This is a genomic window from Klebsiella sp. K5-45 (assembly GCF_030128605.1).
Taxonomy (GTDB): Bacteria; Pseudomonadota; Gammaproteobacteria; order Enterobacterales; family Enterobacteriaceae; genus Klebsiella; species Klebsiella quasipneumoniae.
Window position 1 is genome coordinate 111,334 of sequence record NZ_JAKUZW010000004.1, and the last position, 56,844, is coordinate 168,177.

Consider the following 56,844-nt stretch of genomic DNA (forward strand, 5'->3'; position numbering starts at 1 on the left):
CAGAATCGGCTACACGTTCAACCTGATCGCGGGCATAGATGCCTTCGTAATCAAGGCGTTTTTGAGCCGTGCGTACCGGATCAAGAGTCAGGGGTAATTTTACCTTTTGCATAGGGCGCGCATATTAACTTTGTAATGTCATAGAGTCAAAGAAAAAGGCAGCCTCAGGTTGCCTTTTGCCATTTATTCGCACACATTGCGGCGCATAGTTTAAGATGATGCTCTGCGAAGCGCTATATGTGGATGAAAAAATATGTCTCAACTTATCCTGGCGTCAACCTCTCCCTGGCGGCGCATGCTGCTGGAAAAACTGGGGTTACCATTTGAATGTGCGGCGCCTGACGTCGACGAAACGCCCCGCCCTGAAGAATCCGCGCGTCAGCTTGTCACCCGGCTGGCGCAGGCCAAAGCGCAGAGCCTGGCTTCGCGCTACCCCAATCACCTTATTATAGGCTCCGATCAGGTTTGCGTATTGGACGGTGAGATCACCGGCAAACCGCACACCGAGGAAAATGCCCGCAGGCAGTTGAGAAAGGCGAGCGGGTCGATCATTACCTTTTATACTGGCCTCGCGCTGTACAACTCCGCCAGCGGTCATCTGCAAACCGAATGCGAGCCCTTTGACGTCCACTTCCGGCATCTCAGCGATAAAGAGATCGAAGGCTATGTGCGTAAAGAGAACCCGCTGCAGTGCGCCGGGAGTTTTAAGAGCGAGGGGTTAGGTATTACGCTGTTCGAACGGCTGGAAGGCCGCGATCCGAATACGCTGGTCGGTTTACCCTTGATCGCGCTCTGTCAGATGCTGCGCCGCGAAAATTACAACCCGCTGTTAGGCTGAGGTAAAAAAAACGGCGGAACTGATTCCGCCGTTGCACTTATTTGCTCTTCCGTAGCACCTGTAGACAGTGCTTCAGCTGGTTATCCAGCGGCGCCTCAACGCGCATCACCTCCCCGCTCCCCGGGTGGGTAAACTTCAGCGCAGCAGCGTGGAGGAACAGGCGGTTTAAACCGGTACCAGAGAGTTGCTTGTCAAATTCGCGGTCGCCATAGCGGTCGTCAAAGGCGATAGGATGGCCGGCATACTGGGTATGAACGCGAATCTGATGCGTGCGTCCGGTGACCGGACTGCAGCGCACCAGAGTGGCGAATTCATAACGCTCTTCCACTTTGAAGCGCGTCTCTGACGGCTTGCCTTCCTGACTCACGCGGACGATTCTCTCGCCGCTCTGCAGAATGTTCTTCAACAGCGGGGCCTGCACCACTTTGGTATGCGACTGCCACTGGCCGCGCACCAGCGCCAGATAGTCTTTCTGCATGCCTTTATCACGCAGCTGCTCGTGCAACGAACGCAGCGCCGAGCGCTTTTTCGCCACCAGCAGCACGCCAGAGGTATCGCGGTCGAGCCGATGTACCAGCTCAAGGAAGCGCGCCTCCGGGCGCAGGGCGCGCAGCCCTTCAATCACGCCGAAGCTCAGGCCGCTGCCGCCATGTACCGCGGTACCGGATGGCTTATTGAGGACCAGAATATGATCGTCTTCATAGAGGATCACCTCAGAGAGCGCCGCCACTTTCTGCAGATGCGGCGATACCGCCTCTTCTTCACGTTCCGCCACACGCACCGGCGGGATACGGACTTCATCGCCCGCTTCCAGCTTATACTCCGGCTTCACGCGTTTTTTATTCACCCGCACCTCGCCTTTACGCAGGATGCGATAAATCATGCTCTTCGGTACGCCTTTCAATTGGGTACGCAAAAAGTTGTCGATACGTTGCCCCGCTTCATCAGCAGCAATGGCAACCATTTTTACGGTTGGGGTCTCAGTTTTCATGGTGCGCGATTCTAAATAGCCGGACGCATTAGCGCCACTCATTTTTATATGCTTATATTTATCATTATCCTGTTTTCACGGTTTGCCTGACCGCCATATTGTTTGTTATTAGAACAATCTGTATGGGCAGGTGATAAAACTGTGAGTAACCGGGTGATAAAAGGTGAAAGTCAACTTGCTATAACAAGGTTAGCAATGGAATAATGAGACCGTTTTCCGTATTGCATCTTGTTAGAACAAGACATTAGCGGAATGACCAGTTTTGTCTGACCGATCGCCCACGCAGCAATGGCGTAAGACGTTGTGATCTTTCAGACAGTTAGCGGGCTGCGGGTTGCAGTCCTTACCGGTACAGGCTCTATGGATTTCAAGTCGCAGGAAGGCGTCAACTCCGGGACTCCCGGGAGCTCATCTGGATCCGCTGATCGAGGTGAGCAGGTTAAGCCATCATGCCTGCAACGCGAAAGACGACGAGTATAAATGGAATATTCTCTGGTGATACATCCCAGGCTGTTCCCCTGAATAATTGCGCTGTGTTTCCGTTTGAAACACAGGCGACCGACACTCTGCGCCTCTTAAGCGCGCGACAACCGTGAGGTTGGCGACGTGAACCAGACACGAGGCCATCGGTTTTCCCCCGGAAAGGCATTACTCTGCCCGCAGCTTAGTCGTCAATGTAAGAATAATGAGTAAGTTACGATGAAAAGAATGTTAATCAACGCAACTCAGCAGGAAGAGTTGCGCGTCGCCCTTGTTGATGGGCAGCGCCTGTACGACCTGGATATCGAAAGCCCCGGGCACGAACAGAAAAAAGCGAACATCTACAAAGGCAAAATCACCCGCATTGAACCCAGCCTTGAAGCCGCGTTTGTTGATTACGGCGCCGAGCGTCATGGTTTCCTCCCCCTCAAAGAAATCGCCCGCGAATACTTCCCCGCCAACTACAATGCGCACGGCCGTCCTAATATCAAAGACGTACTGCGTGAAGGTCAGGAAGTTATCGTGCAGATTGATAAAGAAGAACGCGGCAACAAAGGCGCTGCGCTCACCACCTTTATCAGCCTGGCGGGCAGCTATCTGGTATTGATGCCGAACAACCCGCGCGCGGGGGGAATTTCACGCCGTATCGAGGGCGACGACCGTACCGAACTGAAAGAAGCGCTGGCGAGCCTGGAGCTTCCGGACGGCATGGGCCTTATCGTTCGCACCGCTGGCGTCGGCAAATCTGCCGAAGCCTTGCAGTGGGACCTGAGCTTCCGTCTGAAACACTGGGAAGCGATTCAGAAAGCCGCGGAAAGCCGTCCGGCGCCGTTCCTTATCCACCAGGAAAGCAACGTCATTGTCCGCGCCTTCCGTGACTATCTGCGCCAGGATATCGGCGAAATCCTGATCGATAATCCGAAAGTGCTCGAGCTGGCGCGCCAGCATATCGCCGCGCTGGGTCGTCCGGATTTCAGCAGCAAAATCAAACTGTACACCGGTGAAATCCCGCTGTTCAGCCACTACCAGATCGAATCCCAGATTGAATCCGCCTTCCAGCGTGAAGTGCGTCTGCCGTCCGGTGGCTCTATCGTCATCGACAGCACTGAAGCGCTGACCGCGATCGATATCAACTCCGCCCGCGCCACCCGCGGCGGCGATATCGAAGAGACGGCGTTCAACACCAACCTCGAAGCGGCTGACGAGATTGCCCGCCAGCTGCGTCTGCGCGACCTCGGCGGCCTGATCGTTATCGACTTTATCGATATGACTCCGGTTCGCCACCAGCGCGCTGTGGAGAACCGTCTGCGCGAAGCCGTCCGTCAGGACCGGGCGCGCATTCAGATCAGCCATATCTCGCGCTTCGGCCTGCTGGAGATGTCCCGCCAGCGCCTGAGCCCGTCGCTGGGCGAATCCAGCCACCACGTCTGCCCGCGCTGCTCCGGCACCGGTACCGTCCGTGATAACGAATCGCTGTCGCTCTCTATTCTGCGTCTGATTGAAGAAGAAGCGCTGAAAGAGAACACCAAAGAAGTACACGCCATCGTTCCGGTACCGATCGCCTCCTATCTGCTGAACGAAAAACGTGCCGCGGTGAGCGCTATCGAATCCCGTCAGGGCGATGTGCGCGTTATTATCGTGCCAAACGACGAAATGCAGACGCCGCACTACTCCGTCCTGCGCGTGCGCAAAGGTGAAGAGACCTCAACGCTGAGCTACCTGCTGCCGAAGCTGCATGAAGAAGAGATGGCGCTGCCGGGCGACGATGAGCCGGCAGAACGGAAACGTCCGGAACAGCCGGCCCTGGCCGCTTTTGTCATGCCTGACGCGCCGCCAGCCCCGATGCTTGAAGAGCCTGTCGCCGCGCCTGTCGCCGCAGCGGCACCGGTCGCGGCCACCGCACCGGCGCAGCCTGGCCTGCTTTCACGCTTCTTCAGCGCGCTGAAGAATATCTTCTCTGGCGCCGAAGAGGCCAAACCGGCTGAGGTTAAGGTCGAGAAGAAAGCGGAAGAAAAACCGGAGCGTCAGCAGGAGCGCCGTAAACCGCGCGCCAACAACCGCCGCGATCGCAACGACCGCCGTGAAAACCGCGACAATCGTGACAACCGCGATAACCGTGACAATCGTGACACTCGTGCGGACAATGCCGAGGGCCGTGAACCGCGCGAATCGCGTGAAGAGAACCGTCGCAACCGTCGCGAGAAGCCGTCGCAGAATGTGGAAGCCCGTGATGTTCGCCAGACCTCAGGCGACGACGCGGAGAAAGCGAAATCTCGTGACGAGCAGCAGCCGCGCCGCGAACGCACCCGCCGCCGCAATGACGACAAACGTCAGGCGCAGCAGGAAGCCAAAGCGCAGACTCGCGAAGAGCCGGTAGCGCAGGAGACGGAGCAGGAAGAGCGTGTGCAGACCCTGCCGCGTCGTAAACCGCGCCAGCTGGCGCAGAAAGTACGCGTTGAGTCCGCTGTCGTTGAGCAGGTTGCCGAGATCGTGCCAGAAGCCGTAGTGGCGGAAGTTATCGCTCCGCGCAGCGAGCCGGTGAAAGCCGAGCTGCCAGCAGTAGTGGAGAGCGTGGCGGACCAGGACGAAAATGGCGAATCCCGTGAAGCGAACGGTATGCCGCGTCGCTCACGTCGTTCCCCGCGTCACCTGCGCGTCAGCGGTCAGCGTCGTCGTCGCTATCGTGACGAACGCTATCCGACCCAGTCGCCAATGCCGCTGACCGTAGCCTGCGCATCGCCGGAGATGGCTTCCGGTAAAGTCTGGATCCGCTACCCGGTGGTTCGTCCGCAGGAGCAGCAGCCGGAAGAGGTTCAGGTTCAGAACGACAACGTCGTGGAAACCGTCGCGGCCGTCGCGACCCCGGTTGCCATCGTTGAAACCGTTACCGCTGCCCCGGTCACCGTCGAGCCGGCTACCATGGAGCCGGTTACCGCCGAGCCTGTGGTCGTCGAGCCGGTCGTAGCCGCCGAGCCGGTGGTGGTTGATGCTGCGGAGGGTGTCGCGCCAGCAGCCGTCGAGCCAGCGCCGCAGGAGCTGGTCACCGAAGCGCCGGCTGTCGAAGCGCCTCAGGCTATCGCGCCAGCTACGCTCGACGCCGAGCCGGTTGTGGTAGAACCTGAAGTGGTGGAAACGGCGCCTGTCGTTGAAGCGCCAGTGGAAACCATCGCGCCGGCGGCGGAAACCGCAGTTGAAGCACCGGTTGTCGAAGCCGCGCCTGTCGAGCCGGTCAAAGTCGAACCTCCGGTGAGCAAGCCGGTAGTGGTGGCGGGTCATCGCCATGCCACCGCGCCAATGACCCGTGCGCCAGCGCCGGATTATGTCCCGGAAGCGCCGCGCCACAGCACCTGGGTGCGCCCGCCATTCGCTTTTGAAGGCAAAGGCGCCGCCGGCGGTCATAGCGCCACCCATAAAGCCACCGCTGAACCGACCCGCCCACAGCCCGTCGAGTAAGCGTGCTAAATAAAAAACCGGCCTCCTGGCCGGTTTTTTTATGCGCTTTGCGGAGGCTGCATGCCGGCGAGGTCCGGCATGATCTCCCGCATCAGGTCGAGGAATTTACGCAGCCGCGTCGGATAATAGCGCGACCAGGGATAGACCAGGTGGACCGGCAGCGAGGCGGGACGCCACTGCGGGAACAGCTCTGTCAACCTTCCGGCAGCAAGATCCTCCGCCACGGCCCAGCTGGACACCATCGCCACCCCCAGCCCCGCCAGCGCAGTGTTACGCGCGACGTAAAGGCTGTCGGTGCTCAGACAGGGGGTGATCGCCGTGGAGACGAGCTGCCCGCTGACCTGATGTCGGAACCGCACCTCATGCTGATAAAAGGTGTTAATGGCGATCCACGGCAGGCCGGATAACGCCTCCAGCGAGGTTAACGGTGGGTGCTTCGCCAGCAGTTCAGGGGAGGCCACCACGCAGCGCGGCACTTCCGCCAGCAGCACGGAGACCGTGGCCGGATCCACCTCCGCCCCCACGCGGATGGCGCAGTCGATATTATCGCTGAGAAAGTCGACAGTATTATCATTCAGCATCCACTCCACCGACAGTTGCGGGTGGCGCTGGAGAAAGGCGACCAGCGGCCCCAGCAGCTGCTGCTGGCCAAAAGCGTGCGGCGCCCTCACCCGCAGCACCCCCACCGGCCGATCGTCGGCAATACGCAGGTCGTCTTCCAGCGCCAGCCAGGCATCCACCAGCTGGCGGGCGTGACGGTAGCAACGTTCGCCATCGTCAGTGAGCTTCATCGCATGGGTGGTACGCAGGATCAGCTTGACTCCCAGCAGCCCTTCAAGGGACTGCAGGCGGCGGCTGACGGTCGCCTGGGTGGTCTCCATCTGCCCCGCCGCGGCGGAGAGCGACCCTGCCTCTATAATACGAATATAGGTACGCATCAGCTCAATGCGATCTATACGCTCCTGTCTTTTCATTTTTCTTTTGCCTATACGTGCTACGTATAACCGTTTTACCACCAGCCCGGCTACCGCGCCAGCCGCATTCAGGGAAAAATAGCCCCATCGCATTCACGAGGTATTGATCATGACACCGACTTCCCTTTCCACCCGCGACGCAGGCTGGATTATCTTCATTCTCGCGCTCGGCGCCGGCTTTAGCGTCGCCTCTATCTACTACGCGCAGCCGCTGCTGCCGTTGATGGGCGCCAATCTCCACCTGACGGTAGAAGGTATGGGTCTGGTCCCTACTCTGACGCAGGCGGGTTATGCGCTCGGCATTCTGTTCCTGCTCCCGCTCGGCGACCGCCACGATCGCCGCCGGCTGATTTTGGTGAAAAGCGCGCTGCTGGCGCTCCTGCTGCTCCTGTGCAGCCTCACCGGCCAGCTCAGCTCACTGCTGGTGGTCAGTCTGCTGATCGGTATGGCGGCGACCATGGCGCAGGATATCGTCCCTGCGGCGGCGATCCTCGCCCCGGCGGGCAAGCAGGGCAAAATGGTGGGCACGGTGATGACCGGGCTGCTGCTGGGGATCCTGCTTTCCCGGACGGTCAGCGGCGTGGTGGGCGCAGTGTTCGGCTGGCGGGTGATGTATCAGGCGGCGGCGGTCAGCGTGGCGCTGATTGGCCTGGTGATGTGGCGGGTGCTGCCGCGCTTCGCCATTCACTCGACGCTGAGCTATCCGCAGCTGATGGCCTCAATGGCGCATCTGTGGCAGCGCTACCCGGCGCTACGCCGCGCTGCGCTGGCTCAGGGGGCGCTCTCTGTCGCCTTCAGCGCCTTCTGGTCGACGCTGGCGGTGATGCTCTCCGAACACTATCACATGGGCAGTGCGGTAGCGGGCGGCTTTGGTATCGCCGGGGCTGCCGGGGCGCTGGCCGCGCCGCTGGCCGGCGGACTGGCCGATAAATTTGGTGCCGGTAAAGTGACTCAAATGGGGGCGGCGCTGGTCACCGTCTCCTTCGCCCTGATGTTTATACTGCCGCTGCTGCCACTTGGCCAGCTGGCGCTGATTGCCCTGTCGGCGATTGGCTTCGACCTTGGCCTGCAGTCAAGCCTGGTGGCGCATCAGAACCTGGTGTATGGCCTCGAGCCGCAGGCCCGCGGCCGCCTTAACGCCCTGCTGTTTACCGTGGTCTTCATCGGGATGTCGCTGGGGTCGGTGCTGGGCAGCAAGCTGTACGTGCTGGCTGGCTGGAACGGGGTGGTTACCCTGGCGGTGGTCAGCGGGGCGATCGCCCTGGCAATCCGCCTGCTGGAGAATGCCCGTATCGTCGCTGCCGAACGCCGCGCATCATAAAAAAACCCGCTTCGCCTGAGGTGAAGCGGGTTCATCCATTCCCGCACAACCGCTTAGGCTGTACGTCGGGCAAACTCTTTCACGCGGAAGCCCAACAGCAGCAGTGTGGCGAAATAGGCCACCACCCCGGCGACAACCACCACCAGCAGGCGCATCAGACGGAACGGCATCGTCCCCAGCGACCACTCCGGCATGATATGCATGACGCCCAGCAGCGCCGCAGCCATAACCAGCACCGCAGCAATCAGACGCAGCAGGAAGGCCAGCCAGCCCGGTTGCGGGGTAAAGATCTTCTGTTTACGCAACTGCCAGTAAAGCAGCGCGGCGTTCAGGCAGGCCGCCAGGCCAATGGACAGCGACAGACCCGCATGCTTCAGCGGGCCGATAAACGCCAGGTTCATCACCTGGGTCATAATCAGGGTGACAATGGCAATCTTGACCGGGGTCTTGATGTCCTGGCGGGAATAGAAACCCGGCGCCAGCACTTTCACCACGATAAGCCCCATTAGTCCCACGGAATAGGCCACCAGCGCGCGCTGGGTCATTGCCGCATCAAAAGCGCTAAATTTGCCGTACTGGAACAGGGCCACGGTCAGCGGTTTGGCGAGGATCCCCAGCGCCACCGCGCTCGGCAGCGCCAGCAGGAAGCAGAGACGCAGCCCCCAGTCCATCAGCCGGCAATACTCGTCATGATTACCGCTGGCGAAGCTTTTTGACAGCGATGGCAGCAGGATAGTGCCGAGCGCCACTCCCAGGACACCGGACGGAAACTCCATCAGACGGTCGGCGTAGTACATCCAAGACACCGATCCCGACACGAGAAACGAAGCGAAGATAGTATTGATAATAAGGGAGATCTGGCTTACCGACACGCCAAGGATCGCCGGCCCCATCTGCTTTACCACCCGCATCGCGCCGGCATCTTTCAGATTGATGCGCGGCAGGACCAGCATGCCAATTTTCTTCAGGTGCGGCAGCTGGTAGGCCAGCTGTAGCACGCCGCCGACCGTGACCGCCCAGGCCAGGGCCAGCACCGGCGGATGAAAGTACGGTGCGGCAAACAGCGCAAAGCCAATCATGCTGACGTTGAGGAACGTCGGCGCAAAGGCCGGCACCGAGAAGCGGTTCCAGGTATTAAGGATCGCCCCCACCAGCGAGGCGAGGGAGATCAGCAAAATATAGGGGAAGGTAATGCGCAGCAATTGGGTAGTCAGCGCAAATTTATCGGCGGTATCAGCAAACCCGGGGGCGGTGATGGTGATCACCCACGGCGCCGCCAGCATCCCGATAACGGTGACGATCGCCAGGGCCAGGGTCAGCAATCCGGAGACATACGAGACAAACACCCGGGTGGCATCTTCGCCCTGCTTGCTTTTATATTCGGCAAGGATCGGCACAAACGCCTGAGAGAAGGCGCCTTCGGCAAAAATACGCCGCAGCAGATTAGGCAGTTTAAAGGCGACGAAAAAGGCGTCGGTCGCCATCCCGGCGCCAAAAATGCGCGCCACAATCGCATCGCGGGCAAAGCCCAGCACGCGCGAAAACATGGTCATCGAACTGACGGCCGCCAGTGATTTTAAAAGGTTCATTACGCTGTTATTCCAAACCCTGGAGTAAAACGCCCGCAAATGCGGGCGCTGGAAAGTGGCGATAGTCTACCGGGTTCAACATGAATTACTACTGTCAGTTGTTACAACGGATTATTCGCTGATGGCGTCGCGCCAAAGTTTGTCGACCACCCGCTGAGCCAGCAGCGCCTGTTCGCCTGCGGTTTCAGGAACCGTCTGATTTTGCACGCATTCGATAAAATGGCGCGCGCAGCCGACAAAGCCGCGCTGCTCAAGGGTGGTTTGCCAGCTGGCGACCGGGCGCTGGACCACGCCGTGACCGCACTCCTCCTGCCATTCGCGCATCTCGCTGACGGCATATAGCCCGCCATCCGTAACCGCCTGCACCCACTCGCGCTGGCTGCCTGCGCGGCGGTGCATGCTGGTGGTGACCTGCAGCCGGGGCGAACTGAACTGGTGTTCGGCATACAGCATCTCGCCCTGCGGAGTGATCTGTAGCGCGCCACCGCGCAGACGCGCCTGACCGTCGGCCAGCCATAGCGCGGTATCCACCACGTGCAGATAGTCATCAAGCAGGGTAAAGCGCAGATCGTTGCCCACGCTATCGCTGCGGTGCTTATCCATCCGCAGCGAGGCCGCCTCGCCCAGCCGCCCCTTTAGCTCCCGATAGAGCGGTGCGAAGCGACGATTGAAACCGACCATCAGCGTCAGACGACGCCGCGCCGCCAGCTCGACCAGCGTCTCCGCCTCACTCAGCTTGTCCGCCAGCGGTTTATCTACGCAAACATGAACCCCGGCATTCAGCAAATGATTCACCACTTCATAATGTGAAGCCGTCGACGTATGAACAAAGACCGCATCGCACTGCGCCGCCAGGGCATCCAGCGATTCAGCGTATGGCATCCGCCAGGTTTCGCAAACCCGCAGCGCCTTCTCTTTTCCCGGCGACCAGGCCGCCTGCAGCGTCCAGCTTTCCGCCGCCCCCAGAACCGGCAGCCACGCTTTCTGCGCAATACCGCCCAGGCCAACCACCCCGATGCGCAATCTTGTCCCCACGTTTAGTCCCCCAGATGGTGTAACAGCGAATCGAGGCGCGCTTTCAGCTCCGCCACCTCGCCTTCCAGCGCTTCAACCCTGGCACGCAGATCGTCTTCCTCTTCCAGCGGCGAGAGTGCTTCCACTGTCGTGATCAGTGTGTCCATGTCGTCGCAAAACAGATGCATATAGCGGCTTTCCCGTTTCCCCGGCTCCCGGGGCAGACGGGCGACAAAGGGACCATCTTCGCGGGTCGCCAGCCCTTCCAGCACGCTTTCCACTTCCGCCATATCGCTGAACTCATGCATCCGCTGCGCCCGACTGCGTAATTCACCCGGTGTCTGGGCGCCGCGCAGCAGCAGCGTCGTCACCACCGCCACCTCGCCGGCGCTGAGCTTCAGATCGCCAAATTCGGAGTTGCAAAAGCGCTGCTCATACTTAGTGACCCGATTGCCGAAGCCACTGACCGTACGCAGATAATGGCGTTTCACCAGGGTATCCAGCAGAGCCTGGACTTCGCCTTCGCTCAGCGACATCACCGGCTCGCGGTTGGTTTTCTGATTGCAGGCGGTCACTACGGCGTTCACCGACAGCGGATACTGCTCAGGCGTGGTGACCTGCTTTTCCAGCAGACAGCCAATGACGCGCGCTTCGTGCGCGGTTAACTGATATTTCATCCTCTCTCCTTAACGTCCCGCTGACCAGTCCGGCGTCGTTAGCGCCGTCAATACATGGTCACGCCACTGCCCGTCAATCAGCAGGTAATCTTTGGCGTAACCCTCTTTTTCAAACCCCAACCGCGCCAGCAGCGCGCCGCTGCGCTGATTATGCGGCATATAGTTGGCCATAATGCGATGAATATGCTGCGTACGCTGCATATAGCGAATCGCCGACGTCAGCGCTTCAAACATCAGTCCCTGCCCCTGCCACTTCTCGCCAATAGAGTAGCCGAGATAACAGGCATGGAATGACCCGCGCACCACGTTGGAAAAATTCGCCACGCCGACGATCTCCTTTTCCTCCGGATCGAGTAGCGCGAAATAAAAAGCAGACCCCTGCTTATGAAACTCGGCGATCATCGACAGACGCGCCTGCCATCCGGAAGGATAGCAGTGGCTGTCGTCACGAACCGGCTCCCAGGGTTTTAAGAACGCCTTATTCTCGGCGTAATAATCGGCCAGACGCCAGGCGTCACGATCGTGAACCAGGCGCACCACCAGCCGGTCCGTCGTCAAACGCACCTTCGGCACGTTACTGCGATAGCCAAACATTTCCTTTTCAGTCCCCCTGACTTCATTCTTGCTGCCTTCACTATACCTGTCCTGCGCGACGGTGTGAAAACAGCAACATACCATTTTCTGCGCCATCTCCTCTTTTCGATGAATAGCCTCAATCGAACTTGCATTTTGATAAAAAAATATTGTCGCAAGGGCGCTGGGAAAAGCAGCAGATTGCCCGCAGAATATCCACGCTTATCTCTATTTTTCCCTGGAGGGGAAATGTCCCGCGTCTCGCAGGCAAGGAGCCTGGGTAAATATTTCCTGTTAGTCGATAACATGCTGGTCGTGCTGGGCTTTTTTGTCGTCTTCCCGCTGATTTCCATCCGCTTTGTCGATCAGATGGGCTGGGCGGCGCTGATGGTCGGCATCGCGCTCGGCCTGCGCCAGCTCGTGCAGCAGGGATTAGGTATCTTTGGCGGCGCCATCGCCGACCGCTTTGGCGCCAAACCGATGATCGTCACCGGTATGCTGATGCGCGCCGGCGGCTTCGCGGCGATGGCCGTCGCCCATGAGCCGTGGGTGCTGTGGTTCTCATGCATACTTTCCGGGCTCGGCGGCACGCTGTTCGACCCGCCGCGGGCGGCGCTGGTGGTTAAGCTGGTGCGCCCGCATCAGCGCGGCCGCTTTTTCTCCATCCTGATGATGCAGGATAGCGCCGGCGCGGTGATTGGCGCGCTGCTGGGCAGCTGGCTGCTGCAGTATGATTTCCGCCTGGTGTGCAGCGCCGGCGCCGCGCTGTTTATCGCCTGCGCGGCGTTTAACGCCTGGTATCTGCCGGCATGGAAGCTCTCGACGGTAAAAACGCCGATCCGCGAGGGGCTGGGCCGGGTGCTGCGGGACAAGCGCTTCGTCACCTATGTCCTGACGCTGACGGGCTATTACATGCTGGCGGTGCAGGTGATGCTGATGCTGCCGATCATGGTGAATGACATCGCCGGCTCGCCGGCCGCCGTAAAGTGGATGTACGCCATCGAAGCCACCATTTCGCTGACCCTGCTCTATCCCATTGCCCGCTGGAGCGAAAAACGTTTTCGCCTTGAGCACCGGCTGATGGCCGGTCTGCTGGTGATGACCCTGGCCATGCTCCCCATCGGCATGACCAGCAGTTTGCAGCAGCTGTTTACCCTGATCTGCCTGTTTTACATCGGTTCCATCATTGCTGAACCTGCCCGGGAGACGCTGGGCGCCTCGCTGGCGGACGCCCGGGCGCGCGGCAGCTATATGGGCTTCAGCCGCCTGGGGCTCGCCTTTGGCGGCGCGCTGGGATATGCAGGCGGCGGCTGGCTGTTTGATGCTGGTAAAGCCGCCGGTCAGCCCGAGCTGCCGTGGCTGATGCTCGGGGTCATCGGGGTTATCACCTTCCTGGCGCTGTGGTGGCAGTTTAGTCCGAAACGCTCTGCCTCCGGCATGCTGGAGCCGCGGACCTGATGCGCGCGGCGGCGGTTTCTCCTGCTTTCAGCCTATTCTGCTGGTATCGAGGATGCTGACAGGTCATGATGCTTTGTGTCAGGATGAATGAAGGTATGAGCCAGAGGAACCCCATGAAAAAGATTTTGATCGCCGCCGCGCTGATTGTCAGCGGCCTGCTGAGCGGCTGTAATCAGCTGACCCAATACACGGTAAGCGAGCAGGAGATTAACCAGGCCCTGCAGAAGCGAAACCATTTTGCCAAAGATATTGGTCTGAAAGGCGTTGCCGACGCCCATATCGAACTGCAGAATCTCACCAGCGCCATCGGGCGCGAGGAGCCGGGCAAAGTCACGCTGACCGGGATCGCTAACGTTGACCTGAACTCCCTGTTCGGCACGCAGAAAGCGACGATCGATCTGAAGCTCAAAGCGCTGCCAACCTTTGACAGAGAGAAAGGCGCCATCTTCCTGCAGGAAATGGAGGTGGTGGATGCCAAAGTGGCGCCCGAGAAGCTGCAGTCGGTCATTCAGGCCCTGCTCCCCTACCTGAATCAGTCGCTGCGCAGTTACTTCAGCCAGCAGCCGGCCTATGTCCTGCGTGAGGACGCCAGCACCGGTGAAGCGCTGGCGAAGAAATACGCCAAAGGCATCGAGGTGAAGCCGGGCGAGATTGTCATCCCCTTTACCAATTAATCTCCAGGGCGCCGCGGCGCCCTCAATTTTTTACGGAAATGAGTGCAAAGGAAAACGTTTACGCTTATCCTTAGTGCCCGGCAAAAAACAGCCCTGATGACTGAACCTATTAGCCGGAGCCTTCCATGACAGCACAATCCCAGGTATTGAAAATCCGCCGCCCAGACGACTGGCATATCCATCTACGTGATGACGATATGCTGAAAACCGTCGTGCCTTATACCAGTGAGTTTTATGGCCGGGCGATCGTGATGCCGAATCTGGTGCCGCCTGTCACCACCGTCGCGGCGGCTATCGCCTATCGCCAGCGCATTATGGACGCCGTCCCGGCCGGGCATGATTTTACCCCGCTGATGACCTGCTATCTGACAGACTCCCTCGACCCGGCGGAGCTGGAGCGCGGCTTTAACGAAGGCGTATTCACCGCCGCCAAGCTCTACCCGGCCAACGCCACCACCAACTCCAGCCACGGCGTCACCAGCACCGACGCCATTATGCCGGTGCTGGAGCGGATGGAAAAACTGGGGATGCCGCTGCTGGTACATGGGGAAGTCACCCACGCCGAGATTGATATATTCGATCGCGAAGCGCGCTTTATTGAAACCGTGATGGAGCCGCTGCGCCAGCGCCTGCCCGGACTGAAGGTGGTCTTTGAGCATATCACCACTAAAGATGCCGCCGAGTATGTGCGTGACGGCAATGAACTGCTGGCGGCCACTATCACCCCGCAGCATCTGATGTTCAACCGTAACCATATGCTGGTCGGCGGTATTCGTCCTCACTTGTACTGCCTGCCGGTACTTAAACGCAATATTCATCAGCAGGCTCTGCGGGAGCTGGTCGCCAGCGGCTTCAGCCGCGCCTTCCTCGGCACCGACTCCGCACCGCATGCCCGCCACCGTAAGGAGGCCAGCTGCGGCTGCGCCGGCTGCTTCAACGCCCCGACCGCCCTCGGCAGCTACGCCACGGTGTTTGAAGAAATGAACGCTCTGCAGCACTTTGAGGCTTTCTGCTCGCTGAACGGCCCGCGCTTCTACGGTCTGCCGGTCAATGAGAGCTACGTTGAACTGGTGCGTGAAGAGACGACCGTTGTGGACAGCATTTCCCTGCCTAATGACACCCTGGTGCCCTTCCTGGCAGGTGAAACCGTTCGCTGGACCGTGAAGAAATAAAAACGTTGCCCCCTGTTGTCAACGCCAACCGGATACTGTATAAATAACCAGTATCGAACGCAGGGGGCAATTATGCGCATTGAAGTGTCTATCGCCAAAACTACCACCTTACCCAACGGCGCGCTGGAAGCGCTGAATAACGAACTCTCTCGCCGTATCGCCGAGCAATTCCCGGCCATCGACAGCCAGGTGAGCGTCCGCTACGCCACCGGCAATCAGCTCTCGGTGTTTGGCGCCCTGAAAGAAGACAAAGACCGGATAAGCGAAATCCTGCAGGAAACATGGGAAAGCGCGGACGACTGGTTTGTCCACGATCTCTCCTGAAGCATGGCGGGATCCAGTTACTCTGGTTTGCTCCCTCATTGTGCTTTTTTTTGCCGGGTCGCCCCGGCTTTTTTTAGCCCCTCTTCTGTTCAGAATAGTCCTGATTATTCTGCTCAATATCGACTAAAGTGGCCATTTTACGCGCTTATCTTGAATAAAAAAGCGGCAAAAGAAGAAAATCATGCTGCCTTTCATTTAATTTCTCGAGTTTATTCTTGATCCCTGATATAATTAACTTGCTTCAAAAAATATGCATTAAACCTCGAGAATTGTTGTCTTTTAACATATGAATAAGGGGTTATGATGGAAAAAAATAATGAAGTCATTCAGACCCATCCCCTCGTTGGATGGGACATCAGCACCGTTGATAGCTACGATGCGCTGATGTTGCGCCTGCACTACCAGAACCCCACTCAAGAAAACAGTAATGATGCTGAGATCGGCCAGACGCTATGGCTAACGACGGACGTCGCACGTCAGTTTATTTCAATCCTGGAAGCAGGCATTGCGAAGATTGAATCTGGCGAATACCAGGAAAACGAGTACCGCCGACATTAACGCGGCTTGCGAATGACTTAACATTAAACTTAACAGGCACCTGCGGGTGCCTGAATTATTTTCGGGCTTGTATAAGCACAGGGAGTTAATTACCCTGCTAACAAGGCAATTACCCGGAACTCACCATGCAATACGATCTTATCATTATTGGCAGCGGCTCCGTCGGCGCCGCCGCTGGCTATTATGCGCGCCGTGCCGGACTCAATGTTCTGATGACCGACGCCCATCAACCTCCCCACCAGGAAGGCAGCCATCACGGCAGCAGCCGTCTTATCCGTCACGCCTATGGCGAAGGTGAGAAATATGTTCCGCTGGTGCTGCGTGCCCAGCAGCTATGGGATGAACTGGCAGAGATCAGTGGCGAAGCCGTGTTTGAACGCACCGGCGTCATTAACCTCGGCCCCGCCAGCTCCGCTTTTCTCGCCAACGTCGCCGCCAGCGCCCGTGCGTTCAAGCTTGAGGTGGAAGAGCTGGATGCCCAGGCCGTAATGCAGCGCTGGCCAGAGATACGCCTCCCCGAGGACTATCGGGCGATTTTCGAACCCGCTTCCGGCGTACTGCGCAGCGAGCTGGCCGTCGAAACCTGGATCCGTCTGGCGCGGGAAGCAGGCTGCGCGCAGCTATTCAACTGTCCGGTCTCGGCTATTCATCACCATGCTGACGGGATCACCATCGATACCCTCGACGGTGAATATCATGGTAAAAAGCTGCTGGTCAGCGCCGGGACCTGGGTCACCCGCCTGCTCCCGGACCTCCCCATCCAGCCGGTACGTAAGGTGTTTGCCTGGTACCAGGCCGATGGCCGTTACAGCAGCAAGAATCACTTTCCGGCCTTCACCGGCGAGTTGCCCAACGGCGATCAATACTACGGTTTCCCGGCAGAAGATAACGAGCTGAAGATTGGCAAGCATAACGGCGGTCAACCGATCTCCATGCCGCAGGAGCGAGTGGCATTTGGCGCTGTCGCCAGCGATGGCTCCGAATCGTTTCCTTTTTTGCGCAACGTCCTGCCAGGGATCGGCGGCTGCTTGCACGGCGCCTCCTGTACTTATGACAATACCGTCGATGAAGATTTTATTATCGATACGTTACCCGGCAGACCAGACACGTTGCTAATCACCGGTCTGAGCGGGCATGGCTTTAAGTTTGCCCCGGTGTTGGGGGAAATTGCCAGTCAGTTTGCTCAGGGCGAAGCATCGAGCTTCAACCTGGCGCCCTTCTCGCTGGCGCGCTTTAACGCGTAATGGAATGCGGCACTTTTGCAGTCGGGCAAAAAAAACGGCCTCTGTCGAGGCCGTTAGTCATTGAGAGCGATTATGCGTCGCCTGTTTAATTTGCTGGTCAATAACGTCCGCGAGCACTTTATGATCTACCTGGCGCTTTGGCTGCTGCTGGCGATCATCGATCTCGTCTGGTTATGGTTTTTCTGATGGCTCAGGATCGAGGATCCCGAGTTTGGTGTTCAGCCGACCACGCGATTTATTAAAGATTTTATTGCCGTTTTCACGCCCGGCGCGCAGCTTACGCTGCTCCTCTTCCGGTAGCTTATGCTCTTCCATGCAGGCTTCGCTACAGCAGCCGGCAAACTTCTCGGCGCAGCTCGGGCACTGGATAAACAGCAGATGGCAACCATCGTTCAGGCAGTTGGTATGAGTGTCGCACGGCACGCCGCACTGATGACAGTGCGCGATAACGTCATTGGAGATCCGCTCGCCCATCCGTTCATCAAAGACAAAGTTTTTGCCAATGAAACGCACAGGCAGCCCCTGCTCACGGGCGCGGCGGGCGTACTCGATGATGCCACCCTCGATGTGCCAGACCTTATTGAAGCCGTTATGCTTCATCCAGGCGCTGGCTTTTTCACAGCGAATACCGCCGGTGCAATACATGACAATTTTCTTGTCTTTATGGTCCTGCATCATTTCCACGGCTTTCGGCAACTGGTCGCGGAAGGTATCCGCCGGGATCTCCAGCGCGTTTTCGAAATGGCCCACCTCATATTCATAGTGGTTGCGCATATCGATAAACACGGCATCTGGATCGTCAAGCATCGCGTTGACCTCAGCCGCCTTGAGATAGTCTCCGACGTTGGAGGCGTCGAAGGAGGGATCGTCGATGCCGTCGGCAACGATGCGGTCACGCACTTTCAGGCGTAGTACCCAGAACGACTTACCGTCGTCCTCGAGAGCGATATTGAAACGCAGCCCCGCCAGCGCCGGATCGAAGCCATAGAGAAACTCACGCAGGGCTTCAACGTTGCTTTGCGGCACGCTGATTTGCGCGTTGATCCCTTCCCGGGCCAGATAGATGCGGCCAAAGACTTTCAGCTGGGTTAAGGCAACCCACAGCGCATCGCGGGTCGCCTGCGGATCGACAATGGTGAAATATTTATAGAACGAGATCGTCGTGCGCGGCTCGGTTTCAGCCAGCATTTGCGCCTTTAACGTCTCATTTGAAATGCGGTTGTGTAACACTGGCATGGTGTACCTGCTCGACATAGAAATGAGGAAATAAACGGCGGGCATGATATAGCAAAGCTTATTAATTTACATCCCTACATTTTACGCTACATTTTTCTCACCCGGTCGCCCCCCCACTTAACAAAACAATGTGGCTGTCGCCGCCTTTGGCTGGCCGGTAAAAAAATGCGATAATATAAGATGTTGCTTACTGATACGGGTATGAAATGACTCATTTGCCTAAATTTTCTCCGGCGCTGCTGCATCCGCGCTATTGGCTGCTGTGGCTGGGTATCGGCCTGCTGTGGCTGGTTGTCCAACTGCCCTACCCGCTGATCTACCGCCTCGGGAACGCCATCGGCCGTCTGGCCATGCGCTTTATGAAGCGCCGGGCGAAAATCGCCTATCGCAACCTTGAGCTCTGCTTCCCCGAGAAAAGCGAGCAGGAACGTCACCGGATGGTGGTGATGAACTTCAAATCGGTGGGCATGGGGCTGATGGAGACCGGTATGGCCTGGTTCTGGCCGGTTCGCCGTATCGCCCGCTGGACCGACACCATCGGCTTTGAGCATATTCGCGATGTGCAGGCGCAGCAGCGCGGCATTCTGCTGATCGGTATTCATTTCCTCACTCTCGAGATGGGAGCGCGGATGTTCGGTATGAACGAGCCGGGGATTGGCGTCTATCGCCCCAACGACAACCCGGTGATCGACTGGCTGCAGACCTGGGGCCGCTTGCGCTCCAACAAGGATATGATTGACCGTAAGGATCTGAAAGGCATGATCCGGGCACTGAAAAAAGGCGAAGTGGTGTGGTACGCACCGGATCACGATTACGGCCCGACCGCCAGCGTCTTTGCCCCACTGTTTGCGGTCGACCAGGCGGCGACCACCTCCGGCACCTGGATGCTGGCGAAAATGTCCAAAGCCTGCATCGTGCCCTTCGTCCCGCGTCGCAAACCGGACGGTAAAGGTTATGAACTGATTATCCTGCCGCCAGAGTGTTCCCCGCCGCTGGACGACGCGGAAACCACCGCCGCGTGGATGAACAAGATCGTTGAGCAGTGCATCATGATGGCCCCGGAACAGTATATGTGGCTCCATCGTCGCTTCAAAACCCGCCCCGAAGGCATGCCCTCCCGCTACTGATCCCTTTCCCGGCCGCGCTCATCCCGGCCGGGAAGCTTCGCCGCTCAGGCTTTAGGCTCTCCTTTAGCTTTAAAAGCTCTCCTCCATTGCGGCATCTATTTCTCAGGCGCATAATTAGCAGGCTCATATTTTCTCTTAATTTGACCTGCCGCGCAGGCCAGTGGAACCCTATGTCGTCTGCTGAAACCCCCATTAACTGGAAACGAAACCTGACCGTGACCTGGCTTGGCTGCTTTTTAACCGGCGCCGCCTTCAGCCTGGTCATGCCCTTTCTGCCGCTTTATGTCGAACAACTCGGCGTCACCGGGCATAGCGCCCTGAACATGTGGTCCGGGCTGGTCTTTAGTATTACCTTTCTTTTCTCTGCCATCGCCTCGCCGTTCTGGGGGGGGCTTGCTGATCGCAAGGGGAGAAAAATCATGCTGCTGCGTTCCGCCCTCGGGATGGCCATCGTGATGATGCTGATGGGAATGGCGCAGAATATCTGGCAGTTTCTGCTGCTGCGCGCGCTACTCGGCCTGCTGGGCGGCTTTATTCCCAACGCCAACGCCCTGATCGCCACCCAGATCCCACGCCATAAAAGCGGCTGGGCGCTGGGCACGCTGTCAACCGGCGCGGTAAGCGGCGCCCTGCTCGGCCCGCTGGCGGGTGGTTTCCTGGCAGACCACTGGGGCCTGCGTACCGTCTTCTTTATGACCGCCGCGGTGCTGTTTATCTGCTTTCTGTTTACCCTGTTTTTAATCCGTGAAAATTTTGTCCCAATCGCTAAAAAAGAGATGCTCAGCGCGAAGGCGGTGTTCTCCTCTCTGCAGAATCCGAAACTGGTGCTCAGCCTGTTTGTCACCTCGCTGATCATCCAGATCGCCACCGGCTCCATTGCGCCGATCCTGACGCTTTACGTGCGCGATCTGGCGGGTAACGTCAGCAATATCGCCTTTATCAGCGGGATGATCGCCTCAGTGCCGGGCATTGCCGCCCTGATGAGCGCCCCCCGTCTGGGCAAACTGGGGGATCGTATCGGACCGGAAAAAATCCTCATCGTGGCGCTGATTATCTCGGTGCTGTTGCTGATCCCGATGGCGTTCGTCCAGACCCCGCTGCAGTTAGGTATCCTGCGATTCCTGCTCGGCGCCGCGGACGGCGCGCTGTTGCCGGCTGTGCAAACCCTGCTGGTGTATAACTCCACCAGCCAGATCTCCGGGCGGATCTTCAGCTATAACCAGTCATTTCGTGATATTGGCAACGTCACCGGCCCCCTGATCGGCGCCTCGGTTTCCGCCAACTACGGCTTTCGCGCCGTCTTCCTTGTCACCGCAGGAGTGGTATTGTTTAACGCGATCTATTCGACCCTTAGCCTGCGCCGACCAGCCGCGGACGCCTCGCAGCCCGACCGCCATTCAGTAAATTAACGTCCAGAGGGGCTCAGCCCCTTGACGCCTTGCCAAGCGCCTTCTATAGATTGAATCGTGTTCAATTCATATTCTTCTCAGGAGATTCGCTATGCCAAAGGATTCGATGTTCTATGCCACGCTCGAAGAAGCTATTGATGCAGCACGTGAAGAATTTCTCGCCAACAACCCTGACAGCGATGAAGAGAGCGCTAACGTTGAGCAGCTCAATATTCAAAAGTATGTGCTGCAGGATGGCGATATCGCCTGGCAGGCCGAATTTTTTGCTGACGAAGAGGAACAAGGCGAATGCTTACCGATGCTTAGCGGCGAAGCCGCGCAGAGCGTCTTCGATGGGGATTATGATGAGATAGAGCTCCGTCAGGAGTGGCTGGAGGAAAATACGCTTCATGAGTGGGATGAAGGTGAATTCCAGCTCGAGCCCTCTCTGGACACCGAAGAGGGACAGACGGCGGCCGACGAGTGGGACGAGCGTTAATCAGTTATAGGGCCCGTGGCTGGCGTCCAGCGGCAGCAGAAGCGTATCGAATACCAGCGAGAACGGCAGGTCCAGAATGGTGAGATAGCGCCATCCTGAATCGCGAACGTCCCACTGCACGCCCGGGTAATATTGATTGCCATGCCCCTGCCCGGGCACCGTCCGGCTGATAATGCTGCCGCAGCCGCTGAGCAGCAGCGCCATGGCAATGATCGGTAGTATTCGCATCCACAACCTCGTCTTTCAGATAAAAAAATACCGGCATCGCTGCCGGTATTTTCATTAACGTACGGCTTATTTCGTTTTCAGCGCCAGCGGGTTAAGCGCCAGCTGCTGATAGGCGTTCACCCACGAGGAGTATTTCTCCGGCGCGGCCCATACGCGATAGTGCAGACGCGACATGGTTACCGGGTCGCTCAACAGCACCAGTCGACGATCGCGGTTCAGCTTATCCGGCGTTTCATTCAGCGCCTGTTCGACATGACGCTCGCGGGCGATCTCCAGGATATGACCCTGACGGTGGCGCGCGGTGGCCATCGCGGTGGCGAGGGCGTTAAACGACGGGTTAAACACCGCGTGCATAAAGCCATCGTCCAGCGAACGCTGACGGTTCAGCGTCAGGTACGCATCGGTATCCTTGAGCACCTGCGGCGGCGAATACTCTTCCGGAATCAGGAACAGCTTCCAGCGCTTGGTGCGCAGGCCCACGGTCGCCCGGCTGGAGATAGCCGACACGAACGGCGACAGAATCAGCGATACGACAATCGGCGCCAGCCAGAACAGGAAGCGCAGATCCAGCCATGCCATTCCGACCGCCCATACCAGCCCCAGCAGCAGCTGCGAGCCGTGACGCATAAAGGCTTCTCCCCACGGCGTGGAGTCATCATCACGCTGCGGCGAATTCCACACCACTTCCCAGCCGAGGAAGGCGCTGACCACGAAGACGGTGTGGAACAGCATGCGAACCGGCGCCAGCAGGACCGAGAACAGAACCTCCAGCAGCAGGGAAAGCGTCACGCGGATAAATCCACCGTACTCCTTCGGCCCCTTACACCACACCAGGATAATACTCAGCAGCTTCGGCAGGAACAGCAGCACCATGGTCGAAGCGAACAGCGCAATAGCCAGCTCCGGACGCCACTGCGGCCACACCGGGAACAGCTGACGAGGCTGCAGGAAGTACTGCGGCTCGGTCAGGGCATGCACCACCTGCAGCGCTGTCGACAGGGCAAGGAACATAAACCACAGCGGCGCTGACAGGTAGGACATCACGCCGGTAAGGAACACCGCTCGGTGGACCGGGTGCATCCCTCTCACGAGGAACAGGCGGAAGTTCATCAGGTTGCCCTGGCACCAGCGGCGGTCGCGTTTCAGCTCGTCCAGCAGGTTCGGCGGCAGCTCTTCATAAGAGCCCGGCAGATCGTAGGCAATCCACACCCCCCAGCCGGCACGGCGCATCAGCGCGGCTTCAACGAAGTCGTGCGACAGGATCGACCCGGCAAAGTTACCCTCGCCCGGCAGCGGCGCCAGCGCGCAGTGCTCAATGAACGGCTTCACGCGGATAATGGCGTTGTGGCCCCAGTAGTGGGACTCCCCCAACTGCCAGAAGTGCAGACCCGCCGTAAACAGCGGACCGTACACCCGGGTGGCAAACTGCTGGCAACGCGCATACAGCGTGTCCATGCCCGAGGCGCGCGGGGAAGACTGAATGATCCCGGCATTCGGGTTCGCTTCCATCAGGCGCACCAGGCTGCTCAGACACTCACCGGTCATCACCGAGTCAGCGTCCAGCACCACCATATAGCTATACTGGCTGCCCCAGCGGCGGCAGAAGTCATCGATGTTGCCGCTCTTACGCTTCACTCGACGACGACGGCGGCGGTAGAAGATCTGCCCTTCGCCCTGCACTTCGGCAATCAGCTCCATCCACGCCTTTTGCTCAGCCACACAGATATCGGGGTTATAGCTATCGCTGAGGATATAGACGTCGAAATGAGCGGCGTTACCGGTCGCTTTCACCGACTCCCAGGTCGCCCGCAGGCCGGCGAAAACGCGGTCAACGTCTTCGTTACAGATCGGCATTATCAGCGCCGTACGGTGCGCCGGGTTCAACGGTTCGTCACCGACCGTCGAGGCGGAAATACTGTACTTATCGCGGCCGATCAATAGCTGCAGGAAGCCCATTAACGCGGTCCAGAAGCCGGCGGAAACCCAGCAGAACAGCACCGCGAAGAGGATCAGAATGCCGCTCTGCAACACGTACGGCAGCAGCTGCATGAACGAGATCCACAGGTTCTGCCCCACCATGTCGGCCGGGTTGATCAGCGCCCAGCCCTGATAAGGCAGAATGGTTTTCATATACCAGGTGGCCACTACGGTCTGCGACAGCGTCAGCAGCAGCAGGATATAGCGACGAATGGTGCCGACGGTACGCCATTTTTGCTCACTCTCGCGCTCTTCTTGCGTCAGACGGGAGAGATAGCGCGGCGTGACATCGCGTCCGCGCAGACGGTCCCAGAAGCGGCCAACCGGGTTGGTACGCCACGGGTCCGGGATCATCGAGGAGCGCTTGGCTTTCGGCATCGCATGCAGCTGGGTGCGGCCTTCATCATCCTTCACCAGCTGATCGCCAGACAGCGAATCCGGCCAGCTGTGCGCCAGCCGCGCCTTTACCGACCCCAGCGGGGAGTCGTCTTCGCGGGCGAAGGTCTGATGTTCGTCATCCAGGGCCTGATGAACGGCCTGCAGGCTGGTGTCCGGCAGCGCCGATTTCTCGGCGTCCGACAGCGGCAATGCGTCAATGTACTTCGTTATCTTATTCATTGGCAGGCAGCTGATAGCTCCAGGTTTCGCTCAACGTGTCATCACCGTTAACCAGTGCGGCGCGCATTTCCGTCGTTTTCTTCGGATCTTTCACCTTCAAACGCAGGATCATACGCCAGCCTTTGGTCACCGGATTGTAACGCACGGTATTTTCAACGATTTCAGCGTTATCGCCGGTGCTCGCCTGGGCGGCGACCGGGGTATCCGCTGGCAGTTTTTTCATATCGGCGCCGGTGAAGTCGACAATGAAAGCAATGGTGCCGTCCGGCTGGCGGATCAGGTTCGACTGCTTCACGTCGCCGGTAGAGCGGCGGGTCTGCATAACGTACGCGTTATCCGGCGCATGCAGCTTGTCTTCATCGCGGCTGAAGGTGATGGTGTACTTGAAGTTCATCTCCTTGCCCGGCTCCGGCAGCTGATCAGGCGTCCAGTAAGTCACGATGTTATCGTTGGTTTCATCGTTGGTCGGGATTTCGACCAGTTCGATTTTCCCTTTGCCCCACTCCCCTTTCGGGGTGATCCAGGCGCTCGGGCGCAGGTCATAACGATCGTCAAGGTCCTCGAAGCGCGAGAACTGACGGCCGCGCTGCAGCAGGCCGAACCCTTGCGGGTTTTCCATCGCATAGCTGCTAACGGCCAGGTGTTTCGGGTTGTTCAGCGGACGCCAGATCCACTCGCCGTTGCCCGCCAGGATCGACAGACCATTGGAGTCGTGCAGCGCCGGACGATAGTTGAGCGCCGGAGAAGGCTGGTTGGAACCGAACAGGAACATGCTGGTCAGCGGCGCCACGCCCAGTTTGCCCACTTTGTCACGCAGGTAAACTTTGGACTGGACATCCACCACGGTGTCGCGTCCCGGCATGATCACAAAGCGATAGGCGCCGGTTGCCCGCGGTGAATCCAGCAGCGCATAGATAGTCAGACGCTTGTCGGTAGCTTTTGGACGCTCGATCCAGAACTCACGAAAACGCGGGAACTCTTCGCCAGAAGGCAGCGCGGTATCGATAGCCAGACCGCGCGCGGACAGACCGTATACCTGACCCTGACCCAGCACGCGGAAGTAGCTGGCACCGAGCATGCTGACGATTTCATCGTTCTTATCTTTGCTGTTGATCGGATACAGTACTTTGAAGCCGGCGAAACCAAGGTCTTTCACCGTGTCTTTATCGTGCTGAACGTTACCAAAGTTAAAATAGTCCGGGCTATATTTAATTTTGCGCACGCTGGTGGCCGTCACTTCATTGATGGTGACCGGCGTGTCGAAGTACATACCCTGATGGTAAAATTCAAGCTTGAATGGGGTTTTCTGGTTATTCCAGTAAGCTTTATCGTGATTAAACTGAATTTGCTGGTAGTCCGCGTATTTCATATCGCGGAAAGCGGAGGGCAGGTTACTCTTTGGCGCTTCATAGCCTTTCCCGGCTAACGTTTTGGCCTCTTTTGCAACGTCATCAATGCTAAATGCCCATGCAGATGAAGTACACAGGGACAACATTACGGCTGCGCTTAACCAACGCATTTTCATCATCTGTGGTTTATGTTTCATATAAGTAAGCACTTCCCCCTTTGTGTGCTTAAATCGATCCGATCTATTTTAATGGAAACTCAGGCAATCCGACAACATAATCCCTGCTTTGTTCAGCGTAGCGGCGCAGGGAATAAACAGTTCGCAGTCCCGTTTGCACTTTGCGTGCTTATCCTGGAGACAGGTACCCCGAGTTCATGTAGGGTTGCTGATAATGTAAGCGTTATCATCTTGAGTGATAAGACGAATTATCTGAGATTGTCGTGAATCGTATGAATAATACTCCGGTACAGCGTGAATATTTTTTCGACAGCATCCGCGCCTGGCTGATGCTGCTGGGGATCCCTTTTCACATTTCGCTGATTTATTCCAGCCACAGCTGGCATGTCAACAGCGCTGAGCCCTCGTGGTGGCTGACGCTGTTTAATGATTTCATTCATGCCTTCCGCATGCAGGTCTTCTTCGTCATCTCCGGCTATTTTTCCTATATGCTGTTCCTGCGCTACCCGCTGAAAAAGTGGTGGAAAGTGCGCGTCGAACGGGTCGGCATTCCGATGCTGACCGCCATCCCGCTGCTGACGCTGCCTCAGTTTATTATGCTGCAGTACGTCAACGGCAAGGCGGAAAACTGGCACACCCTTTCCGGGTACGACAAATTCAACACCCTGGCGTGGGAGCTCATTTCCCACCTGTGGTTTTTGCTGGTCCTGGTGGTGCTGACTTCGCTGGGCGTGGTGCTGTTTAAATGGCTGACGCGCCGCCCGGCAGGAGGTGCTCACGCTTTCGGTGACACTGTCACTATGGGCCAGCTGACGATGATTTTCCTTGCGCTAGGGGTGCTTTACGCGCTGATCCGTCGGTCATTGTTCGTGATCTATCCGCCCCTGCTGAGCAATGGTCTGTTTAACTTTGTGGTCATGCAGACGCTGTTCTATCTGCCCTTCTTTGTGCTGGGGGCGCAGACCTTTATTAATCCGCGCTTAAAGGCGATGTTCACCACGCCGTCGCCATGGTGCTGCGCGGCAGCGCTGCTGGGATTTATCGCCTATCGGCTGAACCAGCAGTACGGCTCCGGCGACGGCTGGATGTATGAAACGGAATCGGTGATCACCATGGTGCTGGGGTTGTGGATGGTCAATGTCGTCTTTTCGCTCGGCCATCGCCTGCTTAACTTCCAGTCGGCGCGGGTGACCTATTTCGTCAATGCTTCGCTGTTTATTTACCTGGTGCACCATCCGCTGACGCTGTTGTACGGGGCGTGGATCACCCCGGCCATCAAGTCGAATACCTTAGGCTTTATTGGCGGGTTGGTTTTTGTGGTGGGTATTGCCCTGATCCTGTATGAAATTCACCTGCGTATTCCGCTGCTGCGTTTCCTGTTCTCCGGTAAACCGATGAACAAACCGGCCAAAACCCCGGCCTCGGCCAGTTAACCTTTAGCTTTTGCGGCACGCCTGGCGTGCCGCGCTACGCTTGCTCATCAAACAGCCGGTCGAAGATCATGTTATACAGGGCTTCTAAATCCGCTTTATCGACCGGGGTGGATGCGCTCAGCTCACAGCGGTAGGCTGCCCCCTCCGTCAGAACGGCGATGAGCTCTGAAGCGGCATTGCGTCGCGCATCGCTGAGCCCGGGATGATAACGCTGCGACAAACGCCCGCCCTCCTCTTTCAACCGCCGGTCGGCCTGCACCAGGATCTCGCGCAAGCGTGGGTTGCGCGAGGCTTCGGCGTTAATTTCCATCAACAGATAATTGTCGCTTTTGGTGGCTGCCGAAGTCGGGATCCTGCCCGCCAGCACCGCCGCTTTTCGCGCCAGATTGTGGTTCTCATCGATCATCTCGCCGACTCTGGCGTTGACGATTTCGCTGACAATTGCTTCGATGATCGCTTCCTTGCTGGCAAAAATGCGATACAGCTGACCGACGCTCAGACCCGCCTCGCGGGCGATATCCGCGACAGAGGCGCCATGCAATCCCTTCGCCGCGAAACATCTTTGCGCAGCGGCAACGATCTCCGCGCGGCGCGCCTGCTGCTTCTGCTGTACTTTTCCTTCTGACACCCTGCTCCCTCCTGCTATCCATCATTCCTGTCAATATCGGCGGTTATCATAGCCTATTCTGCTGAATCAGGGGCATGCCGCCAGCAGGCGACGATAGATAGCTGCCGTTTCCTCGTCGAAACAGACGAACAGGACCCGTTCAAGCGGGTTATAGCGGGTGAGAAACGCGGTCACGGTGCGCACGGCGATCGCCGCCGCTTCCTCTTTCGGATAGCCATACACGCCGGTGCTGATCGCCGGAAACGCAATGGAGCGATAGTTGTTTGCCGCCGCCAGCTGCAGGCTGTTTTTGTAGGCATCGGCCAGGGTTTGCGCCTCCATGCGGTCGCCGCCGTGCCAGACCGGACCCACGGTATGGATCACCGCGCTGGCGGGAAGATCGCCCGCCATCGTGATCACCGCATGCCCAGGGGGACATTCGCCCTGCTGCTGCAACACCTGCTTGCAGGCCGCCAGCAGCGCGGGACCGGCCGCCCGGTGGATCGCGCCATCCACCCCGCCGCCGCCCAACAGCGAGGGGTTTGCCGCATTCACAATCACATCGACATCAAGCGTCGTAATATCGCCGAGAATTACTTCAGGTTGAACAGCCATTTCTCCTCCTGTCGGCATAGCGCGTGGGTACGGCTTTCTGCCGATACTAGGGCATACCCGCCCCCGGGAGCAAGATTATCCCGCAGCGCCGGCGACAAGATGGTAAAAAAAACAGGACCCTGAGGGTCCTGTTGATATCATCGTCCCGCCGTTCAGGCGTTGTCGTTGACGAACGATTTTTGCTTTTCCGCACGGGCCGCCAGCCACAGGCCACTATTCTTCATGGCATAGCCAAAGACCAGGCCCAGCGCCAGGGAAGGGATCACCAGACGCCAGTCGCCATCTGCAGCGAAGGTCGCGCAGGCGCCGATAAAGGTGCCAGGGACAAACGACAGCAGCCTCTGTCGCGCCTGGATGCACATCAGAAAGGCCACGACGCCGGTCATCATATAGCTGAGGATCTGCAGCTGTGGGGCCAGCGCGCTACCGTGGATAATCACCAACGCCCAGACCACGCCGCTCATTACCGTGCAGGAGGAGATGGCCAGACCTTTCAGACCGCCCTGCGGGCAAGCGAAATAGGCCGTACAGCCGAGGAAACCGGCCCAGCTCAGCAGGCCGAGGGCGACGGCCACCCATCCCCAAATCCCGGAGAGAATGCCCGTCGTCAATGCGATTGCGAAGAGTATGTTCATGGCGCGTATCCTAGCAGATACGCACCGAAAGAATGCGATCTAAAACACACTAAATGAATGAACCTGATTTCAGTTACATTAAATTAGTGACTTAAATCACATTTTATTGCTCATCTTCTTCCTGAAGCTCTTCCCACATCGCGGCGATGGCGTCGCGGGTTAACGGCGCCATGGTGCGCCAGAACAGTGTGTGCGCATGCGCTTCGACTTTCCCCAGCATCGTCCCGCACCACGGCAGGATATAGTCGGCAAACAGGAGCTCCAGCGTCTCGCTCTGCGCTTCTGTGGCATGATCCTCCAGCCAGGAGGCGGCCAGCAGCAGCGATCCGAGATGATCCGCCGGACCTTCTCCTGTCGGGATGCCGTGATTGCTCAGAAAAGACCGGACCTCCGCTTCAGAGGAACCCTCCACCCACGCGCTGCGGTACGGCGGAACGCTGCAGGCTTCACCGACGAACAGCGCATTATAGTCCGTCGCCAGGGACTGCATTTCACAGCTTTTCTGCAGACGCGCCAGCAGCTCGTCCTGCTCAAGCGGCCAGCTGGCGGCCAGTTTGCCCTCGCGGATCAGGGTAAACAACGGCACCAGCAGCGGGTCCTGCGGTTGACGGTAATACAGCGAACCCAGCACGCGGCAGAGGATTGAAAACTCGTTCATTCAGTTATTCCAGTTATACAAATTAAAGGTCAGCAAATTCCGGGATCGCCGGCATACCACGCGACTCGAGGAAGTCGAGCAGGCGACGCGGAGAAACGTTGAGGATCCTCTCCTCCGGGAAATCGACAGCATCGAGGATCTTGCGGCACTCGGTAAACTCTCCGAGGGTAAACGCCGTATGAGAGTCCGAGCCCAGCGCCACCCACCCTCCGGCGTCGCGCACCGCGGCGGCGATAGCACGGCAGTTATCTTCACTGCCCACGCGCGATGAAACGAAAGAGGAGTTATTGATCTCCAGCGCCACCTGGTAACGGGCCGCCGCTTCGGCAATGGCCGGGATATCCACCGGGAATTTCGGATTACCGGGATGGCTAATCATATGCACTTTACCGCTGGCCATCGCGGCAATCATCGCCTGCGTATGGGTGGCGCTATCCTGCGGCGGAAACACCGGCTCGTGGAATCCGGCGATGATCAAATCGAGCGACGTCAACATCGGCCCGGAGCAGTCGATCTCACCTTCGATATTTTTAATATTCGACTCAATACCGCGCAGGATCCCCACCCCGTCTACCAGGCGGGGCCAGATGCGCATATTAACGAAGTGCCAGTAATGCGGGGCATCCGCCATATCCGGGCCATGGTCGGTGATGGCGAAGAGTTTGATCCCTTTACGCTTTGCTTCCGCAATATAATCGTGCAGGGTGCTGTAGGCGTGGGTGCTGGCGACGGTATGCATGTGCAGGTCAACGGGATACATCACATTCTCCTCTTCTGTTTGCCGCAAGAATAGCAGGAAACCGGGCTATTGATTAGCAAAAACCCCGCCGTGGCGGGGTTTGCTTATCTTAATAACCGCGCTGACGATCGACCTGACCGCTAACCGATTCCCCTCGCTCCAGCCGGCTAATGGTCCCGGCGATATAGGCAATTGCCTCCATCGGGCGGGTGACTGCCGCCACGTGGGGAGTCATAGCCACCCGCGGGTGCGCCCATAGCGGACTCTCCTGCGGCAGCGGTTCGCGACTGAAGACATCGAGCATCGCGCCTTTGAGCTTACCGTTGTTCAGTGCCGCCAGCAGATCCTCTTCTACGACATGCACGCCGCGGGCAAGGTTGAGGAGATAACTCTCATCAGGCAGCTGCGCCAAAAGCGTCTGGTTGATAATACCGACGGTTTCGGCGGTATTCGGCAGCAGGTTGATCAGGACGCGAGTCCCCTGCAGGAATCCACCCAGCTCGGCCTGGCCGGCAAAGCTCTGTACCTGCGGCCAGGATTTACGGCTACGGCTCCAGACGCGAAGCGGGAATCCCCAGGGTTGCAGGCTTTCCGCCACCTTCGCTCCCAGCACGCCGGCGCCCATAATCCCGACGGTGAAATCGTCGGCAAGATACTCAGGCAACGGCTGCCAGCGGGATGCCAGCTTCTGCGCCTGATAGTCATCGAACCGGCGGAACCAGTGCAGAACCTGGCTCACGGCATACTCCTGCATCTGCCGTCCCATACCGGTATCTTCGAGACGAAACAGCGGGATCGACAAGGGCAACATATCCGGATGATCGCGCAGCTTACTAAGGATCGAATCCACCCCCGCCCCAAGGGCGAACACGGCCTTCAGCGCCCTGCCTTGCAGCATCTCTACCGGTGGATGCCAGACCAGGGCATAGTCCGCCGGCTGGTTATCGCCCGCTTTCCATTCGCGTACTCGCGCGCCGGGTAACTGCTTTTCCAGCTCTCGGATCCAGTATTGGGTATCAAAGGTCGGATGGTAAAAAATAATCTCCATAGGGGCTCCTGATAGCAGACGCCCGGAGCAGGTTAATGCAGGCGTCTTATTTTACTCATTGTTTTCTATTGGTTTGCCAGCATAACAAATTTCCCCTTGTCGCAAAGTGAAAAGGGAGTGGCGACAAAAAAAACGGATTTCGCACGTTTAAGGAGCAAGTTGTTCGAAGTTTGTCTAAACGCGCTGATTTTGCAAAAAGTTGATTGACGGGCGATACGTATTTCCCTACATTAGCGCCCGTTCCCGACAACAACGGGAAAGACAATATGGTGAGGTGTCCGAGTGGCTGAAGGAGCACGCCTGGAAAGTGTGTATACGGCAACGTATCGGGGGTTCGAATCCCCCCCTCACCGCCATATTTTAAGAAGAGCTCGTACGAAAGTACGGGCTTTTTTTTCGCATGTGGCACCCACCGGGGGGGGTAGAGAACCCCCGACTGGGGTTCGACAACTGGCAACGCCAGTTGGACAGACCGCGAGCCCGCGAGCGGGCTGCCCCGCAGGGGCGAGCGAAGCGAGTCAATCCCCCCCTCACCGCCATATTCGAGATGAGAGCCTGTACGCAAGTACGGGCTCTTTTCTTTTATATTCTCCGCCGGGGAGAGCCCCCCGAGAAAAGCCAATCCCGAAGCTAATCCTCTTCCATTCGCTGATACTCTTCGCTGAGGTAATCCACCAACGCCCTGACGGAGGGCAGCAGCCCGCGCCGTGAGGCAAATACCGCATGGATCACTTCCCGCCGCGGCTGCCACTCATCCAGTACCACCTCTAACTCCCCTGACGCCAGCTGATCGCGCACCATTAATAAAGGAAGCTGCACCACCCCTACGCCGGCCATCGCCGCCTCGCGCAGCGCCAGCATATCGGTGGTCACCATTCGCGGCGTGAAATACACCTCCGCCCTTGCCCCCTCAGGCCCGGTAAGCTGCCATTTATGCTGATGCTTGTTCGCCCCCAGGCTGAGCCCAGGCCAGGCGCTCAGCTCAGACGGCGCCTGCGGACGTCCGAGCCGGGAAATCAGCTCCGGACTGGCCACCAGCCGGTGCCCTCGGTCCGCCAGCACACGCATCACCAAATCGCTGTCCTCGATAGGCCGGGGCCGGACGCGGATCGCCACATCAATGCCCTCCCCGACCACATCCACCCGGCGGTTGGTCGCCTCAAGATGCAAAGTGACCCCGGGATAGCGCGCCATAAATCGCGCCAGCATCGGTCCGATATGGACATGCAGCAAGGTGACCGGACAAGTGATCCTGACGCTGCCGCGCGGCTCGGCGCGCAGCGTGTCGACCGCCTGCTGCGCCGCCTCGGCCTCTATCAGCATCGCTTTGCAATGCTGGTAAAAGGTCTGCCCGACCTCGGTAACCGCGAACTGGCGAGTGGTTCGCTGAATCAAACGCACGCCCAGCCGCTCCTCGAGTTGCGCAATGCGACGGCTGAGCTTGGATTTCGGCTGGTCAAGCGCTCGCCCTGCCGCGGCGAAACCGCCATGGTCCACGACCTGGACAAACCAGGCGAAGTCATTGAGATCCTGCATCCTTCCTCCATTGTTCCATTTTTGGAACAGTATAGGCCATTTTTGCTTACTACCGCACATGTCGTCCCGGATATAAGCTTATTCACATCAGATACCGATACACAGGAGAAAGCCATGAAACAGATTACAGGAGTCTACACCGCGCCCGCGCAGCATTGGGTAGGCGACGGCTTCCCGGTTCGTTCGATGTTTTCCTATCAGACGCACGGCCAGCAGCTGAGCCCCTTCTTACTGCTCGACTATGCCGGGCCGTACACCTTCCCGGCGGGCAGCGATAAACGCGGCGTCGGTGAGCATCCGCATCGCGGATTCGAAACCGTCACCATCGTCTACGCCGGAGAGGTAGAACATCGTGACTCCACCGGCCGTGGCGGGGTGATTGGTCCAGGCGACGTGCAGTGGATGACGGCGGGCGCCGGGATCCTGCACGAAGAGTTCCACTCGGAGGCCTTCACCCGCAGCGGCGGCGAGCTGAAGATGATCCAGCTGTGGGTCAACCTGCCCGCCAAAGACAAAATGACGGCCCCCGGCTACCAGAGCATTACCGCCGGGACGATCCCCACCGTCGCGCTGACGAATGGCGCCGGACAGGTTCGGGTTATTGCCGGCCAGTATGACGACGTCAGCGGCCCGGCCCATACCTTCTCACCGCTTAACGTGTGGGATATGCAGCTGAATCAGGGGAGCGACCTCACGCTGCGCCAGCCGGAAGGCTGGAGTACCGCGCTGGTGGTACTGGAAGGGGAAGTGATCATCAACGGTTCCGAATCCGCCCGCGAAGGCCAGCTCGCCGTCCTGAGCCAGGCAGGAGAGACACTGCATCTGGAGGCGACCGCCCAGGCAAAAGTTCTGCTGATGGCCGGAGAACCGCTGCAGGAGCCGATTGTGGGCTATGGCCCCTTTGTCATGAATAACAAAACGCAGATCGCAGAAGCCGTTCGCGATTTTAACAGCGGCCGCTTTGGCCAAATCTAACTGATTGAGGTGAATACTATGTCTACTCCCGCTAATTTTAACGGTGCTCGTCCGGTGATTGATGTCAACGATACCGCAATGCTGTTGATTGACCACCAGAGCGGCCTGTTCCAGACCGTCGGCGATATGCCGATGCCAGAGCTGCGCGCTCGCGCCGCCGCGCTGGCGAAGATGGCCTCGCTTGCCGGGATCCCGGTGATCACCACCGCCTCCGTGCCGCAGGGGCCGAACGGTCCGCTGATCCCGGAGATTCATGAGAACGCGCCGCATGCGCAATACATCGCCCGTAAAGGCGAGATCAACGCCTGGGATAACCCGGAATTCGTCGCCGCGGTGAAAGCGACCGGTCGCAAAACGCTGATTATCGCCGGGACCATCACCAGCGTCTGCATGGCCTTCCCGGCGATTGCCGCCGTCGCCGACGGTTATAAAGTGTTTGCCGTGATTGACGCTTCCGGCACCTACAGCAAAATGGCGCAGGAGATCACCCTGGCTCGCGTGGTACAGGCTGGCGTAGTGCCGATGGATACCGCCGCCGTCGCCTCTGAGCTGCAGCGCACCTGGAATCGCCCGGACGCGGCAGAATGGGCGGAGGTGTACACCAAAGTCTTCCCGGCCTACCAGCTGCTGATCGAAAGCTACAGCAAAGCGCAGGACGTGGTGAAGAATAACGAACAGCTTGATTCCCAGCGCTAAAACACCCGCCCCACTGCGTCGCAGCGGGGCATTGTTCATTGCGTGAGCGGTCGGTAAAGAAAGAAGAAAATATGCTTGACCGTTTTAACGCAACTCCCTATAGTAGCGCCCCGTTGCCCACCCAAGGTGAGCAGCAAGACAATATGGTGAGGTGTCCGAGTGGCTGAAGGAGCACGCCTGGAAAGTGTGTATACGGCAACGTATCGGGGGTTCGAATCCCCCCCTCACCGCCATATTTTAAGAAGAGCTCGTACGCAAGTACGGGCTTTTTTTTCGCATGTGGCACCCACCGGGGGGATGAGAACCCCCGACCGGGGTTCGACAACTGGCGCAGCCAGTTGGACAGACCGCGAGCCCGCGAGCGGGCTGCCCCGCAGGGGCGAGCGAAGCGAGTCAATCCCCCCCTCACCGCCATATTCGAGATGAGAGCCTGTACGAAAGTACGGGCTCTTTTCTTTTATATTCTCCGCCGGGGGGGGATGAAAACCCCCGACCGGGGTTCGACAACTGGCGCAGCCAGTTGGACAGACCGCGAGCCCGCGAGCGGGCTGCCCCGCAGGGGCGAGCGAAGCGAGTCAATCCCCCCTCACCGCCATATTTAAGATGAGAGCCTGTACGCAAGTACGGGCTCTTTTCTTTTATATTCTCCGCCGGGGGGATGAGAACCCCCGGCCGGGGTTCGACAACTGGCGCAGCCAGTTGGACAGACCGCGAGCCCGCGAGCGGGCTGCCCCGACAAAAACGCCGGGAGCGTTTTTGAACAACGCCTGCGTTGGCCCCGCAGGGGCGAGGCCCATGGATGGGCCGAGTAACGGCGAGCGAAGCGAGTCAATCCCCCCCTCGCCGCCATATTTTAAGAAGAGCTCGTACGCAAGTACGGGCTTTTTTTCGCATGTGGCACCGCAGACATCCCCGGGGTCGGCATCAATGCCTCTCCCGGGCTACCAGACCGTACCCGCCAGGTAGCCCGCTATGCGCAGCGCCGCCGGGAGGCCCCCCAAAAACAACAAAGCCCGGGCTCGCCCGGGCCTTGCTCACAGTATGACGATTAATAATAGGCTTTCAGCGTCCGCTGGCAGAGGGCCGAGCGCACGCAGTCATCGGTGGTGAAACGCACGATGCCGATCATCTCGTCTTCCTCAAAACGCGCCAGCGCATCGCTCAGGCCGGACCGCACCCCTGAGGGCAAGTCGCACTGGGTGATATCGCCATTGACGATGACCGTCACGTTCTCCCCGAGGCGGGTTAAAAACATCTTCATTTGCGCTGCGGTCACGTTCTGGGCTTCGTCCAGAATCACCACCGCATTTTCAAAAGTACGTCCGCGCATATAGGCGAACGGCGCGATTTCCACCTTGCCGATTTCCGGACGCAGGCAGTACTGCATAAAGGAAGCCCCCAACCTTTTCACCAGCACGTCGTAAACCGGTCGGAAATAGGGCGCGAACTTCTCGGCGATATCTCCCGGTAAGAAGCCGAGATCTTCGTCGGCCTGCAGAACGGGACGGGTAACAATAATTCTGTCCACATCCTTATGGATCAGCGCTTCAGCTGCCTTCGCCGCACTGATCCAGGTCTTGCCGCATCCGGCTTCGCCGGTGGCGAAAATCAGCTGTTTATTGTCGATGGCATTCAGATAATGCGCCTGAGCCTCATTGCGCGCCTCAATTGGGGAAGTATCACGGCTGTCCCGCGCCATGCCAATTGCTTCTACGCCACTCATTTGCACAAGCGATGTGACCGATTCTTCTTCACGCTGCTTATGGCTGCGTGAATCCCGTCTCAGCACACGTTTTGCTTCACGACGAGCTTTGATCACTGCTTTTTGTCTTCCCATGGATAGCACCTTGCGTTGTAGGTTTACATCACACGCGTCAACATCGACGCGACTATGCGCACGAACGATTGAGGTTTGGCTTCCTTGTAAGCCATTGCTTGCCGGTAGAACTGACAACGAGTCGCGGCTACGCGCACCGCGTACCCTGCCAAGGTGGTAATAATTCGAAGCGGAGGGAGAAAGAGTGAGAAAATCGCTGCCGGAAGCGGGGCTTCCGTGCTGAAGAGTACGGTCTGTGGTTTTACGTTGTCCGGTACGGGACCTTACCATTCGCGATCTCCATAGTGAAACGTCACACTGCCGGGAACTACCGCGTATGTAATAAGTACATCAAAAAAGACTCTTAATGCAACTTATTTTTCACAATGACGCAACAAATAGTTCTTAAGCAAGTGTAGGAGACTATCGGTCATTTGTATTACAGAAATATAACACATGGCAGGAAATATAATAAAAAAGAGAAAAACAGCAGAAAACGCCCTGCCCTTGCGGACAGGGTCGGTATCAAGCCTGAAGCAGCGTCTGTCCCAGGTAGTGCTTATCATCCACCACGCCGGGTAAAACAAAGAAGTAGCCCCCGCCGATGGGTTTGACGTACTCCTCCAGCGCCTCGCCGTTTAGCCGTTTCTGCACCGTCAGAAAACCCTTTTCCAGATCGTGCTGATAGCAAACGAACAACAGCCCCATATCCAGCTGCCCGGCATTAGTGACTCCCAGCGAATAGCTGTAGCCGCGGCGCATCATCAGGCTGGACTGGGTTTCCGGCGTGCGAGGGTTGGCCAGACGAATATGGCTATCCAGCGCGATCGTCTCGCCGTTAGGATCTTTACTGTAATCCGGGGTATCGTGTTCGTTTTTCATCCCCAGCGGCGCACCGGTGTGCTTGTCGCGGCCGAAGATGGTCTGCTGCTCCTTGAGCGGCGTCCGGTCCCAGAACTCGACGTGGAACTGGATGATGCGCGCCGCCTGATAGCTGCCGCCCACCGCCCAGGCCGGCTCGTCCTGATCCGCCGTGACCCACACGACCTGATCCATCAGCGCGCTGTCATGGCTCGCCGGGTTAGCGGTACCGTCCTTGAAACCCAGCAGGTTGATGGGGGTCTCCTTGCCTTTGCTGCGCGCCGCGCTATCGGAGATAAACCCTTCCCGCTTCCAGCGCACGCTGAGCAAATCCGGCGTATGTTTGATGACATCGCGCAGGGCGTGGATCACCGTGTCCTGAGTATTGGCGCAGATCTGCAGCAGCAAGTCGCCATGGCACAGGGCGGCATCCAGTGAATCATTGGGGAAGCGAGTCATCGGCTGCAGCTTTTTCGGCGCTTTTTCCGCGAGACCAAAGCGCTCATCAAACAGCGAATGGCCGACCGAGACGGTGATGGTCAGATTATCCGGGGCAATCCACGGCCCTAAGATGCCGGAATCCATCGGCGGCAGACGCGGATTAGGCGTATCCGGCGCCGGGCCGCCCTGGGTTAAAAAGGCGATACGCTGGGTCAGCAGCCGAAACAGACGCTCGAGGTCGGCTTTATCTGACGCCAGCACATCGAACGCCACCAGCATCATCGAGGCCTGCTGCGGCGTCAGAATACCCGCCTGATGCCGGCCATAGAATGGCTGTTTTTCCTGGCGCGCGTCAGGTGTGAGCGTCCCGGGGGAACTTTCCGCTTTTGCCGCATGCGCCACCGGGCAGCCGCCGGTGATGGCCAGCGCGCCGCCAAGCGCGCCGATCCCTTTCAGTAAGCGACGACGTGACGGCTCGTTCACGTCGTGTGGTTTCTGTTGTGCCATCGACTTAGTCCAGACCCAGGATCCCGCGCAGCTGAGCCAGATCTTCCGCCAGGGTGGTGATCGGCCCTTTCAGCGCATTACGGTCAGCGGTGGTCAGCTTATCGTAAGTTTCGAAACCCTCTTTGGTGCGGTATTTGCTGAGGATACTGTCCACTTTCTTAAAGTTGGCGTCCACTTTAGCCAGCAGTGCGCTGTTCTCTTTTTGCAGCTGCGGGCGCAGCAGATCGACAATTTTCTGCGCGCCGTCAATATTGGCCTGGAAGTCCCACAGGTCGGTATGGCTGTAGCGATCTTCTTCACCGCTGATCTTGCTGGCTGCGACTTCTTCAATTAATCCTGCCGCCCCGCCCACGACTTTTGACGGTGGGAACGCCAGCTCGCTGATGCGCTTTTGCAGCTCCAGCACATCGCTGTTCAGCTGATCGGCATATTTTTCCATGCCCTTGACGCTGTTATCGCCAAACAGCGCCTTTTCCAGACGGTGGAATCCGGTGAATTTCGGATCTTCCGCTTTTTTCTCGAAATCGTCTTCGCGGGCGTCGATGCTGCCGTCAAGGTCAGAGAACAGCTCAGCAATCGGCTCAATGCGCTCGTAATGCTGGCGCGTCGGGGCGTACAGCGCTTTCGCTTTTTCGATGTCGCCAGCTTTCACCGCGTCGGTAAAGGCTTTGGTGCCGCTGACCAGCTGCGCGGTTTCCGCCGTCACATAGGCTTTATAAGCGGTGATCGCTTCGCCGAGGCTCAGCACCGCATCCGCTTTCGCCGCGTCTTTGGTGGCGGCGCCGGTGACGATCAGTTTGCCTTTCGGGTTGGTGAGCAGACCGCAGGTCATGTCATATTCGCCCGGCTGCAGGTTTGCGGTGAGCTTCTGGGTAAAGCCCGGCGCGATGTTTTCGCGCTCTTCCACCACCATCACCCCTTTCAAAATCTCCCACTCCAGCGCTTTCTGGCTGTGGTTCTGAATAATAAACTGGGTTTTACCCGCGTTAACGGTCACCTGCATCGGCTCGCACTGTTTGTCGTTGACGGTGACTTTGACCTGCGGGATATCCGCAGCCTGAGCACCGAATGCAGAGCTGAGCAGCGCGGCCACGGTCACCCGCAGCGCATTACGGCGAAAATGAATCATCATGATCATCCCTTTCGGTAAGTAGAATGTCGCTTATAAGCTCGCAGCGCCCGGTCAGGCAGCCCGCGAGGCAGTCGTATTATTTCGCGGCGGCAGCGCAAACAGCACCAGCGCCGGGATCAGATAAAGCAGATAGACAGCCACTTCGCTGACGCTTGGCGTCTCCTGGTAGCCGAAGATCCCTTCCAGCAGCGTGCCGAACAGCGTATGCGTCGACAGCACAGTGCTCAGATCGAAGGCGGTCTCCTGGAACAGGTTCCACAGGCCCGCCTCGTGGAAGGCGCGGATCGCCCCCGCCGCCAGGCCAGCGGCCACCAGCAGGATAAACAGGCTGGTCCATTTGAAGAACACGCCAAGGTTGAGACGGATACCGCCCCAGTAGAGGAGGAAACCCAGCACGATTGCCGTGGCCAGCCCCAGCATCGCCCCCAGCGGCGGCCAGATGCCAACGTCCTGCTGGAATGCCGCCAGCAGGAAGAAGACCGACTCCAGCCCCTCACGGGCGACCGCGAAAAAGACCATCATCACCAGCGCCCAGCCGTGGTGATTGCCGCGCTGTAGCGCCTTATCCACGGCCTGCTCCAGCTGCTGCTTGACGTTGCGTGAGACATTGCGCATCCAGAAGACCATCCACGTCAGGATCACCACCGCAATGACCGCGACGATCCCTTCGAACAGCTCCTGTTCGCGCTGAGGAAATTCCCCGGTGGTTTCGTTGATAAAGATGCCTAAGCCAAGACACAGCGCCGCTGCGAGGATCACGCCAATCCACATCACGCCAATCCAGTTGCCGCGCTGGGTGCGTTTCAGATAGCTGGCGATCAGGCTGACAATCAGCGCCGCCTCCAGGCCTTCGCGTAACATAATGAGAAATGGGACAAACATGCCAATACCCTTAAATGTAAAGCACCGTCAACGAATGCAAAAACAGGTAATATTTATGATAGTGATTATCATTACAATAGTCAGAAACACAAGCGAAATGTTTAGAGAATGATGACTATCTGTAAATAAATCGCTGGCAAATAATGACTTATGAAAATATTCGCCTGTTATGAGGGAAAAGAATAAGCAAAGGATTTTTTACGCCAGATATTTACCCGTCGCGGCGGCTATGGCTAAATGGCGGCCTTATTGACCTGCGAAAAGAACAACATGACTGCATTTTTTCATTTCCTGCTGGCGCTGGCGGTGATCCTCGCCCTGGCCTGGCTTGTCAGCTACGACAGACAAAAAATTCGTATTCGTTATATTCTTCAGTTGATTATTATAGAAATAGCGCTCGCTTTCTTTTTCCTGCACGCCGAAAGCGGCCTGTGGCTGGTAAAAAATATTTCCGGCTTTTTTGCTTCGCTGTTAGGCTTTGCCGCCGAAGGGACCAATTTCGTCTTTGGCGGCATGAGCGAAAAAGGCTTAGCCTTTATTTTTCTTGGCGTCCTGTGTCCGATTGTGTTTATTTCCGCGCTGATTGGTATTCTCCAGCACTGGCGGATCCTGCCGATTTTTATTCGCGTGATTGGCACCCTGCTGTCGAAGGTCAACGGCATGGGTAAGCTGGAATCTTTTAACGCCGTCAGCTCCCTGATCCTCGGCCAGTCGGAAAACTTCATCGCCTACAAAGGCGTACTGGGCGACCTCTCCTCACGGCGTCTGTTCACCATGGCGGCGACGGCCATGTCGACCGTATCGCTGTCGATCGTCGGCGCCTATATGACCATGCTGGACGCCAAATATGTCGTCGCGGCGCTGATCCTGAATATGTTCAGCACCTTTATCGTGCTGTCGGTGATTAACCCGACGCGGCCGGGCAGCGAGCAGGAAATAAAGCTGGAGAAGCTGCATGAATCACAGAGTTTCTTTGAAATGCTCGGGGAATATATTCTGGCCGGCTTTAAAGTGGCGATGATTATTCTGGCGATGCTGATCGGCTTTATCGCCCTGATCAGCGCCATTAACGCGCTGTTCGCTACCCTGTTTGGCCTCAGCTTCCAGCAGATCCTCGGCTACGTCTTCTATCCGTTAGCCTGGCTTATCGGCATTCCGCTGAGCGATGCGCTGAACGCCGGCAGCATCATGGCCACCAAGCTGGTCGCTAACGAATTTGTGGCGATGATTGAGCTGCAAAAGATTGCCGCCAGCATGACGCCGCGCGGGCTCGGCATTCTCTCGGTCTTCCTGGTGTCGTTTGCTAACTTTGCTTCAATCGGCATTATCGCCGGGGCGATCAAAGGCCTGAATGAACCGCAGGGCAATATCGTCTCCCGCTTCGGCCTGCGGCTGGTGTTTAGCGCCACGCTGGTGAGCCTGCTTTCCGCCAGCTTCGCCGGGCTGGTGCTGTAAGACAAACGGCGGGGCTGCCCCCGCCGTTTACTCAGAACTGCACGCAGACCGGCTGGTCGACACGCATCACCGACTCCTGCGCGAAGCGCGATTTATAGCCCTCGCGCAGGGCCTCAATACCGGTCTCGCTCTGCGCGTCGTGGCCATGGATCACCATCAGCGCCTTGCTCTGCTCCCGCACCACCTGACCATTCTGGCCAAGCCACTGGCCGTGGGCATCAAACACCGTCAGCCCGTCGCGAAAGCGCGGCGTGACGTCGCGGTCGACAAACTGTTGCCACTCTTCAGCGGTGATGTCTTTCCCCGCCGGGCGGCTCAGACCGAAGTAAAGCGTGGTTTGCACCATGGACTGATCCGCCGGGCAGGCGCCGGGCTTCGGCGCGCTGGTCGATGAACTTCCACCCGCCGCGCAGCCGCTGAGTAACCCTGCCAGCACCAGCGCCATTGCACCCTGTCTGAACGTCATCTTTGCTATCCTCATTGTTATTAGTCAGGAAATATCAGCGGATTTTCAAATAATTAGCAAGGGTTATAATATTCCGGCCCGGCAACAGGCAATAAAAAGCCCGCCAGCGGCGGGCTCGTGAGCGTCAGATGAGCTTACTCAGCCGTGGCGCGTACCGGCGGCGGCGTATGGTAGTGGGCATCCGCTTCAGCGAAGCGCTGCTGCATGCTGGCTGACGGCGCTTTATCCAGCAGGCTAAAGACCACAATCCCGATGCTGCCGAAGATAAAGCCCGGAATAATTTCATACAGGCCCAGCCAGCCAAACTGCTTCCAGACGATCACGGTCAGAGCGCCAATCACCATCCCGGCCAGCGCGCCGTTACGGGTCATACGCGACCACATCACCGAGAACAGCACCACCGGGCCAAAGGCGGCGCCGAAACCGGCCCAGGCATAGCTCACCAGACCCAGCACGCGGTTCTCCGGGTTGGCCGCCAGGGCAATGGCCACCAGGGCAACCACCAGCACCATCATACGGCCCACCCAGACCAGCTCTTTCTGACCGGCGTTTTTACGCAGGAAGGCTTTATACAGATCTTCAGTAATCGCGCTGGAGCAAACCAGCAGCTGACAGCTCAGGGTGGACATCACCGCCGCCAGAATCGCCGACAGCAGGATCCCGGCAATCCACGGGTTAAACAGGATTTGCGCCAGCTCGATAAACACGCGTTCGGCGTTCTGGTTAACCGCGCCCGCCAGGCTCGGGTTGTTATTGAAGTAGGCGATGCCAAAGAAGCCGACGGCCACCGCCCCGCCGAGGCAGAGGATCATCCAGGTCATACTAATGCGACGCGCGTGGACGATGCTGTGGTGCGAATCCGCCGCCATAAAGCGCGCCAGAATATGCGGCTGACCGAAATAGCCCAGTCCCCAGCCCATCAGCGAAATAATCGCCACGAAGTTCAGCCCTTTCAGCATGTCGATATTTTCGATGCTCTTCTGCTTAATGACTTCCAGCGAATCGCCAAAACCGCCGACGGATATAATCACGATTACCGGGGTAAGGATCAGCGCGAAAATCATCAGGCTGGCCTGCACGGTATCCGTCCAGCTGACGGCGAGGAAGCCGCCGACAAAGGTATAGATAATTGTCGCCGCCGCGCCGGCCCACAGCGCGGTTTCATAACTCATGCCAAAGGTGCTTTCAAACAGACGCGCCCCCGCCACAATTCCCGAGGCGCAATAGATAGTAAAGAACAGCAGAATAACCAGCGCCGAAATAATTCTCAGCACCCGGCTTTTATCTTCAAAACGGCCGGTAAAATAATCAGGCAGCGTCAGGGCGTTATTATTCACCTCGGTATGCACGCGCAGGCGCCCGGCGACCAGCTTCCAGTTAATCCACGCCCCCAACGTTAAGCCGATGGCAATCCAGCTTTCGGAAATCCCGGAGAGGAAAATGGCGCCCGGCAGGCCCATCAGCAGCCAACCGCTCATGTCCGAGGCCCCGGCGGAAAGCGCGGTCACAAATGGCCCCAGACTCCGTCCCCCGAGAATATAATCATCAAAGTTTTTGGTCGAACGCCAGGCAATAAACCCTATCAATACCATACCAAAAATATAAACAATAAATGTCACCAGCATCGGTGTGCTAATAGCCATGCAAAGTCTCCAGAATTTTTATCGACAGCGTCCAACTTCGTCGTTTTTTTCCACTACCGGAACGGGGTAATGGCGCATTGTTTAATTGGGCGACCGTATCCTGACGGAAGCTTCGGTTTTTCACAAACGATTTAACACAGCATTTACACGAAAATCCGACGGCGCAAAACGTCAATTTGCGAGAGGTTGCACTCTCTCACGTTTTTAAAGGTTGCACCAAACAAAAGTGTTAACTCACGCATACAAATACCCTATGAGCCCGGGGTTAAAATTCTGCTATTTTAGGCATTATTTTTAACAAATCCGCCATTTCACGGCTTTCGTCACAAGCCATAATTAACATGGTTGCACAAAGTTGCAACATAGTGGATATTTCCATGCAACCGCATAAGCTAACGATAAATGACAGGAGTTTTGAGCATGGGCACCACCACCATGGGTGTTAAGCTTGACGACGCAACCCGCGAGCGCATTAAGTCCGCCGCGAGCCGCATTGACCGCACGCCGCACTGGCTGATTAAGCAGGCCATCTTCAATTATCTGGAAAAACTGGAGAACGATGAGACGCTGCCCGAGCTACCGGCGCTGCTCTCCGGGGCCGCCAACGAAAGCGATGACGCCAGCGTATTAACGGAAGAGCCGTATCAGCCGTTCCTCGAATTCGCCGAGCAGATCCTGCCGCAGTCGGTAAGCCGCGCGGCGATCACCGCCGCCTGGCGTCGCCCGGAAACCGACGCGGTGCCGATGCTGCTGGAGCAGGCCCGACTGCCGCAGCCGCTGGGCGAGCAGGCGCATAAGCTGGCGTATCAACTGGCGGAAAAACTACGCAACCAGAAGACCGCCAGCGGCCGCGCCGGCATGGTGCAGAGTCTGCTGCAGGAGTTCTCCCTCTCCTCACAGGAAGGGGTGGCGCTGATGTGTCTGGCGGAAGCCCTGCTGCGTATTCCGGATAAAGCCACCCGCGATGCGCTAATCCGCGACAAAATCAGCAACGGCAACTGGCAGTCGCACATCGGCCGCAGCCCGTCGCTGTTCGTCAACGCCGCCACCTGGGGGCTGCTGTTCACCGGCAAACTGGTCTCCACCCACAACGAAACCAGCCTCTCCCGCTCGCTGAACCGCATCATCGGCAAGAGCGGCGAACCGCTGATCCGCAAGGGCGTGGATATGGCGATGCGACTGATGGGCGAACAGTTCGTCACCGGGGAAACCATCGCCGAAGCGCTGGCCAACGCCCGCAAGCTGGAAGATAAAGGTTTCCGTTACTCTTACGACATGCTAGGCGAAGCGGCCCTGACCGCCGCCGACGCCCAGGCCTATATGGTATCTTATCAGCAGGCGATCCACGCCATCGGTAAAGCCTCTAACGGCCGCGGCATTTATGAAGGGCCGGGCATATCCATTAAGCTGTCGGCTCTGCACCCACGCTACAGCCGCGCCCAGTATGACCGGGTGATGGAAGAGCTCTACCCGCGTCTGAAATCGCTGACCCTGCTGGCGCGCCAGTATGACATCGGCATTAACATCGACGCCGAAGAGGCGGACCGTCTGGAGATCTCTCTCGACCTGCTGGAAAAACTGTGCTTCGAGCCGGAGCTGGCGGGCTGGAACGGGATTGGCTTCGTGATTCAGGCCTACCAGAAGCGCTGTCCGTTTGTCATTGATTACCTGATTGACCTCGCCACCCGCAGCCGCCGTCGCCTGATGATCCGTCTGGTGAAAGGCGCCTACTGGGACAGCGAAATCAAACGCGCGCAGATGGAAGGTCTCGAAGGCTATCCGGTCTACACCCGCAAGGTTTACACCGACGTCTCCTATCTCGCCTGCGCGAAAAAGCTGCTGGCGGTGCCGAACCTGATTTATCCGCAGTTCGCCACCCACAACGCCCATACCCTGGCGGCTATCTACCAGCTGGCGGGCCAGAACTACTACCCTGGCCAGTATGAGTTCCAGTGCCTGCACGGCATGGGCGAACCGCTGTACGAGCAGGTGGTGGGCAAAGTCGCCGACGGCAAACTGAACCGGCCGTGCCGGATCTACGCCCCGGTGGGCACCCACGAGACGCTGTTGGCGTATCTGGTGCGTCGTCTGCTGGAGAACGGCGCCAATACCTCCTTCGTCAACCGTATTGCGGACAATACCCTGCCGCTGGACGAGCTGGTGGCCGACCCGGTCAGCGCGGTAGAAAAACTGGCGCAGCAGGAAGGCCAGGCCGGCCTGCCGCATCCGAAAATCCCGCTGCCGCGCGATCTCTACGGCAGCGGCCGGAGCAACTCCGCCGGTCTGGATCTGGCTAACGAGCATCGTCTGGCCTCCCTCTCCTCTTCCCTGCTCAACAGCGCCCTGCATAAATGGCAGGCATTGCCGATGCTGGAGCAGCCGGTAGCCGAAGGCGAGACGCAGCCGGTAGTCAACCCGGCTGAACCAAAGGACATTGTCGGCTACGTCCGCGAAGCCAGCGATGACGAAGTGCAGCAGGCGCTGACCAGCGCTATCAACAACGCGCCAATCTGGTTCGCCACCCCGCCGCAGGAGCGCGCCGCCATTCTCGAGCGTGCCGCGGTGCTGATGGAAAGCCAGATGCCGACCCTGATGGGGATCCTGGTGCGCGAAGCGGGTAAAACCTTCAGCAACGCCATCGCCGAAGTGCGCGAAGCCGTTGACTTCCTCCACTACTATGCCGGCCAGGTGCGCGACGATTTCGATAATGAAACCCACCGTCCGCTGGGTCCGGTGGTCTGTATCAGCCCGTGGAACTTCCCGCTGGCGATCTTCACCGGGCAGATTGCCGCCGCGCTGGCGGCCGGCAACAGCGTGCTGGCGAAACCGGCCGAGCAGACGCCGCTGATCGCCGCCCAGGGCGTGGCGATCCTGCTGGAAGCCGGCGTGCCGCCAGGGGTGATCCAACTGCTGCCGGGCCGCGGGGAAACCGTCGGCGCCGCGCTGACATCCGATAAGCGCGTGCGCGGCGTGATGTTCACCGGCTCCACCGAAGTGGCCACCCTGCTGCAACGCAATATCGCCAGCCGCCTCGACGCTCAGGGACGCCCGACGCCGCTGATCGCCGAAACTGGCGGGATGAACGCGATGATCGTCGACTCGTCGGCGCTCACCGAGCAGGTGGTGATCGACGTCCTGGCCTCCGCATTCGACAGCGCCGGCCAGCGCTGCTCCGCCCTGCGCGTCCTCTGCCTGCAGGAAGAGGTAGCCGACCACACCTTAACCATGCTGCGCGGCGCGATGAGCGAGTGTCGCATGGGCAATCCGGGCCGCCTGACCACCGATATCGGTCCGGTTATCGATGCAGAAGCGAAAGAGAATATCGAACGCCATATTCAGACGATGCGCGCCAAAGGCCGCACCGTCTATCAGGCGATGCGCGAGAATAGCGAAGACGCCCGCGAATGGAACCACGGGACCTTCGTGCCGCCGACGCTTATCGAACTCGACAGCTTTGACGAGCTGAAAAAAGAGGTTTTCGGCCCGGTGCTGCACGTGGTGCGCTATAACCGTAACGAGCTGGATAAACTGGTGGAGCAGATTAACGCCTCCGGTTACGGCCTGACCCTCGGCGTGCATACCCGCATCGACGAGACCATCGCCCAGGTCACCGGCAGCGCGAAGGTGGGCAACCTGTACGTCAACCGCAATATGGTTGGCGCCGTGGTCGGCGTGCAGCCGTTCGGCGGCGAAGGGTTGTCCGGTACCGGTCCGAAAGCCGGCGGCCCGCTGTACCTTTACCGTCTGCTTTCCAGCCGACCGCAGGGCGCCGTTGGCGTGACCTTCGCCCGCCAGGATGCAGAGCGTCCGCTGGACGCCCAGCTGAAAACGCTGCTGGAAAAACCACTGCAGGCGCTGCAGCAGTGGGCGGCGGGCCGACCTGAGCTGCAGGCGCTGTGCCAGCAGTACAGCGAGCAGGCGCAAAGCGGCACCCAACGCCTGCTGCCGGGGCCAACCGGCGAGCGCAACACCCTGACGCTGATGCCCCGCGAGCGCGTGCTGTGCGTGGCGGATAATGAGCAGGATACGCTGATCCAGCTGGCGGCTGTGCTGGCGGTCGGTTGTGAAGTGCTGTGGCCGGACAGCGCCTTGCAGCGCGATCTGGCGAAGAAACTGCCGCGGGACGTCAGCGAGCGGATCCGTTTTGCCAAAGCGGATCAGTTGCCCGGTCAGGCCTTCGACGCGGTTATCTATCACGGCGATTCCGACCAGCTGCGCGAGCTGTGCGAGCAGGTGGCGGCGCGCGACGGGGCGATTGTCTCCGTGCAGGGCTTCGCCCGCGGCGAAACCAATCTGCTGCTGGAGCGGCTGTATATCGAGCGTTCGCTGAGCGTCAACACCGCGGCGGCAGGCGGTAACGCCAGCCTGATGACCATCGGCTAACCCAGGCCCCCCGGTGGCGCTGTGTTACCGGGGCTACATAACACCGTAAAGGGTAGCCCGGATAAGGCGTTGTGCGCCGCCATCCGGGCTATCTGCGATGCGATCAGCTAATGACAGCCGACGTCAGCTGTGCTTAATTAGGGCTCCCTGACGGGAGCCTTTTTTATGGGAGCAGAACAATGAAACGCATGTTATTTGCCGTGGCGGCCCTGCTGGCCAGCGGCGCGGCGCTGGCGGACGAGTGCAGCAACGCCAACACCCAAACCGAAATGAATCAGTGCGCGGCCGCGCAGTTTCAGGCGGCCGACAAAAAACTGAACGACACCTGGCAGCAGGCTCTGCAGCGGGCGGCGGGTAAACAGCAGACATTACTGAAACAGGCGCAGCAGGCATGGATTGCTCTGCGCGACGCCGACTGCGCCTTCCTCGCGTCCGGCGCCGAAGGCGGCAGCATGCAGCCGATGCTGCTGAGCCAGTGCATGACCGATAAGAGCGTGGAGCGGGAATCTTTCCTCGCCTCGCTGCTGCAGTGCGAGGACGGCGATCAAAGCTGCCCGCTGCCGCCGGCCAATTAACTAACGGACGCGAATGCCTTCGATAATCATCCGCTGGACATTATCGACCGTTTGTTCAAAAAAGGCCGCGTCCTGCAGCGTGGCGCCGGTGACCGCCTCTACCTGGGTGGCGAAGTCGGCGTAATGCTGGGTAGTGGCCCAGATCATAAAGATTAAATGCTGCGGATCGACCGGCGCCAGCTTGCCGCGGTCGATCCAGCCGGAGACAATCGCCGATTTCTCATCGACCAGCGCTTTCAGATCCCCGGTCAGCTCACCCATCAGCAGCGGCGCGCCCTGCAGCATCTCAAGGCAGAAGAGCTTCGAGGCCTGGGGGTGATCGCGGGACACCTCCAGCTTCAGGCGAATATACTCGCGGATCGCCACCAGCGGGCTGATATCCTCGCGAAAGGCCTTCAGCGGCGCCAGCCAGATGGCGAGGATCTGCTGCAGAACGGCCACGTACAGCGCCTCTTTCGAAGGGTAGTAATAAAGCAGATTGGTTTTCGACACCCCGGCGCGCTCAGCTACCTGCTCCAGCCGCGTACCGTGAATACCAAATTGCGAAAATGCCTCCAGCGCGGCGGCCAGGATGGCCTCCTTTTTGGCGCTGACCGCTTGTGAACGTTTGCCGTTTTTCTTCACCGCGCCCTGTGCCATACATCCTCTCCTTCAGTTGACGCCACCAGCATAGCAAAAGCCCTTCGCCGACACGACCCCATGCACCCTGATTGCGCATGACTGCCGTTTTTTCGTGCACTGATTTTGACCATCCAGTCCACTTTTTTATCGTCCTTTTTAGCAACCCAATAGCAACACATTAATAACATTAACATTTATAAAACTGGCATCGCGTTTGCTTTACCTGTTCTGTGAGGTGGTCCAGGGAGAGGCAGGATGCCGCACCACCGCAACCCATCTTCCATGACTGTAGAGAGGTAGGTATGAAAATTGGTGTTTTCGTTCCCATTGGCAACAACGGCTGGCTGATCTCTACCCATGCCCCGCAGTATATGCCGACCTTCGAACTGAATAAGGCTATTGTGCAGAAAGCCGAGCACTACCATTTCGACTTCGCGCTCTCCATGATCAAGCTGCGCGGCTTCGGCGGGAAAACAGAATTTTGGGATCACAACCTGGAGTCCTTCACCCTGATGGCCGGCCTGGCCGCGGTGACCTCGAAGATCCAGATCTACGCCACCGCCGCCACCCTGACGCTGCCGCCGGCGATCGTCGCCCGGATGGCCTCCACCATCGATTCCATCTCCGGCGGCCGGTTTGGCGTCAATCTGGTGACCGGCTGGCAAAAACCGGAATATGACCAGATGGGCATGTGGCCGGGGGATGACTATTTCGCCAGCCGCTATGACTATCTCACCGAATACGTTCAGGTGCTACGCGACCTGTGGGGCACCGGGCGCAGCGATTTCAAAGGCGATTACTTCACCATGAACGACTGCCGGGTCAGCCCGCGCCCTTCGCAGCCGATGAAGGTGATCTGCGCCGGGCAGAGCGACGCCGGGATGGCCTTCTCCGCCCAGCACGCGGACTACAACTTCTGCTTTGGCAAAGGGGTCAACACGCCGACGGCCTTCGCGCCGACCGCCGCACGCATGATGCAGGCGGCGGAAAAAACCGGCCGTGACGTAGGCTCCTATGTGCTGTTCATGGTGATCGCCGACGAAACCGACGAAGCGGCGCGCGCCAAATGGGAGCACTACAAAGCGGGCGCCGATGAAGAAGCGCTGGCGTGGCTCACCGAGCAGAGTCAGAAAGACACCCGCTCCGGCAGCGATACCAACGTGCGCCAGATGGCCGACCCAACCTCGGCGGTCAATATCAACATGGGCACCCTTGTCGGATCGTATGCCAGCGTCGCCCGTATGCTTGATGAAGTAGCGAGCGTGCCCGGCACCGACGGCGTGCTGCTGACCTTTGATGATTTTCTTGCCGGCATCGACGCCTTTGGCGAACGCATTCAGCCGCTGATGCGCTGCCGGGACCACATTGCTCCTGTTACCCGTGAGGTGGCCTGATGATTACCCTTCCCGCTCGCCCGGAATCCCTGACCTTCGCGCCGCAGCAGAGCGCGCTGATTGTTGTCGATATGCAGAACGCCTACGCCAGCCAGGGCGGCTATCTGGATCTTGCCGGCTTTGACGTCTCCGCCACCCGGCCGGTTATCGACAATATTAATACCGCCGTCGCCGCCGCCCGCGCCGCGGGCATGCTGATTATCTGGTTCCAGAATGGCTGGGATGACCAGTATGTTGAAGCCGGCGGCCCGGGCTCGCCGAACTACCACAAGTCCAATGCGCTGAAAACGATGCGTCAGCGCCCGGAGCTGCAGGGCAAGCTGTTGGCGAAAGGCGGCTGGGATTATCAGCTGGTGGACGAACTGACGCCGCAGGAAGGCGACATCGTGTTGCCGAAACCGCGCTACAGCGGCTTCTTTAACACCCCGCTCGACAGCATTTTGCGCAGCCGCGGTATACGCCACCTGGTGTTCACCGGGATCGCCACCAACGTCTGCGTCGAATCGACGCTGCGCGACGGCTTCTTCCTCGAATACTTCGGCGTGGTGCTGGAGGATGCCACCCATCAGGCCGGCCCGGCCTTCGCCCAACAGGCGGCACTGTTCAATATTGAAACCTTTTTCGGCTGGGTCAGCGACGTCGAGAGCTTCTGCCGCGCGCTATCCCCTGCCACCCCGCTGTCTTTAGCCAAGGAGAAACGTTATGCCTAAACAGGTGATCATTCCGCCAGGCACCACCACGCCGATTGCCCCCTTTGTTCCGGGGACGCTCGCCGATGGCGTGGTCTACGTCTCCGGCACTCTGCCGTTTGATAAGCAAAATAATGTGGTGCACATCGGCGACCCAAAGGCGCAAACCCGCCACGTGCTGGAGACCATCAAGAGCGTTATCGAAACGGCGGGCGGGAGTATGGCGGATGTGACTTTCAACAGCATCTTTATCACCGACTGGACAAATTACGCCGCGATTAACGAGGTTTACGCCGAGTTTTTCCCCGGCGATAAACCCGCGCGCTTTTGCATTCAGTGCGGTCTGGTGAAACCCGATGCGCTGGTGGAAATCGCCAGCGTCGCCCATATCGGCAGCCCGACATGATGAGGCTCAATATTGCTCCAGCCCCATGGCCCGGCGCGCCGGTGGTGGTCCTCAGCGCCGGTCTGGGCGGCGGCGGCGGCTACTGGCTGGCGCAGCGCGCGGCGCTGGAGGAACAGTATCAGCTGGTGAGTTATGACCATAACGGGACCGGGGAGAACGCCGGTCCGCTGCCCGCCGACTACAGCATGGCGACGATGGCCGGAGAGCTGTTCAGCGCTCTGCAGGCGGCGGGGATCGCCCGCTTCGCGCTGGTGGGCCACGCGCTGGGGGCGCTAATTGGCCTGCAGCTGGCGCTCGATCGCCCCGAGGCGGTGAGCGCCCTGGTGCTGGTCAACGGCTGGCTGTCGCTGTCGCCGCACACCCGCCGCTGCTTCCTGGTGCGCGAGCGTCTGCTGCATGCCGGCGGCGCGCAGGCGTGGGTCGAAGCACAGCCGCTGTTTCTCTACCCGGCGGAATGGATGGCCGCGCGCCTGCCGCGCCTCGAAGCGGAAGATGCGCTTGCCATCAGCCATTTTCAGGGCAAGGAGAACCTGCTGAAGCGGCTGCAGGCCCTGAAGCAGGCTGATTTTTCGCGTCGCGCGGCGGCCATCGCCTGCCCGACGCTGATTATCAGCGCCGCTGACGATCTGCTGGTCCCGGCCTCCTGCTCCCGCGTGCTGCAGACGGCGATCCCCGGCAGCCAGCACGTGGAAATGCCATGGGGCGGCCATGCCTGTAACGTCACCGACGCCGATACCTTTAATACCATTTTACGCGACGGGCTGGCCGCTATGCTGCCGGTCGCCACGGAGACCCGATGAACGATGCGATAAACCAGACGGCCTGCGAGACGCTGTTTACCCAGGCCCGAACCCACAACGGCTGGCTGGATAAGCCAGTGAGCGATGCGCAGCTGCAGGCAGTCTGGGACCTGATGAAAATGGGGCCGACTTCCGCCAACTGTTCGCCGGCGCGCATCGTGTTTGTGCGCAGCACGGAAGGCAAAGAGAAACTTCGCCCGACGCTCTCCAGCGGCAATCTGCAAAAAACCATGCAGGCGCCGGTGACCGCCATCGTGGCGTGGGACAGCGCCTTTTACGACCGGCTACCGACCCTCTTTCCCCACGGTGACGCCCGCAGCTGGTTCACCTCCAGCCCGCAGCTGGCGGAGGAGACCGCGTTTCGCAACAGCTCCCTGCAGGCGGCATATCTGATTTTCGCCTGCCGGGCGCTGGGTCTCGACACCGGGCCAATGTCCGGCTTCGACCGGGAAAAAGTCGATGCGGCGTTTTTCGCCGACAACGGCTGGAAAAGCAACCTGCTGGTGAACATCGGCTATGGCGACCCCGGCAAACTGTACGGCCGCCTGCCGCGTCTGTCCTTTGATGAAGCCTGCCTGCTGGCATAAGGAGTTTACGATGGAGTTAGCGGACAAAGCGAGTTTCCGTGACGCCATGGCCCACGTCGGCGCCGCGGTTAACATTATTACCACCGATGGCCCGGCGGGCCGGGCGGGATTTACCGCCAGCGCGGTCTGCAGCGTTACCGACACGCCGCCGACCCTGCTGGTCTGCCTGAACCGCTCGGCCTCGGTGTGGCCGGTGTTCAGCGAACATCACACGCTGTGCGTCAATACCCTGGCGGCGGGACAGGAGGCGCTGTCGACGCTGTTTGGCGGAAAAACGGCGATGGACGAGCGCTTTGCTGCCGCCGACTGGCAGACCGGCGCCACCGGCTGCCCGCGGCTGGAGGCGGCGCTGGTCAGTTTTGACTGCCGCATCGACCAGCGCGTCAGCGTCGGCACGCACGACATCCTGTTTTGTCACGTCGTGGCCATTACCCGTCACCCGGAACCCCGGGGTCTGATGTGGTTTGACCGCGGCTATCACACGCTTATGCGACCCGCTTGTTAACCTCTAACCCGGGATATCATCATGGCACTCTTCGATTTTCCTCGCTGGAAGCTGACCTCCCCCGCCGCCGAATCCGGCGTCGTCGCGCCCGATGAACGCTTATCGGCCGGGCAAACGCTGGTGATGGGCGTGCAGCACGCCGTTGCGATGTTCGGCGCGACGGTGCTGATGCCGTTGCTGATGGGGCTCGACCCTAACCTGTCGATACTGATGTCGGGAGTCGGCACCCTGCTGTTCTTTGTCGTCACCGGCGGACGGGTGCCGAGCTATCTCGGCTCGAGCGCCGCCTTTGTAGGGGTGGTGATCGCCATTACCGGCTTTAATGGCCAGGGGCTGAACCCTCATCTAAGCGTCGCCCTTGGCGGGATCATCGCCTGCGGGCTGGTCTACACCCTGATCGGTCTGGTGGTGATGAAGATCGGCACCCGCTGGATCGAGCGCCTGATGCCGCCGGTGGTGACCGGGGCGGTGGTGATGGCTATCGGCCTGAACCTGGCGCCGATTGCTGTGCGCAGCGTGTCCGCCAGCGCCTTCGACAGCTGGATGGCGGTGTTGACCGTGCTCTGTATCGGCATAGTCGCGGTATTTACCCGCGGGATGCTGCAGCGTCTGCTGATCCTGGTCGGCCTGATCGTCGCCTGCGCGCTGTACGCCCTGCTGGCTAACGGCTTTGGCCTCGGCAAACCGCTGGACTTCTCCCCCCTCGCCCAGGCGGCGTGGTTCGGGCTGCCGCACTTTACCCCCCCATCCTTTAACGGCCAGGCGATGATGTTGATTGCCCCGGTCGCGGTGATCCTGGTGGCCGAGAACCTCGGGCACCTGAAAGCCGTCGCCGGGATGACCGGGCGCAATATGGACCCGTACATGGGGCGCGCCTTCGTCGGCGACGGTCTGGCGACCATGCTCTCCGGCTCGGTGGGCGGCAGCGGGGTCACGACCTATGCGGAGAACATCGGCGTCATGGCGGTGACCAAGGTCTACTCGACGCTGGTGTTTGTCGCCGCGGCGCTGATTGCCATGCTGCTGGGCTTCTCGCCTAAATTCGGCGCATTAATCCACACCATTCCCGGGCCGGTGATCGGCGGCGCCTCGATCGTGGTCTTTGGCCTGATCGCCGTCGCCGGGGCGCGGATCTGGGTGCAAAACCGCGTCGACCTCAGCCAGAACAGCAATCTGATCATGGTGTCTGTGACCCTGGTGCTGGGCGCCGGCGATTTCGCGCTGTCGCTGGGCGGCTTTACGCTGGGCGGGATTGGTACCGCCACCTTCGGGGCGATCCTGCTGCACGCGCTGCTTCATCGCGGGACGCGGGAGGCGAAGGAGGCCAGAGTAACGCCGGTTTAAGCTACATTAGCGCGGCGTTGGCGCAGGGAGCGGGTGGGCCTGGGTGGTGTGATCCTGTAGGCCGGATAAGGCATTTATGCCGCCATCCGGCACCACCACGGGCACGGAACCTGACCGCCCGGCGCCGCTGCGCTTGCGCGGGCCTGCGAGGTGTAAGCTTGCGAGAGGACCACGTAGGCCGGGTAAGGCGCAGCCGCCACCCGGCGAAATAACGGCACAACCGAATATTTCCCTGCTCGCGCTACGCTTAGCAGGGCTACAACTTCTATGTTAATGCCGGGCAGATTGCGCTCCCGGTTAATTTTTCTGCACTCTGTTTTCCATAGCGCAGGGAGCGCACAGGGGGCGGCCAGTCGCCGCCACCCCCTGTACCCCCGGGCTCCGGCCAGCAAAATCGCCACTGCGTGGTACCTTCGACTTATCCCTGCAGGCTGCGGGTCGGGCCGAGGCAGCGTCCCTGCAAAACACGGCCCTCAGCCCGCATCCATGCGGGCTGCCCCGGCCTTCCGGGAACGTCTCAGCGATTTTGAGGCCGTCAGCACCGGCAGTTTCAGCAACAATGGTGAATAAATTAACGACAGGCCGCACGAGCCCCAGGACGGGCAAGGCGTGAGCCGCCACCCGGCAATATGACGGGTATCGAGCCTGAAATCTTGCCCGGCGGCGCTGCGCTTGCGCGGGCCTGCGAGGTGTAAGCTTGCGAGAGGACCCCGTAGGCCGGGTAAGGCGCAGCCGCCACCCGGCGAAATAACGGCACAACCGAATATTTCCCTGCTCGCGCTGCGCTTAGCAGGGCTACAACTTCTATGTTAATGCCGGGCAGATTGCGCTCCCGGTTAATTTTTCTGCACTCTGTTTTCCATAGCGCAGGGAGCGCACAGGGGGCGGCCAGTCGCCGCCGCCCCCTGTACCCCCGGGCTCCGGCCAGCAAAATCGCCGCTGCGCGGTCCCTTCGACTTATCCCTGCAGGCTGCGGGTCGGGCCGAGGCAGCGTCCCTGCATAACACGGCCCTCAGCCCGCATCCATGCGGGCTGCCCCGGCCTTCCGGGAATGTCTCAGCGATTTTGAGGCCGTCAGTACCGGCAGTTTCAGCAACAATGGTGAATAAATTAACGACAGGTCGCACGGACCGTAGGCCGGGTAAGGCGCAGCCGCCACCCGGCAAAATAACCACGCAACAGGGTTCCCTGGAAGGTAATCAACGCTTGCCCGGAGTCGCTGCGCTTGCGCGGGCCTGCGAGGTGTAAGCTTGCGAGAGGACCCCGTAGGCCGGGTAAGGCGCAGCCGCCACCCGGCAGAAAAACGATGCCGTGCCTGATGCTATCGCCCGGCGGCGCTGCGCTTGCGCGGGCCTGGAGACGATCAGAGCCGGACGAGCAGGCCAGCCAGGCTAAGCGCCGCTGTAGGATCAGAAGCGTAAAATTACGGCTCGCGACGATCGGCCAGGTCCGGGAGC

The 56,844-nt window shown here is 59.0% G+C and carries 52 protein-coding genes, 2 tRNA genes and 1 other RNA gene (2 of these 55 cut by a window edge); 29 read left to right on the plus strand and 26 right to left on the minus strand.

Features of this window, described 5'->3' with window-relative positions; all coding sequences use genetic code 11:
• Window positions 1-112: the 5' portion of a 23S rRNA accumulation protein YceD gene (yceD, locus tag MKS11_RS09800; RefSeq protein ID WP_017900733.1), read on the minus strand. 410 nt of this gene lie to the left of the window's left edge; 112 of the gene's 522 nt are visible here — the first part of the coding sequence; the start codon lies at window positions 110-112; the stop codon falls past the left edge of the window.
• 141 nt (window positions 113-253) lie between these two features.
• Between yceD and MKS11_RS09805 the strand changes: the two genes are divergently transcribed.
• Window positions 254-838: a nucleoside triphosphate pyrophosphatase gene (locus tag MKS11_RS09805; RefSeq protein WP_004204559.1), complete on the plus strand. Its 585-nt coding sequence runs from the start codon at window positions 254-256 to the stop codon at window positions 836-838.
• Window positions 839-875: 37 nt separating this feature from the next.
• On the opposite strand, the gene rluC is transcribed toward MKS11_RS09805, so the two are convergent.
• Complete coding sequence (rluC, locus tag MKS11_RS09810; protein ID WP_012542245.1) at window positions 876-1,829, minus strand: 23S rRNA pseudouridine(955/2504/2580) synthase RluC; 954 nt, start codon at window positions 1,827-1,829, stop codon at window positions 876-878.
• A gap of 699 nt (window positions 1,830-2,528) precedes the next feature.
• Here rluC and rne point away from each other — a divergent pair.
• Complete coding sequence (rne, locus tag MKS11_RS09815) at window positions 2,529-5,762, plus strand: ribonuclease E (protein WP_064189299.1); 3,234 nt, start codon at window positions 2,529-2,531, stop codon at window positions 5,760-5,762.
• A 38-nt stretch (window positions 5,763-5,800) separates the two neighbouring features.
• Here the strand turns inward: rne and MKS11_RS09820 are convergent, their stop codons facing one another.
• Complete coding sequence (locus tag MKS11_RS09820; RefSeq protein ID WP_165474087.1) at window positions 5,801-6,829, minus strand: LysR family transcriptional regulator; 1,029 nt, start codon at window positions 6,827-6,829, stop codon at window positions 5,801-5,803.
• Window positions 6,830-6,845: 16 nt separating this feature from the next.
• On the opposite strand from MKS11_RS09820, the gene MKS11_RS09825 reads away from it, so the two are divergent.
• Window positions 6,846-8,057 (plus strand): MFS transporter, encoded by a 1,212-nt coding sequence (locus MKS11_RS09825; protein WP_284109515.1) that lies wholly within the window; start codon window positions 6,846-6,848, stop codon window positions 8,055-8,057.
• Window positions 8,058-8,110: 53 nt separating this feature from the next.
• Here MKS11_RS09825 and murJ read toward each other — a convergent pair whose 3' ends face one another.
• The 4 genes from murJ to rimJ form a co-directional block, all read right to left on the minus strand.
• On the minus strand, window positions 8,111-9,646 hold the full coding sequence (murJ, locus tag MKS11_RS09830) for a murein biosynthesis integral membrane protein MurJ (RefSeq protein ID WP_004204551.1): 1,536 nt from the start codon (window positions 9,644-9,646) through the stop codon (window positions 8,111-8,113).
• Window positions 9,647-9,757: 111 nt separating this feature from the next.
• Window positions 9,758-10,669: a Gfo/Idh/MocA family protein gene (locus MKS11_RS09835; protein WP_072140422.1), complete on the minus strand. Its 912-nt coding sequence runs from the start codon at window positions 10,667-10,669 to the stop codon at window positions 9,758-9,760.
• 14 nt (window positions 10,670-10,683) lie between these two features.
• Window positions 10,684-11,337, minus strand: a complete 654-nt coding sequence (locus MKS11_RS09840; RefSeq protein WP_004204549.1) for a YceH family protein — start codon at window positions 11,335-11,337, stop codon at window positions 10,684-10,686.
• A gap of 9 nt (window positions 11,338-11,346) precedes the next feature.
• Window positions 11,347-11,931, minus strand: coding sequence for a ribosomal protein S5-alanine N-acetyltransferase (gene rimJ, locus MKS11_RS09845; protein ID WP_017900738.1), 585 nt, complete (start codon window positions 11,929-11,931; stop codon window positions 11,347-11,349).
• A 228-nt stretch (window positions 11,932-12,159) separates the two neighbouring features.
• On the opposite strand from rimJ, the gene mdtH reads away from it, so the two are divergent.
• The 7 genes from mdtH (at window position 12,160) to MKS11_RS09880 (ending at window position 17,526) form a co-directional block, all read left to right on the plus strand.
• Window positions 12,160-13,368 carry a multidrug efflux MFS transporter MdtH gene (mdtH, locus tag MKS11_RS09850; RefSeq protein ID WP_053810568.1) on the plus strand — a complete coding sequence of 403 codons (1,209 nt, stop codon included), beginning with the start codon at window positions 12,160-12,162 and terminating at the stop codon, window positions 13,366-13,368.
• 113 nt (window positions 13,369-13,481) lie between these two features.
• Complete coding sequence (locus MKS11_RS09855) at window positions 13,482-14,042, plus strand: lipoprotein (protein WP_004204546.1); 561 nt, start codon at window positions 13,482-13,484, stop codon at window positions 14,040-14,042.
• Window positions 14,043-14,167: 125 nt separating this feature from the next.
• On the plus strand, window positions 14,168-15,214 hold the full coding sequence (pyrC, locus tag MKS11_RS09860) for a dihydroorotase (protein ID WP_004893020.1): 1,047 nt from the start codon (window positions 14,168-14,170) through the stop codon (window positions 15,212-15,214).
• A 72-nt stretch (window positions 15,215-15,286) separates the two neighbouring features.
• Window positions 15,287-15,538: a DNA damage-inducible protein I gene (gene dinI / locus MKS11_RS09865; protein WP_012968578.1), complete on the plus strand. Its 252-nt coding sequence runs from the start codon at window positions 15,287-15,289 to the stop codon at window positions 15,536-15,538.
• Between the two features lie 303 nt (window positions 15,539-15,841).
• Window positions 15,842-16,096: a biofilm formation regulator BssS gene (bssS, locus tag MKS11_RS09870; protein WP_002898992.1), complete on the plus strand. Its 255-nt coding sequence runs from the start codon at window positions 15,842-15,844 to the stop codon at window positions 16,094-16,096.
• Between the two features lie 125 nt (window positions 16,097-16,221).
• The gene (solA, locus tag MKS11_RS09875) at window positions 16,222-17,340 is read left to right on the plus strand and encodes an N-methyl-L-tryptophan oxidase (RefSeq protein WP_004204542.1); all 1,119 of its coding nucleotides are present in this window, start codon (window positions 16,222-16,224) and stop codon (window positions 17,338-17,340) included.
• Between the two features lie 72 nt (window positions 17,341-17,412).
• Complete coding sequence (locus MKS11_RS09880; RefSeq protein ID WP_004204539.1) at window positions 17,413-17,526, plus strand: DUF2770 family protein; 114 nt, start codon at window positions 17,413-17,415, stop codon at window positions 17,524-17,526.
• Here MKS11_RS09880 and MKS11_RS09885 read toward each other — a convergent pair.
• Complete coding sequence (locus tag MKS11_RS09885) at window positions 17,512-18,576, minus strand: rhodanese-related sulfurtransferase (RefSeq protein WP_004204538.1); 1,065 nt, start codon at window positions 18,574-18,576, stop codon at window positions 17,512-17,514. The genes MKS11_RS09880 and MKS11_RS09885 overlap by 15 nt on opposite strands.
• Before the next feature lie 206 nt (window positions 18,577-18,782).
• Here MKS11_RS09885 and MKS11_RS09890 point away from each other — a divergent pair, with 206 nt between their 5' ends.
• The 3 genes from MKS11_RS09890 (at window position 18,783) to MKS11_RS09900 (ending at window position 21,590) form a co-directional block, all read left to right on the plus strand.
• On the plus strand, window positions 18,783-19,703 hold the full coding sequence (locus tag MKS11_RS09890; RefSeq protein ID WP_087771206.1) for a Kdo(2)-lipid IV(A) acyltransferase: 921 nt from the start codon (window positions 18,783-18,785) through the stop codon (window positions 19,701-19,703).
• Window positions 19,704-19,873: 170 nt separating this feature from the next.
• Window positions 19,874-21,112, plus strand: coding sequence for a multidrug efflux MFS transporter MdtG (mdtG, locus tag MKS11_RS09895; RefSeq protein ID WP_114267610.1), 1,239 nt, complete (start codon window positions 19,874-19,876; stop codon window positions 21,110-21,112).
• Window positions 21,113-21,203: 91 nt separating this feature from the next.
• The gene (locus MKS11_RS09900; protein WP_002898981.1) at window positions 21,204-21,590 is read left to right on the plus strand and encodes a MysB family protein; all 387 of its coding nucleotides are present in this window, start codon (window positions 21,204-21,206) and stop codon (window positions 21,588-21,590) included.
• Here the strand turns inward: MKS11_RS09900 and MKS11_RS09905 are convergent, their stop codons facing one another.
• The 3 genes from MKS11_RS09905 to mdoG all read right to left on the minus strand — a co-directional run bounded on the left by MKS11_RS09905 (window position 21,591) and on the right by mdoG (window position 25,959).
• Entirely contained in the window at window positions 21,591-21,818 is a 228-nt protein-coding gene (locus MKS11_RS09905; RefSeq protein WP_004204534.1) for a YceK/YidQ family lipoprotein, read from the minus strand.
• A gap of 66 nt (window positions 21,819-21,884) precedes the next feature.
• Window positions 21,885-24,413 carry a glucans biosynthesis glucosyltransferase MdoH gene (mdoH, locus tag MKS11_RS09910; protein ID WP_004204533.1) on the minus strand — a complete coding sequence of 843 codons (2,529 nt, stop codon included), beginning with the start codon at window positions 24,411-24,413 and terminating at the stop codon, window positions 21,885-21,887.
• Complete coding sequence (gene mdoG, locus MKS11_RS09915) at window positions 24,406-25,959, minus strand: glucans biosynthesis protein MdoG (RefSeq protein WP_004140751.1); 1,554 nt, start codon at window positions 25,957-25,959, stop codon at window positions 24,406-24,408. Before mdoG ends, mdoH begins: the two co-directional genes overlap by 8 nt.
• Window positions 25,960-26,210: 251 nt before the next feature.
• On the opposite strand from mdoG, the gene mdoC reads away from it, so the two are divergent.
• Complete coding sequence (gene mdoC / locus MKS11_RS09920; protein ID WP_004204532.1) at window positions 26,211-27,371, plus strand: glucans biosynthesis protein MdoC; 1,161 nt, start codon at window positions 26,211-26,213, stop codon at window positions 27,369-27,371.
• 34 nt (window positions 27,372-27,405) lie between these two features.
• Here the strand turns inward: mdoC and MKS11_RS09925 are convergent, their stop codons facing one another.
• The 6 genes from MKS11_RS09925 to ghrA all read right to left on the minus strand — a co-directional run bounded on the left by MKS11_RS09925 (window position 27,406) and on the right by ghrA (window position 31,673).
• Window positions 27,406-27,999 carry a TetR/AcrR family transcriptional regulator gene (locus tag MKS11_RS09925; RefSeq protein WP_043523171.1) on the minus strand — a complete coding sequence of 198 codons (594 nt, stop codon included), beginning with the start codon at window positions 27,997-27,999 and terminating at the stop codon, window positions 27,406-27,408.
• Between the two features lie 66 nt (window positions 28,000-28,065).
• The gene (ymdB, locus tag MKS11_RS09930) at window positions 28,066-28,593 is read right to left on the minus strand and encodes an O-acetyl-ADP-ribose deacetylase (protein ID WP_004204529.1); all 528 of its coding nucleotides are present in this window, start codon (window positions 28,591-28,593) and stop codon (window positions 28,066-28,068) included.
• Window positions 28,594-28,745: 152 nt separating this feature from the next.
• Window positions 28,746-29,228, minus strand: a complete 483-nt coding sequence (locus MKS11_RS09935; protein WP_023317903.1) for a DUF1097 domain-containing protein — start codon at window positions 29,226-29,228, stop codon at window positions 28,746-28,748.
• Between the two features lie 103 nt (window positions 29,229-29,331).
• A complete protein-coding gene (locus MKS11_RS09940; protein WP_062914045.1) occupies window positions 29,332-29,886 on the minus strand; it encodes a molecular chaperone in 555 nt (184 codons plus the stop codon).
• Between the two features lie 22 nt (window positions 29,887-29,908).
• Entirely contained in the window at window positions 29,909-30,646 is a 738-nt protein-coding gene (locus MKS11_RS09945) for a phosphatase (protein ID WP_004204525.1), read from the minus strand.
• Between the two features lie 88 nt (window positions 30,647-30,734).
• Window positions 30,735-31,673 carry a glyoxylate/hydroxypyruvate reductase GhrA gene (gene ghrA / locus MKS11_RS09950; protein WP_048294468.1) on the minus strand — a complete coding sequence of 313 codons (939 nt, stop codon included), beginning with the start codon at window positions 31,671-31,673 and terminating at the stop codon, window positions 30,735-30,737.
• 268 nt (window positions 31,674-31,941) lie between these two features.
• Between ghrA and MKS11_RS09955 the strand changes: the two genes are divergently transcribed.
• Window positions 31,942-32,029: transfer RNA gene (locus MKS11_RS09955), tRNA-Ser, on the plus strand.
• A gap of 274 nt (window positions 32,030-32,303) precedes the next feature.
• Here the strand turns inward: MKS11_RS09955 and MKS11_RS09960 are convergent.
• A complete protein-coding gene (locus tag MKS11_RS09960) occupies window positions 32,304-33,209 on the minus strand; it encodes a LysR family transcriptional regulator (RefSeq protein ID WP_004204523.1) in 906 nt (301 codons plus the stop codon).
• A gap of 114 nt (window positions 33,210-33,323) precedes the next feature.
• On the opposite strand from MKS11_RS09960, the gene MKS11_RS09965 reads away from it, so the two are divergent.
• From MKS11_RS09965 to MKS11_RS09980, 4 genes are all read left to right on the plus strand, one after another.
• Complete coding sequence (locus MKS11_RS09965) at window positions 33,324-34,184, plus strand: pirin family protein (RefSeq protein WP_064183956.1); 861 nt, start codon at window positions 33,324-33,326, stop codon at window positions 34,182-34,184.
• Window positions 34,185-34,202: 18 nt separating this feature from the next.
• Complete coding sequence (locus MKS11_RS09970; protein WP_004204521.1) at window positions 34,203-34,880, plus strand: isochorismatase family protein; 678 nt, start codon at window positions 34,203-34,205, stop codon at window positions 34,878-34,880.
• Window positions 34,881-35,025: 145 nt separating this feature from the next.
• A tRNA-Ser gene (locus MKS11_RS09975) sits at window positions 35,026-35,113 on the plus strand.
• Between the two features lie 225 nt (window positions 35,114-35,338).
• A non-coding RNA gene (locus MKS11_RS09980) (RtT sRNA) lies at window positions 35,339-35,475 on the plus strand.
• A 453-nt stretch (window positions 35,476-35,928) separates the two neighbouring features.
• On the opposite strand, the gene phoH is transcribed toward MKS11_RS09980, so the two are convergent.
• The 4 genes from phoH to efeU form a co-directional block, all read right to left on the minus strand.
• Window positions 35,929-36,717 (minus strand): phosphate starvation-inducible protein PhoH, encoded by a 789-nt coding sequence (phoH, locus tag MKS11_RS09985; protein ID WP_002898923.1) that lies wholly within the window; start codon window positions 36,715-36,717, stop codon window positions 35,929-35,931.
• A gap of 504 nt (window positions 36,718-37,221) precedes the next feature.
• Window positions 37,222-38,505, minus strand: a complete 1,284-nt coding sequence (efeB, locus tag MKS11_RS09990) for an iron uptake transporter deferrochelatase/peroxidase subunit (protein ID WP_032455815.1) — start codon at window positions 38,503-38,505, stop codon at window positions 37,222-37,224.
• Between the two features lie 4 nt (window positions 38,506-38,509).
• Complete coding sequence (gene efeO / locus MKS11_RS09995; RefSeq protein WP_017901109.1) at window positions 38,510-39,637, minus strand: iron uptake system protein EfeO; 1,128 nt, start codon at window positions 39,635-39,637, stop codon at window positions 38,510-38,512.
• A 51-nt stretch (window positions 39,638-39,688) separates the two neighbouring features.
• On the minus strand, window positions 39,689-40,519 hold the full coding sequence (gene efeU, locus MKS11_RS10000) for an iron uptake transporter permease EfeU (RefSeq protein ID WP_004204515.1): 831 nt from the start codon (window positions 40,517-40,519) through the stop codon (window positions 39,689-39,691).
• Window positions 40,520-40,789: 270 nt separating this feature from the next.
• On the opposite strand from efeU, the gene MKS11_RS10005 reads away from it, so the two are divergent.
• The gene (locus MKS11_RS10005; RefSeq protein WP_004204514.1) at window positions 40,790-41,974 is read left to right on the plus strand and encodes a NupC/NupG family nucleoside CNT transporter; all 1,185 of its coding nucleotides are present in this window, start codon (window positions 40,790-40,792) and stop codon (window positions 41,972-41,974) included.
• 31 nt (window positions 41,975-42,005) lie between these two features.
• On the opposite strand, the gene MKS11_RS10010 is transcribed toward MKS11_RS10005, so the two are convergent.
• The gene (locus tag MKS11_RS10010) at window positions 42,006-42,440 is read right to left on the minus strand and encodes a DUF3574 domain-containing protein (RefSeq protein WP_023317897.1); all 435 of its coding nucleotides are present in this window, start codon (window positions 42,438-42,440) and stop codon (window positions 42,006-42,008) included.
• A gap of 134 nt (window positions 42,441-42,574) precedes the next feature.
• Window positions 42,575-44,083, minus strand: coding sequence for a sodium/proline symporter PutP (gene putP, locus MKS11_RS10015; protein WP_023317896.1), 1,509 nt, complete (start codon window positions 44,081-44,083; stop codon window positions 42,575-42,577).
• A gap of 420 nt (window positions 44,084-44,503) precedes the next feature.
• Between putP and putA the strand changes: the two genes are divergently transcribed.
• The gene (putA, locus tag MKS11_RS10020) at window positions 44,504-48,466 is read left to right on the plus strand and encodes a trifunctional transcriptional regulator/proline dehydrogenase/L-glutamate gamma-semialdehyde dehydrogenase (protein WP_087771413.1); all 3,963 of its coding nucleotides are present in this window, start codon (window positions 44,504-44,506) and stop codon (window positions 48,464-48,466) included.
• 179 nt (window positions 48,467-48,645) lie between these two features.
• Window positions 48,646-49,041, plus strand: a complete 396-nt coding sequence (locus tag MKS11_RS10025) for a lysozyme inhibitor LprI family protein (RefSeq protein WP_023317894.1) — start codon at window positions 48,646-48,648, stop codon at window positions 49,039-49,041.
• Here the strand turns inward: MKS11_RS10025 and rutR are convergent, their stop codons facing one another.
• Window positions 49,042-49,680 carry an HTH-type transcriptional regulator RutR gene (gene rutR / locus MKS11_RS10030; RefSeq protein WP_004204508.1) on the minus strand — a complete coding sequence of 213 codons (639 nt, stop codon included), beginning with the start codon at window positions 49,678-49,680 and terminating at the stop codon, window positions 49,042-49,044.
• A 284-nt stretch (window positions 49,681-49,964) separates the two neighbouring features.
• Between rutR and rutA the strand changes: the two genes are divergently transcribed.
• From rutA to rutG, 7 genes are read left to right on the plus strand one after another with little or no spacing between them, the layout of a single operon-like run.
• The gene (gene rutA, locus MKS11_RS10035) at window positions 49,965-51,056 is read left to right on the plus strand and encodes a pyrimidine utilization protein A (protein WP_004204507.1); all 1,092 of its coding nucleotides are present in this window, start codon (window positions 49,965-49,967) and stop codon (window positions 51,054-51,056) included.
• Entirely contained in the window at window positions 51,056-51,766 is a 711-nt protein-coding gene (gene rutB / locus MKS11_RS10040) for a pyrimidine utilization protein B (RefSeq protein WP_004204506.1), read from the plus strand. Before rutA ends, rutB begins: the two co-directional genes overlap by 1 nt.
• Window positions 51,759-52,151, plus strand: a complete 393-nt coding sequence (gene rutC / locus MKS11_RS10045) for a pyrimidine utilization protein C (protein ID WP_284109517.1) — start codon at window positions 51,759-51,761, stop codon at window positions 52,149-52,151. Before rutB ends, rutC begins: the two co-directional genes overlap by 8 nt.
• Complete coding sequence (gene rutD / locus MKS11_RS10050; RefSeq protein ID WP_017901104.1) at window positions 52,148-52,951, plus strand: pyrimidine utilization protein D; 804 nt, start codon at window positions 52,148-52,150, stop codon at window positions 52,949-52,951. The genes rutC and rutD overlap by 4 nt, the downstream gene beginning before the upstream one ends.
• Window positions 52,948-53,538 carry a malonic semialdehyde reductase gene (locus MKS11_RS10055; protein ID WP_049013719.1) on the plus strand — a complete coding sequence of 197 codons (591 nt, stop codon included), beginning with the start codon at window positions 52,948-52,950 and terminating at the stop codon, window positions 53,536-53,538. Before rutD ends, MKS11_RS10055 begins: the two co-directional genes overlap by 4 nt.
• A 10-nt stretch (window positions 53,539-53,548) precedes the next feature.
• The gene (gene rutF, locus MKS11_RS10060) at window positions 53,549-54,043 is read left to right on the plus strand and encodes an NADH-dependent FMN reductase RutF (RefSeq protein WP_012968592.1); all 495 of its coding nucleotides are present in this window, start codon (window positions 53,549-53,551) and stop codon (window positions 54,041-54,043) included.
• A 21-nt stretch (window positions 54,044-54,064) separates the two neighbouring features.
• Window positions 54,065-55,387 carry a pyrimidine utilization transport protein G gene (gene rutG / locus MKS11_RS10065; protein ID WP_004204500.1) on the plus strand — a complete coding sequence of 441 codons (1,323 nt, stop codon included), beginning with the start codon at window positions 54,065-54,067 and terminating at the stop codon, window positions 55,385-55,387.
• 1,423 nt (window positions 55,388-56,810) lie between these two features.
• Here rutG and MKS11_RS10070 read toward each other — a convergent pair.
• Window positions 56,811-56,844, minus strand: the 3' end of a protein-coding gene (locus tag MKS11_RS10070) for a DMT family transporter (protein WP_101865453.1). It continues 905 nt past the right edge of the window; only the last 34 of its 939 coding nucleotides appear in the window; its start codon lies beyond the right edge, outside the window; it ends in the stop codon at window positions 56,811-56,813.

Bases quoted from the DNA above. Each gene is read 5' to 3' on its own strand.
- MKS11_RS09805 (WP_004204559.1), top strand. From the start codon at position 254: ATGTCTCAACTTATCCTGGCGTCAACCTCTCCCTGGCGGCGCATGCTG.
- rluC (WP_012542245.1), bottom strand. From the start codon at position 1,829: ATGAAAACTGAGACCCCAACCGTAAAAATGGTTGCCATTGCTGCTGAT.
- rne (WP_064189299.1), top strand. From the start codon at position 2,529: ATGAAAAGAATGTTAATCAACGCAACTCAGCAGGAAGAGTTGCGCGTC.
- MKS11_RS09820 (WP_165474087.1), bottom strand. From the start codon at position 6,829: ATGCGATGGGGCTATTTTTCCCTGAATGCGGCTGGCGCGGTAGCCGGG.
- MKS11_RS09825 (WP_284109515.1), top strand. From the start codon at position 6,846: ATGACACCGACTTCCCTTTCCACCCGCGACGCAGGCTGGATTATCTTC.
- murJ (WP_004204551.1), bottom strand. From the start codon at position 9,646: ATGAACCTTTTAAAATCACTGGCGGCCGTCAGTTCGATGACCATGTTT.
- MKS11_RS09840 (WP_004204549.1), bottom strand. From the start codon at position 11,337: ATGAAATATCAGTTAACCGCGCACGAAGCGCGCGTCATTGGCTGTCTG.
- rimJ (WP_017900738.1), bottom strand. From the start codon at position 11,931: ATGTTTGGCTATCGCAGTAACGTGCCGAAGGTGCGTTTGACGACGGAC.
- mdtH (WP_053810568.1), top strand. From the start codon at position 12,160: ATGTCCCGCGTCTCGCAGGCAAGGAGCCTGGGTAAATATTTCCTGTTA.
- MKS11_RS09855 (WP_004204546.1), top strand. From the start codon at position 13,482: ATGAAAAAGATTTTGATCGCCGCCGCGCTGATTGTCAGCGGCCTGCTG.
- pyrC (WP_004893020.1), top strand. From the start codon at position 14,168: ATGACAGCACAATCCCAGGTATTGAAAATCCGCCGCCCAGACGACTGG.
- dinI (WP_012968578.1), top strand. From the start codon at position 15,287: ATGCGCATTGAAGTGTCTATCGCCAAAACTACCACCTTACCCAACGGC.
- bssS (WP_002898992.1), top strand. From the start codon at position 15,842: ATGGAAAAAAATAATGAAGTCATTCAGACCCATCCCCTCGTTGGATGG.
- solA (WP_004204542.1), top strand. From the start codon at position 16,222: ATGCAATACGATCTTATCATTATTGGCAGCGGCTCCGTCGGCGCCGCC.
- MKS11_RS09880 (WP_004204539.1), top strand. From the start codon at position 17,413: ATGCGTCGCCTGTTTAATTTGCTGGTCAATAACGTCCGCGAGCACTTT.
- MKS11_RS09885 (WP_004204538.1), bottom strand. From the start codon at position 18,576: ATGCCAGTGTTACACAACCGCATTTCAAATGAGACGTTAAAGGCGCAA.
- MKS11_RS09890 (WP_087771206.1), top strand. From the start codon at position 18,783: ATGACTCATTTGCCTAAATTTTCTCCGGCGCTGCTGCATCCGCGCTAT.
- mdtG (WP_114267610.1), top strand. From the start codon at position 19,874: ATGTCGTCTGCTGAAACCCCCATTAACTGGAAACGAAACCTGACCGTG.
- MKS11_RS09900 (WP_002898981.1), top strand. From the start codon at position 21,204: ATGCCAAAGGATTCGATGTTCTATGCCACGCTCGAAGAAGCTATTGAT.
- MKS11_RS09905 (WP_004204534.1), bottom strand. From the start codon at position 21,818: ATGCGAATACTACCGATCATTGCCATGGCGCTGCTGCTCAGCGGCTGC.
- mdoH (WP_004204533.1), bottom strand. From the start codon at position 24,413: ATGAATAAGATAACGAAGTACATTGACGCATTGCCGCTGTCGGACGCC.
- mdoG (WP_004140751.1), bottom strand. From the start codon at position 25,959: ATGAAACATAAACCACAGATGATGAAAATGCGTTGGTTAAGCGCAGCC.
- mdoC (WP_004204532.1), top strand. From the start codon at position 26,211: ATGAATAATACTCCGGTACAGCGTGAATATTTTTTCGACAGCATCCGC.
- ymdB (WP_004204529.1), bottom strand. From the start codon at position 28,593: ATGGCTGTTCAACCTGAAGTAATTCTCGGCGATATTACGACGCTTGAT.
- MKS11_RS09935 (WP_023317903.1), bottom strand. From the start codon at position 29,228: ATGAACATACTCTTCGCAATCGCATTGACGACGGGCATTCTCTCCGGG.
- MKS11_RS09940 (WP_062914045.1), bottom strand. From the start codon at position 29,886: ATGAACGAGTTTTCAATCCTCTGCCGCGTGCTGGGTTCGCTGTATTAC.
- MKS11_RS09945 (WP_004204525.1), bottom strand. From the start codon at position 30,646: ATGTATCCCGTTGACCTGCACATGCATACCGTCGCCAGCACCCACGCC.
- ghrA (WP_048294468.1), bottom strand. From the start codon at position 31,673: ATGGAGATTATTTTTTACCATCCGACCTTTGATACCCAATACTGGATC.
- MKS11_RS09960 (WP_004204523.1), bottom strand. From the start codon at position 33,209: ATGCAGGATCTCAATGACTTCGCCTGGTTTGTCCAGGTCGTGGACCAT.
- MKS11_RS09965 (WP_064183956.1), top strand. From the start codon at position 33,324: ATGAAACAGATTACAGGAGTCTACACCGCGCCCGCGCAGCATTGGGTA.
- MKS11_RS09970 (WP_004204521.1), top strand. From the start codon at position 34,203: ATGTCTACTCCCGCTAATTTTAACGGTGCTCGTCCGGTGATTGATGTC.
- phoH (WP_002898923.1), bottom strand. From the start codon at position 36,717: ATGGGAAGACAAAAAGCAGTGATCAAAGCTCGTCGTGAAGCAAAACGT.
- efeB (WP_032455815.1), bottom strand. From the start codon at position 38,505: ATGGCACAACAGAAACCACACGACGTGAACGAGCCGTCACGTCGTCGC.
- efeO (WP_017901109.1), bottom strand. From the start codon at position 39,637: ATGATGATTCATTTTCGCCGTAATGCGCTGCGGGTGACCGTGGCCGCG.
- efeU (WP_004204515.1), bottom strand. From the start codon at position 40,519: ATGTTTGTCCCATTTCTCATTATGTTACGCGAAGGCCTGGAGGCGGCG.
- MKS11_RS10005 (WP_004204514.1), top strand. From the start codon at position 40,790: ATGACTGCATTTTTTCATTTCCTGCTGGCGCTGGCGGTGATCCTCGCC.
- MKS11_RS10010 (WP_023317897.1), bottom strand. From the start codon at position 42,440: ATGACGTTCAGACAGGGTGCAATGGCGCTGGTGCTGGCAGGGTTACTC.
- putP (WP_023317896.1), bottom strand. From the start codon at position 44,083: ATGGCTATTAGCACACCGATGCTGGTGACATTTATTGTTTATATTTTT.
- putA (WP_087771413.1), top strand. From the start codon at position 44,504: ATGGGCACCACCACCATGGGTGTTAAGCTTGACGACGCAACCCGCGAG.
- MKS11_RS10025 (WP_023317894.1), top strand. From the start codon at position 48,646: ATGAAACGCATGTTATTTGCCGTGGCGGCCCTGCTGGCCAGCGGCGCG.
- rutR (WP_004204508.1), bottom strand. From the start codon at position 49,680: ATGGCACAGGGCGCGGTGAAGAAAAACGGCAAACGTTCACAAGCGGTC.
- rutA (WP_004204507.1), top strand. From the start codon at position 49,965: ATGAAAATTGGTGTTTTCGTTCCCATTGGCAACAACGGCTGGCTGATC.
- rutB (WP_004204506.1), top strand. From the start codon at position 51,056: ATGATTACCCTTCCCGCTCGCCCGGAATCCCTGACCTTCGCGCCGCAG.
- rutC (WP_284109517.1), top strand. From the start codon at position 51,759: ATGCCTAAACAGGTGATCATTCCGCCAGGCACCACCACGCCGATTGCC.
- rutD (WP_017901104.1), top strand. From the start codon at position 52,148: ATGATGAGGCTCAATATTGCTCCAGCCCCATGGCCCGGCGCGCCGGTG.
- MKS11_RS10055 (WP_049013719.1), top strand. From the start codon at position 52,948: ATGAACGATGCGATAAACCAGACGGCCTGCGAGACGCTGTTTACCCAG.
- rutF (WP_012968592.1), top strand. From the start codon at position 53,549: ATGGAGTTAGCGGACAAAGCGAGTTTCCGTGACGCCATGGCCCACGTC.
- rutG (WP_004204500.1), top strand. From the start codon at position 54,065: ATGGCACTCTTCGATTTTCCTCGCTGGAAGCTGACCTCCCCCGCCGCC.